Below are 57406 nucleotides of genomic sequence, written 5' to 3' on the forward strand. Positions count from 1 at the left end.
GCGGCCCGAGGAGGCGCTGCACGCCTTCGCCGACAGCCTGGCCGACGCCACCGCCGACAAGGTGCTCGCCGCGCTCGTGCTGCGGGCCGGGGACAGCGGACCGGGCCTGGCCCGCACGCTGTCCGACATGGCCGACTCGGTGCGCGAGGAGGTCCGTCAGCGCCGCGTCATCGAGGCCGACCGGGCCAAGCACCGGACCACCATCCGCTGGCTGGTGGGCATCATCGTGCTGGTCGTCACGGTCGGCTCCTTCAACACCGAGTACACCCGGCCGTACGGCACCTTCCTCGGTCAGCTGGTCCTCGCCGTGGTCGCCGCCCTGTTCGTGGCGATCATCGCCTGGATGCGGGCGCTGGCCTCCCACCCGCCGGTGCCCCGGCTGCTCACGCCGGACCGGCGCAGCAGGAGCAGGCGGCGGACGGGCGCGCAGACGCCCGAGGCCGAGCCGGCCGAGCAGCTCGGGGAGGCCCGATGATCTCCCCCTGGTCCGTGCTGGCCGGCGCCGTCGCGGCCGGCGGCCTCGCCCTGCTGGTCGCCGAACTGCGGCCCGCCGCCCCGGACCTGCGCCAGGCGCTGGACCGGCTGCACGCCGTCCCGGCCGACCGCGAGCAGGACCCGGACGAGCGGCCGCGCTGGTACGACCGGATCGGCGAGCGGTCCGTCCACCTGCGCGGGGTCTCCGTCCCGCGCCGCGAACTCGCCCTGATCGGCCGCACCCCGGCCCGGTTCATGGTGCACAAGCTGCTGTTCGCCGCGCTCGGCCTGGTGCTGCCCGCCTACCTGGGCGCGATGGCCGTGCTGATGGACATCGGCCTGCCCTTCGCGCTGCCGCTGGTCGCCGGGCCGCTGCTGGCCGGCCTCCTCTGGTTCATTCCGGACGCCATCGTGCGCGGCGAGGCCAAGGAGGCGCGCACCGAGTACCTGCACGGCCTCGCCGCCTACCTGGAACTCGTCGCGCTGGAGCGCGCCGCCGACTGCGGCCCCGCCGAGGCGCTGCGCCGGGCCGCCGCGGTCGGGCAGGGCGCGGTGTTCCGGCGGATCCGCGACGCGCTGGAGCGCGCGGCCACCGACCGGCTCCCGCCGTGGGCCGGACTCGACGCGCTGGCCGAGGAGTTGGGACTCACCCCGCTGCAGGACGTGGCCGACATCATGCGGCTGTCCGGCACCGACGGTGCCGCCGTGTACGACACCCTGCGGGCCCGCGCCAAGGGCCTGCGCGGCGAACTCCTCGCCGAGGACCTCGCCCGCGCCAACGCCGACAGCGAGCGCATGGTCGCGCCGGGGGCCGCCCTGACGCTGCTGATGACCGTCCTGATCGTCTTCCCGGCGCTCCACCAGATGCTCAACTGACGCCCGACCGAGCCCGACCGAGTCTGACCGACGCCCGTTCCAGAGCAGCCGACACCACACCGCCCCACACCACATCGCACATCCCCGGGAGAACCGATGACCGTACGACTCGCCCAGCTGGCCGGCCGGGCACTGCGGCCCGTCCTGTTGCCGGTGCAGTTCGCCCTGCTGCTGTTCACGCTGCGGCTCGGCCGGCTGCGGGCCGCCCGGGCGCGGGGCGACCGCGGCGCGATCAGCATCGAACTCGCTCTCGCCATCATCGCGTTGGTGTTCGTCGCAGGCGCCGTCGCGACCGCGCTGTACCTGCTGAAGGACAAGGTCGTCCAGAAGGTGGAGCAGGACCCGAACCTGCCGGGTGGCGCGGCCGCGGGCGGCGCCACCAAGTGATGCGCCGTCCTCTCCGCCGCGGAGCCGACCGGGGGTCGATGAGCGTCAGTCTCGCCATCGTCTTCCCGGTCGTCCTGCTGCTCCTGCTACTCGTCGTCCAGGCCGCACTGTGGTGGTACGACCGGCAGGTCGCGCTCAGCGCCGCCCGCGAGGGCGTGGACGCCGGGCGGGCACAGGGGAACGCGACGGACGAGGTGAAGAACGATGCGGCGCGCCGGCAGGCCCGGGACTTCCTCGACCGGCAGGGCGCGCACGACTACACGGTGCGGACCGACGGCAGCACGCCCGAGACCATCCGGGTCACCGTGGAACTGACGCCGCCGCTGCTGATACCCGGGCTCTCGGCGCCCAGCGTCACGCAGTTCGCCGAGGCGCCGCGCGAGCGCTTCGTACCGCCGGTGGTGAAGCCGTGAGACCGGGGCTGCCCGGTGCGCGCCCGCCCGGTTCACGCCTGCGCCGGTGGCGCCCCCGGCGGCGGGACCGCGGCGGGGTCGCGATCGAGGCGGCGATCGTCGTGCCGCCCGTGGTCGGCCTGGTCCTGGTGGCCATCGCCGCCGGACGGGTGCAGACCACGGCCGGCAGCGTCGAGGCCGCCGCCCGCGCCGGCGCCCGGACCGCCTCGCTGCAGCGCAGCGTGGACGGGATGGACCAGCCGGCCAGGGACTCCGCCTTCGCGTCGCTGCGCCAGCAGGGTGTGTCCTGCCGGAACGGCGACGTCCACGTGGTCAAGGGTGAGCTGGACCTGCCGGGCGGTCCGGTCACGACCGTCAAGGTCACGGTGGTCTGCGACGTCGAACTGGCCGACCTGCTCGGTGGGCCGTCCGGAGTGCCCGTGACGAAACACCTCGTCGGCGAGTTCACCTCGGTGGTGGACCGCTACCGGGGCACATGACGACGCGCGCCGCCGCCACGGCGAAAACGGGGGATTGGAGGCGGCCCCCGCGGGGGAGACGCAAGCGGAGAGCGCTCGGGGGATGACGCAACGGTACCGAGTGGCGCCCGGTGGGGCCGGTGGGGAGAACAGCGTGCGGATTGGGGGGAGGGGATGCGGGTGGTGAGCCGTCTGCGGCGACGGGCGCGGGCGCGCCGGTCCGACCGGGGCGCGGTGGCCCTCTTCGTCGCCATCTGCGCGGCCTACGTCGTCCTCGTCATCGCCCTGGTGATCGACGCGGGCGGCCGACTGCGGGTCGCCGAGCGCACCGACGCCTACGCCCAGGAGGCCGCGCGGGTCGGCGGACAGCAGCTCGACCAGGCCGCCGTGCTGCAGGGGGCGGGCTTCAAGGTCGAGGAGAAGTACGTCCGGGACGCCGCCGACGCCTACCTCGGCCTGTACGGCCTGAAGGCCGGCGGCATCGAGTTCTCCGGTGACGGCAAGGTCGTCACCGTCACCGTGCAGGCCGACTACCGGCCCGTCCTGCTGGGCGCCCTCGGGGAGCGGAAGGTAACGGGCAAGGGCAGTGCGACCCTCGTCCACGGAGTCGAGAAAGCGGAGACCGACTGATGGCCGCGCCACGTGCCAAGGACCAGGCCCGAACCGCCCAGGCCCGTACCGGCCGGGCCGGAGCCACGCATACCGGAGCCACGCACAGAGGCGGCGGGGGCACGCGACGGCCCGGCGCGCCGACGCCCCGACCGCCGCGCGGCGGCGGCCGCGGCGGCGCCCTGATCACCGCGCTCGCCGCGCTGGTCACCCTGCTCGTCCTGCTGGTCGGCGTCCCCGCGCTGCTGCTGTACGGCACCCACGCGGTCGCCGGGATGGGTGACGTCGCGCCGGGCGGCGTGGGCGAGGCGCTCACCAGCCCGGACGACGGACGGCTGTTCCTGTGGGCGCTGGTGGGGGTCGGCTGGCTCGCCTGGGGGTGCTTCGCGCTCTCCGTCCTGCTGGAGATCCCCGCCCAGCTGCGCGGCCGGATCGCCCGCCGGATCCCGGCCTTCGGCTGGAGCCAGCGGATCGCGGCCGGGCTGGTCGGCTCGGTGCTCGCCCTGCTGCCGGTGGCCGGCTCGGCCTTCGCGGCCGTGCCCGAACTGACCCACACCCCGGCCGTCCAGGCCCAGTTGACCCCGGGCGTGCAGCGCGCCGCCCTGCCCGCCGCGCAGTCCGCGCCCGCCCTGACACCCGCCGCCGAGCAGCAGCCCACGTACACCGTGCGGGACAGCCGGCCCGCCGACAGCCTGTGGTCCATCGCCGAGCGACAACTGGGCTCGGGTGAACGGTGGATGGAGATCGCCAAGCTCAACGACGGGCGGGTGATGGACGATTCGGGCATCCGCTTCGACGCCGACCGGCCGATCCAGCCCGGCTGGGAACTGCTGATGCCGGCGGACGCCAAGCCGGACGAGGCGAAGAGCCCGACGCCGGCACCCGCGCCCGCTCCGGCGCCCGCGCCCTCGGGCGACACGGCGCAGGGGACTCCGCAGGGAACCTCGCCACAGGGGACCTCGCCGCAGGCCGGGACGGAGCCGGGCGCGGGCACGGGCGGGCAGCGGACCGTCACCGTGCAGGCCGGGGACAGCCTGTCGGCCATCGCCCAGCGGGAGCTGGGGGACGGGGAGGAGTGGCCGAAGCTGTTCGAGGCCAACAAGGGGGTGCAGGCACCGGACGGGGAGCAGCTGACCAACCCGGACGTGGTGGTGCCGGGGATGGTGCTCACGGTGCCGGGAGCGGCCGCCACGCCCGCGCCCGCTCCGGCCCCAGCGCCCGCTCCGGTGCCCGCGCCCGCTCCGGCCCCAGCGCCCGCTCCGGCCCCTGCACCGGCTCCCGCGCCGTCGCAGGGCGCGCCGCAGCCGGCGCCGGCGCCGACGCACGCGCCCACCCCGGCGCCCGCGCCCGCCGCGCACGCCGACCCGGCTACCAACGACGACTACACCGTCGCCCTCACGGCCTCCACCGTCGGCATCCTGCTTGCCGCCATCATGGTCGGCACCGTCGCCCACAAGCGCGGCACCCAGCAGCGCGCCCGCCGCCCCCGGCACCGCATCGCGATGCCCGCCGCCGAGGCCGCCGCCTTCGAGAACGAGCTGATGGCCCGGCAGGACCAGGCCGGGCTCGAACTGCTGGACCGCGCCCTGCGCACCCTGGCCCGCAACACCGTGCGCGGCGGCAAACGCCTGCCCGCCATCGTCGCCGCCCGGATCACCCCCGGCCACACCGTCGAGCTGCACCTGTCCGGACCGGCCACCCCGATCGCGCCGTTCCGCGCCGCGCACGCCGCCAACGTCTGGTGGTGCAGCGCCGAGTCCGGCGACATGCTCAGCGCCGCCCAGGCCCGCAAGACCGCCGCGCCGTACCCCGCGCTGGTCACCCTCGGTACCTCGCCCGACGGCTCGGTGGTCCTCGCCGACCTGGAGGCCGTCCGGTTGCTCCACCTCTCCGGCCACCCGGACGACGCCCGCGACGTGCTGCGCACCCTCGCCATCGAACTCGCCCACAGCCCGCTCGCCGACCGGCTCCACCTGCACCTGGTCGACCTCGCCGAGGAGGTGCCGATCAGCGGCCCGGCCGCCGAACGCGTGCACCGCCACACCACCCTGGAGGCCGCGCTCGCCGCCCTCGGCCCGCGCACCGCCAAGGCCCGCGCCACCCTGGTCGCCGCCGAGGCCGCCAGCCCGCGCGACGCCCGCAGCCGGGGCCAGGCCGACGAGTCGTGGATCCCCGAGATCGTGCTCTGCGCCCAGCAGCCCGGCGGCGGGATCCCCGCCGAGCTCGGCCGGCTGCTCGACGGCCGTCCGCGCACCTGCGTCGCCGTCATCACCCTCGCCCCCGAGCGCGGAACCGGCCCGGTCGCCCGCTGGACCCTCCCGACCACCGGCCAGGCCGCCATCCCCGGCCTGCACCTCACCGTCGAGCTGCAGCGGCTCAGCGCGCGGCAGTACGACCAGGTCGCCGAGCTGCTCCGGGCCGCCGACGACACCACCCAGCACCCCGCCCCGGCCTGGACCCTGGACGGGCCGGAGGACACCGACACCACCGAACTGCCCGCCGCCGTACCGGTACTGGTCGCCGTCGGGGCCTCCGGCGGTGCGGCGGAGAGCGGTGCGCCGGAGAGCGGTGCGGACACGGCCGCCGGCCCGCGGCTGCTCGCCCGGGCCATCGGCACCGGGGCCAGCCCGTTCGCGGGCACGGACCCGGTGACGCCCGCCCCGGCGCCGACTGGTCCGGCTTCGGTTCCGGCCGGTCCGGCGCGTTTCGCGGTCAACGGGCAGGGACGGCAGGCGGCGGGCGACGAGGCCACCCGGGACCTGCGGCGGCCGGGAGCGCCGGAGGCCGAGGAGCCGGAGGGGACCGCTGCCGGGGTCGGCGAGGAGGCGACTGGCGAGGTGGTTGCCGAGGCGGTGGACGCCCCGGCGGAGGCCGCTCCGACGGCCGTGCTCGCCGTCCAGCCGGTCGTGCCGCGTCCGGTCACCCCGGAGCCCGTCGAGGAGCCGCAGCCGACTGTCGAGGCGGGACCCGGAGCCGTAGCCGCAACCGCAACCGTGTCCGAAACCGAGGCCGAGGCCGAGGCGGTGGAGACCGAGGACGCCGAAGCCGGCGCCTCCGAGCCCGGGGTGGAGCCCGGTCCCGCCTCCGGATCCGCCTCCGGATCCGCCTCCGAGCCCGGCTCCGCTGCCGCCGCCGTCGCCCCCGTCGCCCGGACCGCACTCGGTCGCAGCGACAGCGACGACCTGCTCGCCATCCTCCGGTCCCCGGAGGCGCACGCCGCCCGCAACGCGCCCCGGATCCGGCTGCTCGGCCCGGTGGACGTCGCGGGCGTCCTCGGCACCGCCGAAACCGGCGCGCTGCCCCGGCTCACCGAGCTCGCCGTCTACCTCGCGCTGCGCCCCGGCTCCGACCACCACGCCCTCGACCACGACCTGCACCCCGGCGCCGCACACCTCGACCCGCACCCCACCGCGGCCGACGCCAAGAGCCCGCTGCCGGGCAAACTCGCCGACCTGTCCGCCTGGTTCGGCATCTCGCCCGAGGGCCGCGCCTTCCTGCCCACCGACACCACCGAGGGCTACTCGTTCACCCCGGCGGTCACCTGCGACTGGGACGAGTTCCGCAGCCTCTACCGGCGCGGCATGCGCAGCACCAGCGCCACCGCCGACGCCGCCCTGGCCCACGCGCTCGCCCTGGTCCGCGGCGCCCCGTTCGCCGAGGCCCCGCCCGCCTCGTACGGCTGGGCCGAGGCCGAGCGCCAGGACATGATCGCGGCGATCGTCGACACCGCCCATGAACTGGCCGCTCGCCGCCTGCAGTACGGCGACCACCGCAGCGCCGAGGCAGCCGTCTTCCGCGGCCTCGCGGTGGCCCCGGACGTCGAACTCCTGCACCGGGACCTGTTCTACGCCTACGCCTCGGCCGGCGCACGCGACCAGCTCCTGCGCGCCGTCAACCGGCTGGACGCCCTCAGCCGCCGCACCGGCCGCGACCTCGACTCCGACACCGTCACCCTGCTGCGGGACCTGCTCGCCGGGTCCTGAGGGGCTCCGTTGCGGGGAGGAACCGTCCTCGGCCGCGTGGCATCCGCCGGTGCCGGTGCCGGTGCCGCGCGGCCGGGGCACGCCGCCGGCAGCCGTGGAGCGGGGTGCGGAGGAGGATGAGCGCGGTGCTCGGGAGTCTGATCGCGGTCCTCGGCACCCTGCTGGGGGCCCTCAGCACCCACCTCTTCCAGCAGCTGGCCGCCGCGCGGACCGAGGCGAGGGCACGCGAGGAACTGCTGCGCCAGGAATGCCTGGCCGCGTACAGCGGGTTCGCCGCGGCCGTGACCGAGCTCAAGCGGGCGGTCGTCACCGTATGGCTGCGTCGGTCGGACCCGCTCGCCTGCGGACCGGCGCTCGCCGAGGCCGACCGGCTGGGCGCCCTGGCCGAGACGGCGCGGTTCCGGCTGCGACTGGTGTCCGGCCGTCCCGAGCCGCTCGCCGACGCCGCGTTCGCGTGCGTGGGGGCGTTGCCCGAGGCGGTCGACCCGGTCGAACTCAAGGACCGGGAAGCCGAGTTCGAGGCAGCGGTCGCAGCGTTCATCGCCGCCGCCGCGGAGCGCCTCGCGGTCGCGCCCCACCCGAGGCCGTAGCCGACCGGGCGGTTCGTGCTCGGACAGTGTGCTCGGATTTCGTGCGCGGATTTCGTGTACGGAGTTCTTGCTCAGACGGTGCGCAGCCAGGTCTCCAGAGCGGTGAAGTCCGCTGCGGTGAGGCCTCGTTGGGGGTTCACCCGGTGGAGGAATGCGCGGGCCGGGGAGTGGGCCGCGACCCAGCGGCGGTCCGCCTCGGTGATCTCGTCGTCCAGCCAGGCGAACGGGCGGTCGGCGGCCCGGGCCACCAGCGTGCGGGTCTTCCAGTGCACGCCGCGCGGCTCGTCCTGCTCCTCCAGCGGCCAGTCCACGACGGGCAGTTGCGGAAGACCCAGCCACGGTGCCAGGCAGTCGTTGGCGTCCTCCAGCCAGGTCGTCGCCCACACCAGGTCGCAGCCAAGGCTCAGCAGGCGCGGCCCCAGCGCAGGGTTGGCGCGGGTCACCAGGGGGTTCCCGCCCGGCGTCGCGCCGGAGCCCGACGGGCTGCGGTAGGTGGGGTAGCCGCCCGGGGGAGGGGAACCGAAGGGGATCAGCGGTCCGTCCACGTCGAGGAAGAGCAAAGGGCGGTCGGTACCGGTCATGGCGGCACGATAGCGGGCGCCACGGGCGGCCTGACGAGCCGATCGGCGACCCGGCCTGGATAGGGTGCGCCGGGATCTCGTAGGGTGGCGCGCACGGAGTGTGGTGGCAAGCACCACACAGGCAAGGGCATCAGACGCCGCGGGGCGGCGGGGCGGGGCGGTGACCAGGAGATGGCGGAGACGACAGCGGTTTCCGGAGGCCCCGACCCGGCAGCGGACTCGGGCCCCTGGGACGCCGTACCGCCACCCCCGCGCGTCCCGTCCGAGGAGCACCCGCCCGGGCCCGCCGCGCTCTACGAGCCGCCGCCAGCACCCCCGGCCGTACCGGCTCCGGTGCCCACTGCGGCGCCGGCTCCTGCTCCCGTCCCGGAGCCCGCTTCCGCGCCCGCTCCGGCTGCGCAGCAGCCCCTGCAGGTGCCCACGCCGCCGCTCGCCCCTCCGGCGGGTCCGCCTGCCGGTCCGCTTGCCGGTCCGCCTGTCGCGCCACCCGTTGCGCCGACCGGATGGACGCTCACCGGCCTGCCCGCCGCAGGTGCGGCGTCCTCGGCGACGCCGCCGCCGTTCCCGGTCGCGGGCGCCGGCGGAATGCCGGGTGGCATGCCGGGTGTGGCCGCCGGCGGGCTCGGTGGTCTCGGTGCCGCGCCGCGCGGACGGATCCTGGTGATCGAGGGCGGGTACGGCAACTCCGGCCGCCGCACCTGGGGCCGGGGCGGCCCGACCCAGGCACCGGTGCTCTCGGCGATGCTCGCCGCCGTCTCGCCGCAGGTCCTGCTCGCCGCCGACGCGGTGGACGCCGTCCACCTCCCGGGCGCCAGCGACCCGCACACCGTCCTCGCCCACCTGCGGGCCGCCTCCCGGCACCCCGGGCCGCTACTGGTGCACGTGGGCGGCCACGTGGTCGCCGACAAGCGCGGCGGCCAGCTGCAGCTGACCCTGCGCGACGCCAGGCAGGACGGCCTGCCCTGGCAGGCCATCGCCGCCGAGCTGAGCCACCGCCCGGCCGAGTGGCAGACCCTGGTCATCGCCGACCTGAGCGCCGACCAGAACGCCTGGCCGTACCTCCAGGGCACCGTCTCGCCGCTCAGCGAGGGCATCCCGCTGTGGGCCGTCGTCAGCCCGGACCCGGAGCAGATCGGCACCTTCACCCGCGCCCTGATCGAGGCACTGCACGGCGGCCGGCCCGGCGCGGGCGAGGTGATCGCGCCCGAGCAGCTGCGGCAACAGGTGTACTCGGTGCTGCGGCCGGACGTGGTCATCCTGGCCACGCACGCCCCGGACCGTCCGTTCTTCCGCAACACCGCCCGGCGCGGCGACGGCCCGGTGGCCGACCTGCCGCCGGTGACGGACGTGGTGCCGCTCACGGACGCGGTGCCCGCGTTCCCGCCGCCCGCGGCACCGCTGCTGCCGCGTCCGGCGCAGCCGCAGGACGACGTCGCCGCGTGGCCGGTACCGGCCCCTCCCGCCGCTCCGGTGGGCGTCGGCGGCCCGGTGAGCCTCGTCAAGCCGGGCGTGCCGCCCACCCCGCCCCGGCCGGCCCGCCCGGTCAGCCTGCTGAAGGCGGGCGAGTCCGTGGTGGCACCGGGCGTGACCCTGCGCAAGGCGACCCCGGCCGACACCGTGCCCGAGGACACCGTGCCCGAGGACACCGTGCCCGAGGAGATTGCGCCCGAGGACACCGTGCCCGAGGAGATTGCGCCCAAGGCCGGCGTCACGCTCCTCAAGGGCCGGCCGGAGGCACCCGACGCCGTGGTCGAGGCCGAACTCCCGCAGGTGGAGGACGCGGTGGCGGCCGCGGAGGCCCTGGCCTCGGAGACGGCCGAGGTTGCCGACGTCGCGGAGACGCCGGAGGGCGCCGAGGAGACGGCAGAGGAGGCCGAGGAGACGGCCGAGGCCGTGCAGGAACCCCGGGACGCCGTCCCGGCCGAGGCCGCGCCGACCGGCGAGGTCGCGGCCGACGAGGTCCCCGCCGACGCCGTGCCGCAGGACGAGGTGCCGACCGACGCTCCGCCCGCTCCGGGGGAGGCTCCCGCCGATGCCCCGGTCGATGCCCCGGTCGATGCCCCGGCCGAAGCCCCCGCTGATGCACCGGCGGCCGGCCGGCCCCGCGCGGACTACCGCGAGGTCATCGGACGGATCGTCCGCAGTGCCGACGCAGGGGACCATGCCGCCGCGACCGACCTGGCCTTCGCCCTCGAACTGGAGGCGATCGCCGAGCACGGCGCCGTCTCCGAGCCGGTCCTCCAGGTGCGCCAGGTACGGGCGCACGTGTGCCGACTCGCGGGCCGCCCGGCCGAGGCCGCGGACATCTACCGCGAGGTGGCCCTGACGCTGCTCCGCTCGCAGGGTCCGGAGCACCCGGAGACCCAGCAGGCGGCCACCAACGCCGAGGCCTGCTGGCGCTCGATCACCGACCGCGCGGAGGCCATCCGCATCGCCCCGGAGATCATCGAGCTGCGCGCCTATCTCCCGGGTCCCGAGGGCCGCAAGCTCCGCGCCGCCGAGCGCTACCTCGCCCAGCTGGCCGCCACCGGCTGACGGGTAACCGAAGACAGCTGACAGCGGCCAGCTGACAGAGAACAGCAAACAGAAAACAGCGGACAGCTGACAGATTTCGAAATCTGTCAGCTGTCCGCTGTCGTTTGTCAGCTGTGCGGCGGTCCGGCCGTTCAGCCGTTCAGCCGCTACCGGCCGACCGAGCCGCTACCCGATCACCGACCGGCGATCGCGTGCACGAACTTGGCGGCGTCGATGGTGCCCAGGCCGCTGGCGAGGTCGTAGCCCGCGGTGGCGTTGTTGCCGGTGACTCCGCCCCAGCCGTTGTCGCCGTCCTTCACGTCCACGATGCCGCTCCACTGGCTCGGGAGCAGGTTCAGGCCGTACAGGCGCCAGTTGAGCTGGCCCAGGCGGTGGCCGGCGAGCTGGTCGGCGAGCGCGACGACACCCGAGAAGATCGGGGTGGCCTCGCTGGTGCCGCCGGTGAGGTGCCAGCCGACCGCGGTCGGGTCGTAGGACTCGTAGGTCCAGGCCCCGCCGTCGACCGCCGCGCTCATGCTGATGTCGGGCGTGCCGCGGTGGTTGCCGGTGACGTTGGCGACGCCGGCCTGGTACCACGGGCGCTCGAAGATGCCGGAGACGCCGCCGCCGCCGGCGCCGTAGTTGTCGTGCCACACCTTGTCGGCCGCGGTGCGCTTGCCGGAGTCGTCGAGGGTGAGCTGGGTGCCGCCGATGGAGGTGACCAGCGGGTCCGAGGACGGCCAGGAGTTGACCTTGTACGGGTACAGGTCGGTGCCGTTCTCCTTCGCGTCGGTGGCGCCGTTGTCGCCGGAGGCGGCGAGCACCGTGACGTTGTGGTTGGCGGCGGCCTGGAACGCGTAGCGCAGGTCGGTCAGCGACTTGAAGTCGCCCTTGTCGTACCCCGGGAAGGTGTTCTCGGTGGCGCCGAAGCTCTGCGAGATGACGTCGCCGCGGCCCGACTTGATCAGGCTCTTCTCGGCGTCCATCATCTCGGGCAGGCCGGTGGTGCCCTCGGTCTCGGCGACGCCGGTCTCGACCAGGACGATGTGCGCGTCGGGGGCGACCGCGTGGGCGTACTCGACGTCCAGGGTGGTCTCGCCGGCCCAGCCGGTGTGGTCGGGGTTGGTGGGGTCGAAGACGGGGACGTTACCCCACTTGACCACCTCGACGTTGGTGTCCGGGATGCCCCACTGCTTGTCGAAGACCTCCAGGTCGTGCTGGATGGTCGGCGAGCCGAAGGAGTCGACGATGACGATCGTGCGGCCCTTGCCGGTGATCCCCTGGTCGTACAGCGGGCTCAGGTTGTAGGCGGCGCGGTACTGCAGCGGCGAGTAGCAGTGGATGCCGATCTGGCTGACGCACTGGGTGGTGGTCAGCGGGGCGGGGCGCGCCTGGGCGTTGTGGTGCCCGAAGGAGGCGGGGCGGACGTGGACGCCCGTCAGGTTGTGCGAGGGGGCGGCGGTCGCGGCGCCGGCGGCCGGGACGGCGACGGTGCCGGCGGTCAGAGCGGTGGCTCCGACGGCGAGCAGCGCCATGGCGCGGCGGAGGGGAGCGGGGCTGCCCATGGAACTCCTTGGGACGCAGGGCCCGACCGGGTCCGGTCGGGTCGGTTGGGCCATCCCATCGAGTGCCACATGATCATGCCATAGTCATTTGGTGGGGTCATGTGATCACTACCATGGTCATGCTCGGCCACGAGAAAAGGTAAAGGCCGTCCCAGGTGAAGGTAACCATGCACCTGGAACGGCCATCTGATGACACGTCAGTCATATTCAATGAATATCAAGCGTATCCATTGACCCCGCCCGGTTCAACCCCCGGACTACCGCGCCCCGCCGTTGACGTACAGGGTCTGCCCGCTGACGTACGAGGCGTCCTCGCTCGCCAGGAAGGCGACCACCGACGCGATCTCCTCCGGCTGCCCGACCCGGCGCAGCGGCGTACGGGCGGCGACCTCGGTCTGGTGGTCCTCGGCCGTGCTGCCGACCCGCTCGGCGGTGGCCGCGGTCATCGGGGTGGCGATGTAGCCCGGGGCGACGGCGTTGACGTTGATGTTGAACGGCCCGAGCTCGATGGCCAGGGTCGCGGTGAGGCCCTGGATGCCGGCCTTGGCGGCCGCGTAGTTCGCCTGGCCCCGGTTGCCGAGGGCGGAGCGCGAGCTGAGCGAGACGATCTTCCCGTACTTCTGCGCCACCATGTACTTCTGTGCGACGTGGCTGCAGTTGTACGCGCTGGTCAGGTTGACCGTCAGCACCGTGTCCCAGTCGGACTTGGGCATCTTGAAGAACAGGTTGTCCCGGGTGATCCCGGCGTTGTTCACCAGGATGTGCACCCCGCCGAGGTCGGCGGCGATCTGCGCGAACACCGCCTCGACGGCGTCGTAGTCGGCCACGTCGCAGCCGTACGCCCGGGCGGTGCCGCCCTTGGCGGTGATCTCGGCGACCGTCCCGGCCGCCCGCTCGGCGCTGAGGTCGACCACGGCGACCGCCGCGCCCTCCTCGGCCAGCAAACGGGCGGTGGCCGCCCCGATGCCCTGTGCCGCGCCGGTCACCACGGCGACCTTGCCCGCGAAACGCGTCATGTGAACTCCTTGGAAGAGTGTGTCGGCTGCCATCTGCTGTCTGTCCGCTGTCAGACGTTCTCGACCAGCACGGCCGTACCCTGCCCCACGCCCACGCACATGGTGGCCAGGCCGCGCCGGGCGCCGGTACGGCGCATCCGGTGCAGCAGGGTGGTGAGGATGCGGGCGCCGGAGCCGCCCAGGGGGTGGCCGAGGGCGATCGCCCCGCCGCTGGGGTTGACCAGCGCGTCGGCCTGCTCGGGGTCGAAGCCGATGCCGTCGGCGGAGGCCAGTGCCTGGGCGGCGAAGGCCTCGTTGAGCTCGGCGGTCTCCAGGTCCGCGAGCGACCAGCCGGCCCGCCCGAGCACCTTCGCCGTCGCCGGCACCGGGCCGATGCCCATGACGTCCGGGTGCACCCCGGCCGAGGCGCCGGCCACGTACCGGCCGAGAGGCTGCAGCCCGAGGTCGCGCAGGGCCTCCTCGCTGACCAGGACCAGTCCGGCCGCGCCGTCGTTCATCGGCGAGGCGTTCCCGGCCGTGACGGTACCTCCGGGCCGGAAGACCGGCTTGAGCCCGGCGAGCTTCGCCAGGCTGGTGTCCTCGCGGATGCTCTCGTCCTGGCTCACCGTCACCCCGTCCGGCCGTTCGACCGGGATCAGCTCGGCGTCGAAGTGCCCGTCCTTGCGGGCGGCGGCGGCCCGCTGGTGGCTGCGCAGTGCGAAGGCGTCCTGGCGCTCACGGGTGATGCCGTACCGGCCGGCCACCTCCTCGGCGGTCTCGCCCATGCTGAGCACGCCGTGCAGGTCGGCCATCCGGGGGTTGGTGAGCCGCCAGCCGAGCCGGGTGTCGTAGGTCTCCATCCGGTGCGGCAGCGCCTCGTCGGGGCGGGGCAGGACGAAGGGGGCGCGGGTCATCGACTCGCAGCCGCCGGCCAGCACCACGTCGGCCTCGCCGGAACCGATGGCCCGGGCGGCGAGGGTGACGGCTTCCAGGCCGGAGGCGCAGAGCCGGTTGACGGTGGCTCCGGGGACGGTCTCCGGCAGGCCGGCCAGCAGGACGGCCATCCGGGCGGCGTTGCGGTTGTCCTCGCCGGCCTGGTTGGCGGCGCCCCAGTAGACGTCGTCGATCCGGGCCGGGTCGAGGGCGGGTACGTCGGCGAGCAGGGCGCGCAGCACGGTGGCGGAGAGGTCGTCCGGGCGGACCGTGGCGAGCGCTCCGCGCAGCCGGCCGATGGGTGTGCGGCGGGCGGCGGCGAAGTAGACAGGACGCACGTCGTCGGGCTCCTTAGCGAAGAGGGTGGGTCAGAAGGCGTTGACGCCGGTGAGGGCGCGTCCGATGAGCAGTTGGTGGATCTGGCTGGTGCCCTCGTAGAGGGTCATCACCCGCGCGTCGCGCAGGTACTTGCCGACCGGGTACTCGTCGATGAATCCGTACCCGCCGAACACCTGGAGCGCGTTGTTGGCGGCCCGGACGGCGGCCTCGCTCGCGTAGAGCTTGGCGACGGAGGACTCGGTGGCGAACGGGAGGCCGCGCTCGATGTGGTCGGCGACCTTCCAGGTGAGCAGCCGGGCCGCCTCGACGTCCACGGCGATGCCGGCCAGCAGCTCCTGGACGAGCTGGTGCGAGGCGATCGTCCGGCCGAACTGTTCGCGCTCGCCCGCGTAGCGGACGGCGGCCTCCAGGCAGGCGCGGGCGATGCCGACGCAGCCGGCCGCGACCGACATCCGGCCCTTGGCCAGCGCGGCCATCGCGACCGTGAAGCCCTTGCCGACCTCGCCGAGCCGGGCGCTGTCCGGCACCCGGACGTTCTCGAAGGAGAGTCCGGCGGTGGCCTGGCCGCGCAGGCCCAGCTTGCCGTGGATCTCGGTGCGGGTGAAGCCGGGCAGATCGGTGGGGACCAGGAAGGCGGTGATGCCCCGGTGCCCCCGCTGCTCGGGCTCGCTGCCGCCGGTGCGGGCGAAGACCAGGGCGACGTCGGCCCAGGTGCCGTTGGTGATGAACGTCTTGGCGCCGCTGATCAGCCAGTCCGAGCCGTCCCGCACCGCGCGGGTGGTGAGGTTGGCGGCGTCCGAGCCGGTGCCGGGCTCGGTGAGCGCGAAGCAGGCGAGCGCCTCGCCCGAGGTGAGCCGGGGCAGCCAGTGCCGCTTCTGCTCCTCGGTGCCGAAGCCGTTGATCGACTTGCCGACCAGGCCGAGCGAGACCGAGACGATCCCGCGCACGGCCGAGTCACCGCGCCCGAGCTCCTCCAGGACCAGACAGTACGCGAGGTGGTCGCCGCCGCTGCCGCCGTACTCCTCGGGGATGGTCAGGCCGAGGAAGCCGACCTTCGCCAGTTTGCCGATGATCGCGCGGTCGACGGACTCGGCGCGATCCCACTCGGTGGCGTACGGCACGATCTCGCGGTCGGTGAAGGAGGCGGCGAGGTCCCGGACGGCGCTCTGCTGCTCGGACAACTCCAGGTTCACGGCGGCTCCCGAATCCCGTGTCCAGGGTCCGGGCGAGGTCCGGACCGATTAAACTAGCGCTGCAAGTTTTCTGGGGGGACTGTAGCCCCGCCCGGCCCGCGCTGGGAAGAGGCACCTGCCAGAATCGGTCCCCAGCACACCCGACCGGAGGAACCGGAGGCAGCCGCCGAGATGGCCCGTCCACGCACCCCGCTGCTCAGCCGCGAGCGCATCGTCGCCGCTGCCCTGCGGCTGATCGACGACGAGGGGCTGGACGCCCTCTCCACCCGCCGCCTCGCCACCGAGCTGTCGGTCAGCGGGCCCTCGCTCTACAACCACTTCGCCACCAAGGACGAGCTGCTGGACGCGGTGGTGGACAGCGTCATCGGCGAAGTCGACCTGTCGATGTTCGGGAGTGTCGGGACCACCGGAACCGTCGGGACTCCCTGGCCGCAGGCACTGCGCGACTGGGCCCGTTCCTACCGCGCCGCGCTGGCCGCCCACCCCAACATCGTCCCGGTCCTCGCCCAGGGCCCGGGGCGGCGGCCGAACGCGCTGCGCCTGGCCGACGCGGTCTTCGGTCACCTGGTCGAGACCGGGTGGCCACGCGGCCAGGCGACCAGGATCGGCGCGCTGATGCGCTACTTCGTCACCGGCTCCGCACTGGCCTCGTTCGCGGCCGGCTTCCCGGCGGACGCCGAGGTCTACGACGCGGCCGACTACCCGCACCTCGGCGAGGCGCACCGGCTGGCCGGACACCGGGGGGCGGTCGACGAGGGCGCCTTCGAGACCGGCTTGGAGGCCCTGCTGGACGGGCTCGCCCTGCGCTTCGAGCGGCTCCCGGCACGGCCCTGACCTCGCGGCGCCGGCATCGCTACCAGGGCTCGCGCGGGACGAAGGCCGGCCGCAGCGCCGGGTCCACCGGGTCGTAGTACCGGTGGTAGACCGGCGTCAGCCCGCCCGAGACCGGGGGCACGATCCAGCTCCAGTCCGCCGGGGTCGTCCGGCCGAGCCGCTTCTCCTGGGCGACGTGCTTGAGGAAACGTTCCGACTCGGTGTGGTGGTCGGCGATCGTCACCCCGGCCTCCTGGAAGGAGTGCAGCACGGCGATGTTGAGCTCGATCAGCGCGCGGTCGCGCCAGAGCGTGCGGTCGCTGGAGGTGTCCAGGCCCAGCCGTTCGGCGACGGTGCCGAGCATGTCGTAGCGGTCGGCGTCGGCGAGGTTGCGGGCGCCGATCTCGGTGCCCATGTACCAGCCGTTGAACGGCGCGGCCGGGTAGCGGACGCCGCCGATCTCCAGCGTCATGTCGCTGATCGCGGGCACCGCGTACCAGCGCAGCCCGAGGTCGGCGAACCAGCCGTACTCGGGGTGGCTCAGCGGCACCTCCAGCGTGGTGCCGTCCGGCAGTTCGTACCGTACGGGCCGCTCGCCCGGCCGCTCCTGGACCAGCAGTGGCAGCACCTCGAAGCGGTCCTCGGCGCACTTCCAGCCCAGGTCGCGGGCGCGGGCGGTGAGCGCGATGCCGGCCGGGTCGCCGACGACGGCCTCGCCGACCCGGTGGCCGGCGTAGCGGACCAGCTGCTGGTTGAGGATGCGGGCGGCCGGGCGGCCCGGGCGGTCGGGGGCGAACACCGAGACCACCGGGCGGATCCGGCCGCCGTTGCCCGCCAGCCGCAGGTGCTCGAAGCACTCGGCGGCGATGTCGTCGGCCGAGGTGAGGTGGCGCAGGTCCCGGACGACCAGGCTGCGCCAGTAGAGCCGGCCGATGCACCGGGCGGCGTTGCGCCAGGCGAGCTTGGCACCGTAGGCGAGTTCGGCGGAGGTGTGCCGGTAGCTGCCGGTGCGGTCGATCTCGTCGAGAACGGCGCGCAGCCGCGGCTGCGGGTCCCCGGAGGCGGGCTGTTCGTGGTGGAACTGCCGGATGAAGTCGGCGGCCTGGTCCGGGTCGGTGAACGGCGGCGGCGCGGGCACGGCCGCGGTCGCGGACGCGGTCAGGGGGTCCTGGAACGCCTGGCCCTGGTACGCCTGGTCCCGGAAGGCCTGGGCCTGGTACGCCGCCGGGTCTGGCCTGCCGACGTGGGCCTGCGGCTGCTGGTGCGCGTGGTCGTGGGCGTACGGGCAGCCGCCGGTCATGGTGGCGGCCGCGGTTCTGCGGGTGCGAAGCCGGTTGAAGATCAAGGACACATCCCTCCTGTCGCACAGGAGTACCGGAGGTGTCCGGTCCACCGCAGAGAGTGAACGATTCGGCCCCCGCACCCGCGCGGAGCGCGCTAGGGTGCGGGGGCCGAAGGTCAGACTGTCGGATCAGCCGATGTTCCGGCTGTCAGCCCATGTCCTCCAGTCGGACGCCCTTGGTCTCCTTCAGGTACTTCGCCACGAAGGGGACGGACAGCGCCGCGAAGGCGGCGTAGATCAGGTAGGTCGCCGACAGGTTCCACCGCGACATGGACGGGAACGAGACGGTGATCGCCCAGTTGGCGATCCACTGCGCGGAGGCGGCGACGGAGAGCGCGGCGGCGCGGATCCGGTTCGGGAACATCTCGCCGAGCATCACCCAGACGACCACGCCCCAGGACATCGCGAAGAACAGCACGAAGGCGTTGGCGGCGATCAGGGCGACGGTGCCCTGGAGGTCGGGCAGGGTGAGGTTGTCGCCGCTGCCGGTGGCCGAGGAGAACGCCCAGCCGGCCGTGCCGAGTGCGACCGCCATGCCGACCGAGCCGATCAGGGCGAGCGGCTTGCGGCCGATCCGGTCGACCAGCACGATCGCGATCACGGTGCCGAGGATGTTGATGACCGAGCCGATGAAGCTGATCATCAGCGAGTTGCTCTGGTCGATGCCGACCGACTGCCACAGGATCGACGAGTAGTAGAAGATCACGTTGATGCCGACCAGCTGCTGGAACACCGACAGGCCGATGCCGACCCAGACGATCGGCAGCAGGCCGAAGCGGCCGCCGAGCAGGTCGCGGAAGCGCGGGCGGTGGTCGGAGTCGATCAGCGTCCGGATCTCGGCGATCCGGGTGTCGGTGTCCACACCCTCGCCCTCGACCTGGGCGAGCACCTTGCGGGCGTCGGCCAGGCGGTCGGCCTGGATCAGGTAGCGCGGGGACTCGGGGATGACCGAGGAGAGCACGAAGTAGACCGCGGCGGGGACGACGCAGATGCCGAGCATCCACTGCCAGGCCTCCAGGCCGAGCAGTTGGCCGCGGGTGTCGCCGCCGGCGGCCTGCGCCAGCATCCAGTTGATCAGCTGGGATATCGCGATGCCGAGCACGATCGCGGCCTGCTGGAAAGAGGCCAGTCGGCCGCGGTACTTGGTCGGCGCGACCTCGGCGATGTAGGTCGGGGCGATCACCGAGGCGATGCCGATGGCCGCGCCGCCGAGGACGCGCCACAGGGCGAGGTCCCAGGCGGAGAAGGGCAGCATCGAGCCGACGGCGCTGACCGCGAACAGCAGCGCGCCCGCCTTCATGACCTTGATGCGGCCGTACCGGTCGGCGAACCGGCCGGCCAGTGCCGCGCCGATCGCCGAGCCCAGCAGGGCCGAGGAGACGATCAGGCCGGTCACGCCGTCGCCGACGCCGAACTTCGCCTGGATGCCGGAGACGGCGCCGTTGATCACGGAGCTGTCGTAGCCGAACAGGAACCCGCCGAGGGCCGCGGCGGCGGTGATGAAGACGACGAAGCCGAGGCGGCCGGGCGCGGGGTCCTCGACCGCCCCGGAGGGCTTCTGGGTGACGCTCACGATCTGACTCCTGGTACTCAACGCTGAGCTCGGTCGCCGAGATCGTAACCCTTATTCATTTAACTCTTGTAGGCCGGGGGCTCAATTTTCGCTTCGAGAATTCGTAAGGTGAACAAGCAAATTGAGCCACCGGGCCACCGGGCCACCGGGCCACCGCCGCGGGCCGGGCTCCGCCGCGGGCCGGGCTCCGCCTCGGGCCTGGCCGCCTGAGTTCGGGGCGGTGCCGCTCACGCCGGGGCGGAGAGCGAGAGCCCGAACCGGCCCTCCGGATCCGTCCACCAGTGGCTCAGTCGCAGTCCCGCCGCCGCCAGCTCTCCGGCCACTCGCTCGCGGCGGAACTTGGCCGACACCTCGGTGCGCAGCTCCTCGCCGCGGGCGAAGTGCACCGGCAGGTCCAGGGCCGGGATCTTCACGGTCTGCGAGCGCAGCGAGCGCAGCCGCATCTCGATCCACTCCTGTTCGGCGTCCCAGCGCGCGACGTGCTCGAAGGCGTCCGGGTCGAAGTCGGCGCCCAGCTCGCGGTTGAGCACGTTGAGCACGTTCCGGTTGAACTCGGCGGTCACCCCGGCGGAGTCGTCGTAGGCGGCGACCAGCACCGCCGGGTCCTTGACCAGGTCGGTGCCGAGTAGCAGGAAGTCGCCGGGGTCGAGGGCGGCACGCAGGCCGCGCAGGAAGGCGGCGCGCTCCTCGGGCAGCAGGTTGCCGAGGGTGCCGCCGAGGAAGGCGACCAGGCGCGGGCCGCCCTCGGGGGGCAGTCCGAGCCGAGCGGTGAAGTCGGCCAGCACGCCGTGCACGGCCAGGCCGGGGTACTCGCCGGCGAGCGCGGAGCCGGCGGTGGTCAGCGCGCTCTCGCTGACGTCCACCGGGACGTACGTCTCCAGGGTGTCGAGTGCGCGCAGCGCGTCCAGGAGGAGCCGGGTCTTCTCGGAGGAGCCGGAGCCCAGCTCGACCAGGGTGTGGGCCCGGGTGGCGGCGGCGATCTCGCCGGCCCGGGCGGTGAGGATGGCCCGCTCGGCGCGGGTCGGGTAGTACTCGGGCAGCCGGGTGATCTCCTCGAACAGCTCGCTGCCCCGCGCGTCGTAGAACCACTTCGGCGGCAGCCACTTGGGTTCCGAGGTCAGGCCGTGCTGCACGTCCTGGCGCAACGTGGTGCTGAAGTGGTCGGCGGGCAGCAGTCGGGTGAGCTCGAAGGTGTCCATGACAGGGTGGTTCCTCTGTTCAGAAGATGAAGGGAGGGTGGAGGGTCAGTAGTGACTGGGGAGCCGACGGACGGTGACGCCGTGGCCGCCGACCAGCAGCAGCGAGCCGTCCGGCACGGGCGTCCAGCCCGGTCCGTCGTCGTACGGCTCGGAGGCCACCACCGTCCCGAGGCCCGGCAGGGTCCGGTGGTGCAGGGTGTCGCCCCAGGTGGTCGCGGCGAGCGCGGTGCCGTCGGTGAGCAGCAGGTTGAGCCGCCCGGTGGTGTGCGCGGCGACGTCCGCGACGGTGCCCGCCAGGGCCTCGTCGAGCCCGGCGCCGGCCCGCAGCCGGTGCAGGGTCAGGGCCCACAGCAGGGCCGAGTCGGTGCGCGCCTCCAGCTCCAGCAGCTCGGCCGACGGGAGCAGCGCGGCCAGGGCGTCCAGCTTGCCCGGCCAGCCGGCCACCGCGCCGTTGTGGCTGAACAGCCAGCGCTCGGCGGCGAACGGCGCGGCCGCGCTCTCGCCCGCCGCGCAGCCCTCGGTGGCGGAGCGCACGGCGGCCAGCAGCGCGCGGGTGCGGACCACCCGGGCCAGGTCGGCGAAGGTCTCGTCGGCCCAGATCGGCCCGGTCCGGCGGTAGCGGGCGGGCACCTGGTCACCGTCCGCGTACCAGCCGAGGCCGAAGCCGTCCACGTTGACCGTGCCGAACCGCTGCGTCCGGGGCGCCCAGGACTGCCGGTACAGCCCGTACGGCGGGTGCACCAGCAGCTCCTGTGGAGCCACGGGCTCGCCCAGGTAGGCGATGTGGCGGCACATCAGTCGCGCTCCGCGTCGCGGGCGGTGCGGAACCCGGCGAAGATCTGCCGCCGGATCGGGTAGTCCCAGTTGCGGAACGTGCCCCGGCAGGCGACCGGCGCCACCGCGAAGCAGCCGCCGCGCAGCACCTTGTACTCGGGGCCGAAGAAGACCTCCGAGTACTCCCGGTACGGCCAGGCCCGGAAGCCCGGGTAGGGGTGGAGGTCGTCGGCCGTCCACTCCCACACGTCGCCGATCAACTGCCGTACGCCGTACGGGGACTGTCCCTCGGGGTAGGAGCCGGCCCCGGCCGGGCGCAGATGGCGCTGGCCCAGGTTGGCGTGCTCGGGGCCGGGGGTCCGGTCGCCCCAGGGGTAGCGGCGGGAGCGGCCGGTGACCGGGTCGTGCCGGGCCGCCTTCTCCCACTCCGCCTCGGTCGGCAGCCGCCGCCCGGCCCACCGGGCGTACGCGTCCGCCTCGTACCAGCTGACGTGCAGCACCGGCTCGTTCGGCTCGACGGGCTCGACTGCGCCGAAGCGGCGGCGCAGCCACTCGCCGCCCTGGCGCTGCCAGAACAGCGGGGCGGTCAGCCCGGCGCGCTGCCGGTGCGTCCAGCCCTCCGGCGTCCACCAGCGCGGGTCGTCGTATCCGCCCTCGGCGATGAAGCGCTGGTAGGCGGCGTTGGTGACCGGCGTGGTGTCCAGCAGGAAGGCCGGCAGGTCGACGGTGTGGGCCGGGCGCTCGTTGTCCAGCGCCCACGGCTCGGTGTCCGTTCCCATGGTGAACGGTCCTGCGGGGATGAGGACTTCGGCGGGCAGCGTGGCGGCGTCGACGGGTGCGGGCGGCGGTGGGGGAGCGGCCAGGGCCGGCGCGCCCCTGCGGAGCTGATGGGTGATCAGCATCGTCTCGTCGTGCTGCTGTTCGTGCTGCGCGATCATCCCGAACGCGAACCCGGCCTCCAGCAGCGGCGCGCCCTCCAGCGGGCTGGCGGCGAGCATGTCCAGCACCCGGCCGCGCACCTCATGGGCGTACGCGCGGGCCTCGGCGGGCGGCAGCAGCGGCAGGCTGGGGCGTTCGGCCCGGGGGTGCTGGAAGGCGTCGTACAGCCCGTCGATCTCCGGGTGCATCGGGTCCCGGCCGCCGACGTTGCGCAGCAGCCAGAGCTCCTCCTGGTTGCCGATGTGCGCGAGGTCCCAGACCAGCGGGGACATCAGCGGGGAGTGCTGGGCGGTGAGGTCGCCGTCCTCGACGCAGTCGGTCAGCGCGGCGGTCCGGGCGCGGGCGGCCGACAGCTCGGCGGCGATGGTCTCGCGCAGGTCCTCGATGCCGCGGGGTGCCTCGATGCCGCGTGCGGCCTCGGAACCGCGGTCTTCGATGCCGCGATCCTCGATCCCGGGTGCTGCGCCGACCTCCTGGGCGGGGGCTGCGGTCGGGCCGTTCGGTCGGACGTCGGTCATGGGGCGGCCTCCTCCGTGGGAGTGCGTCGGGTGCCGGAGCGCAGGGCGTCCAGCTGGTCGTCGGCCGGACAGCGGCCGCGCGCGGGGTAGCGCTCGGCGAACTCGGCGACGGCGGTGCGCAGCCGCCCGGCACCGGGCAGGCGGCCCAGTGCGGCGTCGGCGGCGGCGAAGCAGGTGAGGGCGGCGCGGCGCAGTTCGGGGTCGGCGACCGCCAGGGTGGCGGCGCGGCACCAGACGTCGTTGCGCGGCGGTCGCGGACCGTCCGCGCACGCGAGGGGCTCCAGCGCGGCCAGCGCGGCATCGGCGGCCACCGGGTCGTCCAGCAGCGCGGTGACCAGCGCGGTGACCACCGTCCAGCCGTCCCCGGGCTGGGCGTCGATCATCCGCAGCTCCAGGTGGCCGCGCGGGCGCACCGGCGGGAAGAGGGTGGTGCGGTGGTAGTCCAAGTCGGCGAGGGTGGGCGGTCGTTCGCCTCCGCCGCGGATCCACTCACGGAAGGTCAGCCCGGGCGGGACCGTCCACGGCAGTCCCTCAGGCCGTTGCATGCACAGCACTTCGGCGTCCAGTACGTACCGCGCCCAGGCCTCGCGCGGGTCGCCGTGGTCCGGCTCCGGGGCCAGCGTGCGGGTCGGGTCCATCCGGGACCAGACGGTCTGCCGGGTCGACCGGTGACCGGTCGGCCTGCCGTCCAGCAGCGGGGAGTTGGCGAAGGCGGCGACCAGCACCGGGCCCAGCCGGTGGACCAGCTGCCAGCGGCGCTCCACGGCGTGCGGGCCGTCCGCTTCGCCGGCGTCCAGGCACACCTGCACCGACGCGGTACCGGTCATCATGATCCGGCCCCAGGGCCCCGCGGAGTCGAAGAAGCGCTCCATCGCGAGGTAGCGGGGGTGGTCCAGCACCATCCGTCGGGGGCGGGCCAGCGGGTCCGTCCCGGTGCCGGTGAGTCGCAGGCCCTGTGCCGCGAAGGCGGCCCGCAGGGCGGTCAGATCGCGTCGGGTGTCGTCGACGCAGGCCAGGAGGCCGGTGGCGGGCGGGGAGCTGAGCTCGACCTGTCCGCCGGGTTCGAGCGTGAGGCGCGAACCGGAGGGGAGCGAGGTGCCGTCGGTGCCGCCGAGGGGCAGCGACTCCAGTGCGGCGTGGATCAGTTCCGGCCGGACGGGCCGGGTGGGACATCGATCGTCATGGACGAACCACTCGACCTCGACACCTACCAGTCGGGGCGGTCCGATCTTGAAACAGACACCCGACACGTGGCTGCGCGCCCCCGATTCGGTCAGCGGGGTCACCCCCGTCGGGGGCGGTGGTGCGCTCTGCCGGTCGGGCGGAGTGGTGTGGGATATGGGTATCACCGGACTCACCATCCTCGGGATCACGATTGCGGCCCGGTCTACTTTGCCCAGTCTGCTACGGAGCATGCGGGGGCGCTCCGCAAAAATCGCGTGAACGTTGGTTTCCGCAGGCCAGGGGCGTGGCGAACGGGTGATTGCGGGGTTTTGGGCGGCTTGTACGCGAGCGCGTACACGGGGTGCGTGACCCCGGCATGTGCCGGGGTCACCCGAGGTCGAGCCGCTCCAGCCGCGCCAGGACGGTGTCCAGCACCGGGCCCGACAGGGCGTAGTTCAACCGCAGCGCACCGTGGCCGCCGGAGCCGAACTCGGCGCCGTCGGAGGCCTCCAGGCCGCAGCGCTCCAACAGGGCCTGCCGGGCGGCCGTCGGCGGCAGGCCCAGGGCGGCGGCGTCCAGCCAGAGCAGGTAGGAGGCCTGCGGGGCCGAGCGGACGGCGGGCCCGAGCCGGTCGGTGAGCCGGGTGCGGGCGGCGGCGAGGTGGGCGAGCAGCGCGTCCAGCCACGGGCCGCCCTCGCACAGCGCCGCCCGCTGCACGGTCTGCTCCAGCAGGCCGCCCTCCCAGAGGCCGTAGCCGGCCAGTGCGTCGGCGAACCGGGTGCGCAGCCCAGGGTCCGGGACGAGGGCGAAACTGCTGGGGATGCCGGAGCAGTTGAAGGTCTTGCCGACGGAGTTGAGGGTGACGACGAGGTGCCGGTGCGCCGGGTCGACGGCGGTCACGGCGACGGGGTGGCCCCGGCCGGGGTGGGTGGGGTCTGGATGGGCGATGCCTGGGCGGGCGATATCCGGGTGGGCGATGTCCGGGTGGGTGAGGTCGCCGTGCACCTCGTCCGAGACCAGCAGCGCGCCCGCCTCTGCCGCCCGCTCGGCCAGGCCGCGCAGCTGGTCGGCGGGCCAGACCCGGCCGGAGGGGTTGTGCGGGCTGCTGAGCAGTACGGCGGTGGCGGGCCCGGGGAGCGGGCCGTCCGGGAGCCGGTAGCCGCCGGGGCCGAGGGGCAGGGGCAGCTCCCGGTACGCGACGCGCGCGGCGCCGCAGAGCTGGGCGAAGCCGCCCCACTCGGGGGTCGGGAAGAGGACGGGCGGCTGCGGCCGTCCGGGGTCCGGCCGGACGGCCTCCAGCAGCACGCGCAGGGCGGTGCGCGGGCCGCAGGGCAGCAGCAGGACCCAGTCCGGATCCACGTCGACGCCGTGCCGGGCGCGGTACCAGTCCGCCACCAGCGGCCGGCCCGCCGGGTCGCACACCGTGTAGCCGTACGCGCGGTGGCGGGCCCGCTGGCGCAGGGCCTCGGCGATGGCGGGCGGGCCGGGGAGGTCCATGTCGGCGAGGCCCATCGGGACCACCCCGGGGGCGCCGCCCGCGCGGGCCCACTTGCTGCTGCCGGTGCCGGTGCGGTCGAAGGGGGCGTCGAAGCCGAAGGCGAGGCGGCCGGCTGAGCCGATAGGGCCGGTGGGTGTGGCGGGTGTGGTGGGCGTAGGGGGCGTGGCGGTCATGGGCGGGCCTCCGGTGCGTCGGGACGCTCCGGCCACGCTAGTCCCGGCGGGGCCGTCTCGTCCCACGGTTCGGGCGCAGGGTGGGCGGATCACCGGACGGCCCGTAGGCTGCCCGGCGGCTCGCGGCGGTGAGGCACGGGGGTGCAGACGCGGGGACGCACGGGGAGAGGGGCAGCGAGGATGGCGGCGACGGTACGGGGGACGGTCGATGAGCAGACCGACCAAGGCGAGGAGGTCACGCTGTTCGTGGCACGGCGGGTGGAGCCGGGCTACGAGAAAGCCTTCGAGCGGTGGGCGGAGAACATCCTCGCCGCGGCCACGGAACACGCGGGCAACCTCGGCACCGGGCTGCTGCGTCCGTCCGGCCCGGACGAACCCTGGCACCTGCTGCTGCACTTCCGGGACGCCGAGGCGTTCCGTTCCTGGCAGACCTCCCCGGTGCGGGCAGCCTGCTTCGCCAAGGCGGACGGCCACCACCACGAGGTCCATCGCCACGAGATCCACGGGATGGAGGGCTGGTTCGCCACCACCCCGGGCGCCGCGCAGCGCCGACCGCCGGTGCGCTGGAAGATGGCGGTGGCCTCGACGATCGCCATCGCGCCGTTGGTCGTGGTCTCCGCGGTCGTGCTCGGGCCGCACCTGACGGGCCTGCCGGTGGCCGTCCGACCGCTGGTCACCGCGCCGCTGATCAGCTTGCTGATGACGTACGCGGCGCTGCCGGTGGTGACGCGGGCGCTGCGGCGGTGGCTGTTTCCGGGGGCGAAGGGGTGAGGGGCGGCGGGTGTCGGCGGGCGAGCGGGGGCGACGGGCGGACGGATGTCAGCTGACAGACAACAGACGACAGACGACAGGCGACAGCGAACAGATGACAGCTGACAGATTTCGAAATCTGTCAGCTGTCATCTGTTCGCTGAAAGTTGTCAGCCGTCATCCGTCACCCCCGCCCGCCGCCAGGTACGCCGCGAGCCCCCGCCGCCCCCGGCGCATCATCACTGCGTGGTTGGCCCGGAAAACCGGGTGGAGCGGAAGGGCGAGCCGGCGCAACAGCGCCGAGCCGGGCCGGGTGTCCTCCTCGAACAGCACCCGGCTGCCCGCGCCGCCCGAGCTGCCTGCGCGGCCCGCGCCGTCCCGGTCGGCCGCGCAACGCGCCCGTCCTGCGCCGTCCGCCGTCACCGTGAACCGGGACCACCCGGTGAGGTCGCCCCGCATGGTCGCCTCCAGCACCCCGGCGGCCGGGTCGCGCCGGCTCGCCTCCAGGCCGATCACCAGCCGGTACGGCAGCAGCGCGCGCACCACCACCTCCCCGGAATCCTCGCCGGTCGGCCGGGCCTCGCGGATCTCCGGCCACCACAGCGGATAGCTCCGTACGTCCGCCAGCGCCGCGTACACGATGTCCGGCGGCGCCGCGAGCCGCCACATGCCCCGGAAGCGGTAGTGGTTGGGGTCCACGGGTCCACCCTAGCCTCGTGTCGCCCCCGCGTCCGCTACCCCGGCTCGGCCAGGGCGAAGGCCGTGTTGACCAGTGCCACGTGGCTGAACGCCTGTGGCGTGTTGCCGAGTTGGCGCCTGGAGCGCGGATCCCACTCCTCGGAGAGCAGTCCGAGGTCGTTGGCGAGTCCGACCACCCGCGCGAACAGTGTCCGCGCCTCGTCCCGGCGTCCCGTCGCGACAAGCGCGTCGGCGAGCCAGAACGAGCAGGCCAGGAAGGCTCCTTCGCCGCCCGGCAGCCCGTCGCCGTGGTACCCGGCCCGGTAACGGTGCACCAGTCCGCCGTGGCCGAGTTCGTCACGGACGGCGTCCACGGTGCGCACCACCCGGGGGTCGTCCGGCGGGAGGAAGCCGCTCTTGAGTACGAACAGGGTCGCCGCGTCCAGCCCCCGCCCGCCGTAGTGCTGGACGAACACGCCGCGCTGGCGGTCGTAGCCCTGTTCGCAGACGTCGGCGTGGATGTCGTCGCGCAGCGCCCGCCAGCGGTCGACCGGGGCGGGCAGTCCGGTGGCCTCGGCGAGCCGGACGGCACGGTCGGCGGCCACCCAGCACATGACCTTGGAGTGGACGAAGTGCCGCCGCCCGCCGCGTACTTCCCACAGCCCTTCGTCCGGCTCGCGCCAGTGCCGCTCCACGTGGTCCATCAGTGAGCGCAGCAGTGTCCAGACATGCCGCTCCATCGGGATTCCGGCCCGCAGCGCGAGGTTGAGGGTGTCCACCACCTCGCCGTAGACGTCGAGTTGGAGCTGGTCGACGGCGGCGTTGCCGAACCGGACCGGTCGCGAGCCCTCGTACCCGGGCAGCCAGTCGGCGGTGGTCTCGCCGAGCATCCGTTCCCCGGCGACCCCGTACACGGCCTGGACGTGCCTCGGCCCGCCGGCGATGGCCCGTAGCAGCCAGCGGCGCCAGGCGGCGGCCTCGTCGCGGAACCCGCCGCGCAGCAGGGCGGAGAGCGTCATCGAGGAGTCGCGCAGCCAGCAGAAGCGGTAGTCCCAGTTGCGCGCGCCGCCGATCACCTCCGGCAGGGAGGCGCTGGCCGCCGCGACGATCCCGCCGGTGGGGGCGTAGGCGAGCGCCTTGAGGGTGAGCAGTGAGCGCAGCACGGCCGAGCGCCACTCGCCCCGGTACTGGCAGCCGGCCGCCCAGCCCTGCCACTGGGCGACGGTGGCGACGAGCGCCTGTTCGGGGTCGGTGCGCGGGGCGGAGGCCAGGTGGGAGGGCTGCCAGGTGAGGACGAAGGGTACCCGGAGCCCGGTGGTGACGGTGAACTCCGAGGTGGTGACGCCGTCCAGTCCGTACGTGTGGACTCCTGCGGGCACCCGCAGCCAGGCGGAGTCGGGCCCGGCGACGGCGACCCGGTGGTGTCCGGTGCGCCGGACCCACGGGTCGATCCGGCCGTAGTTGAAGCGAAGCCGCAGCGACCCGCGCATCGGCACCGTGCCGTCGAGGCCCTCGACGATCCGGATCAGCTGCGGTTCGCGCCGGCCGCCCTGACCGCGCTGCGGCATGAAGTCGATGATCCGCACCCGCCCGCCGGCGGTCTGCCACTCGCTCTCCAGCACCAGGCTGTCGCCGCGGTAGCGGCGGGCGTGGCACTCGGCGGCGCCGGCCGGGGCGATCCGCCAGGCGCCGTGGCGCTGGTCGCCGAGGAGTCCGGCGAAGCAGCTGGGGGAGTCGAAGCGGGGCAGGCACAGCCAGTCGACCGATCCGTCCCGACCCACCAGGGCGGCGGTCTGCAGGTCGCCGATGAGGGCGTAGTCCTCGATGCCTCCGGCCATCACGCCCATTGTGGGACGCGCCGCCGCCGACCCGCGCGGCAGGAAGGCCGCCACGGGCACCCGCGCACCCGCATCCCCGCGCGACACGCCCACCCGACACGCCCGCCCGCCGGCCAGGAGCCGGGCACTCCGCTTGCACCCGTTCGGGGTGCGGAGGAGGATCTTCTGTGCTTGTAGTCTCATCTGTCACAGCGGTGTCCGTGCGGCACTGCCGCCCCATAACCGGAGTGAAGGAGTCACAGGCATGCGGCGACCGAGCTGGGTACCGGAGGGCACGGACCTGGACAAACCGAACGCCGCGCGGGTCTACGACTACTACCTCGGGGGCTCGCACAACTTCGAGGTCGACCGGGAGATGGCCCGCAAGGCGATGGCCCTGTGGCCGGAGCTGCCGCAGATCATGCGCTCCAACCGCGCCTTCCTGCGCCGCGCCGTGACCTTCCTCGCCGAGCGGGGCGTCACCCGATTCCTGGACATCGGCTCCGGCATCCCGACCTTCGGCGCGGTGCACGAGATCGCCCGCGCGATCCGCCCCGAGGCGAAGGTCGTCTACGTGGACCGCGACCCGGTCGCCGTCGCGCACAGCCGCCTGCTGATGGAGGACGACCCGGCCAGCCTCGTCGTCCAGGCCGACCTGCGCGACGTCGACGACCTGATGGGCCGCCCCGAGGTGACCGCGCTGCTGGCGGAGGGCGAGCCGGTGGCCGTGCTGCTGGTGGCCGTCGCCCACTTCGTCAGCGACGACGAGGACCCGTGGAAGCTGATCGGGGTGATCCGCGACGCCCTCCCGCCCGGCAGCGCGCTGGTGCTCTCGCACGCCTCCCTGGAGGGCCGCCCGGACCAGGCGGAGGACCACCAGAAGCTCTACAAGATGACGCCGACCCCGCTGACCATGCGCAACCACGAGCAGATCACCGCGATGTTCGCCGGCTTCGAGCTGGTCGAGCCGGGCGTGGTCTACCTGCCGCAGTGGCGCCCGGACCAGCCCGACACGGTCGGCGAGCACCCCGAGCGGATGACCGGGGTGGCGGGCGTGGGGTTCCGCCCTTGATCGGACGCGGCGCACGAGGCACCGACGGCCGCCCGCCCGGCGCGGCGGCCGCCGGGAGCGCCGCGCTGTCCGGCGCCGCCGGGAGCGCCGTGCTGCCCAGCGCCGCCGGGAGCGTCGTGCTGTCCGGCGCCGGCCGCGGCCCCGGGGTGCGCCGATGAACACCACTCCGGTTCGCGGCAGCGCCGAGCGGTTCCACGAGGACTGGGCCCGGCTGCTCTCGGCCGACCACGGCATCGCCGTCCACCCCGACCTGCTCAGCCGGCTGGTCGCGCGCACCGCCGCGCTGCTGCACCGCGCCCAGGAGGACGCGCCGTTCGAGCCGCGCCTGGCCGCGCAGGCCGGCGCCGAGCTGGTCGACGCGCACTTCACCGACCCGGTGCTGCTGGCCCGGGCCGTCGAGCTGCTCCAGGCGCAGCCGCTCGCCGACGCCCGCGGCCCCGCCCTGACCGGCTCCTTCGCGGCCGGCTGGGCCGCCGCGCTGCGTGAGCGCACGCTGCGTGAGCAGGAGGCGATCCGCACCGCCGCCGACACCGCCCGCAGGGAGGCCGAGCGGGCGCTGCGCGCTTCCGAGGCCCGGTTCCGGGCGCTGTTCGAGAGCGCGGCCATCGGCATCGGGATCGGCGACACGGACGGCAACATCCTGGCCGTCAACAAGGCCCTGCAAGAGCTGTTCGGCGCGAGCCCGGAGGACATGACCGGCCGCCGGGTCGGCGATCTCGTGCACCCGGAGGACACCCCGGGGGTCTGGGAGGCGTACGAGGAGCTGATCGGCGGCAAGCGGGACTACTTCCAGTTCGACAAGCCGTACTACCGGCAGGACGGCGAGGTGGTCTGGACGCACCTGACGGTCTCGCTGATCCGCGACGACGACGGCCGCCCGCAGTACCAGGTCGCGATGCTCGAGGACGTCACCGACCGCTACCGGCTGCAGGAGCGGCTGCGCCACCAGGCGACCCACGACCCGCTGACCGGCCTGCCCAACCGTGCGGCCTTCTTCGAGCGGCTGGAGAAGCTGTTCGAGGACCCGGAGCCGGGCGCCCGCTTCGGCCTCTGCTACGTCGACCTCGACGGCTTCAAGGTGGTCAACGACAGCCTCGGCCACGACATGGGCGACCAGCTGCTGTCCGCCGTCGCCGCCCGGTTGAAGGCGGCCCTCACCCCGCTCGGCCACCTGGTGGCCCGGCTCGGCGGGGACGAGTTCGTGGTGCTGCTGGAGAACTGCCGGGGCGAGCAGGAGGCGGTGGCCGCCGCGAAGACGGTGCTCAAGGCCCTGGCCGGGCCGGTGTTGATCGGCGATCACAAGCTGGCCGTGGGCGCGAGCGTGGGCGTGCTGGAGCGGCGGGTGTCCACGACCACCCCGGGCGCCGCGGTCCGGGCCGCCGACCTGACGCTCTACCGGGCCAAGGAGGCCGGCCGCGGCCGCTGGACGCTGTTCGACCCCAAGGAGAATGCCCGCGCGGTCAGCCGCTACGCGGTGTCGGTGCGGATGCCCGCCGCCCTCGACCGGGGCGAGTTCTTCGTCGACTACCAGCCGCTCTACCGGCTCGAGGACGGCCGACTGGCCGCCGCGGAGGCGCTGGTGCGCTGGCGTCACCCGCAACTCGGCGTCCTCGGCCCGGACGAGTTCGTGACCACGGCCGAGGAGACCGGGCTGATCATGCCGCTCGGCCGCTGGGTGCTGGAGCAGGCGTGCGGGCAGGCGGCGGACTGGATCAAGCGCTTCGGTGACGCCGCGCCGCAACTGAACGTCAACCTGGCCGTGCGTCAGGCGCGCAGCTCCGCGCTGGTCTCCGACCTCGCCCGGATCCTCGACGACACCGGTCTGGACCCGGCCCGGCTCCAGCTGGAGATCACCGAGTCGACGGTGGTCGGGCCCGAGGACGAGGCGCTGCGCACCCTGCACGGGCTGGTCGACCTCGGGGTGTCGCTGGCCGTGGACGACTTCGGCACCGGCTGGTCCAACCTCGCGTACCTGCGCGACCTGCCGGTCTCCGGGCTGAAGATCGCCGGGTCCTTCGTGGGCGACCTGCACGAACCGGGCAAGGACGAGTCCACCGGGTGGCGGATCGTCAGCGGTCTGGTGTCGATGGCCCACGCGCTCGGGCTGACCGTCACCGCCGAGGGCGTGGAGACCCGCAGGGACGCCGAGCGGCTGCGGACCATCGGCTGCGACTGGGCGCAGGGCTGGCACTTCGGGCGCCCGGTGCGGCCGGCCGAGATCGCCCGCCGGATCGCGGAGGAGCCGCATGGCCGTCCCGTCGAGGGGTGAGCTCCGCCGGAGGCGCTGCGAGGTGGGTCGCTGCGAGGTGAGGCGCTGCGGGTGCGGAGAAGGATGGTGACAAAGCGTTACCGCACGTCATGGGAAGTTACGGTAAAAATCGGACAAAGACCCCTTGACGTGACTGTCCGTACCGACAGACGATGAGGCCCTGGCATAGCCCGCACCCGTAGGTGCGGTAGTCCATCAGCCAGTTCGTACGACCGGCGCCCGAGGCGCCGGGAGGGCCCGGCGGTGCGCACCCCCCACACGGCCGCCACAGCGCCCTCAACGTTTCGGCAGCCCCTCGACGGGCTTCCCTCCGGGCTCGGCCCGCGCGTATCCGTCCGCGCCCGCCGCCCGTTCGTCACACCGCAAGGGCCGCGCCGTGCCCGGCGCCTGCCCCCGCCTCCCCCCGAGAGGCCGCTCACGATGAGCCCCACCCTGCCCCCCGATGCCGTCCGGTACCCCGACGTCGTCCGGTACCCCTATGCCGGACGGCCCCCCGACCTCAACGGGGACCGCCACCCGCGCCGCCGCGCCGAGGACCGCGTCACCGTGCACCGCCCGATGCGCCGGGCCGGCGACGGCGTCGCCACCACCCACACGGTCAGCCTGGTCGTCCCCGCCCAGAACGAGGCCCGCAACATCGCCTGGGTCTTCGAGCAGATCCCACGCTGCGTCGACGAGGTCATCCTGGTCGACGGCGCGTCCGACGACGCGACCGTCCCGATGGCCCGGCACTGCCTGCCGACCGTCCGCAGCGTCCAGCAGAGCGGCCCCGGCAAGGGCAACGCGCTGCGTACCGGGTTCGCCGCAGCCGCCGGCGAGTACATCGTCATGATGGACGCCGACGGCTCCATGTGGCCCGGCGAGATCCCCCACTACCTGCACTTCCTCGACCACGGCTTCGACTTCGTCAAGGGCTCGCGCTGCATCGCCGGCGGCGGTTCGCTGGACCTCACCAGGATCCGCTCGCTCGGCAACCGGGCCCTGCTCGCCGTCGTCAACCGCGTCTACGACGCGCGCCTCACCGACCTGTGCTACGGCTACTGCGCCTTCCGCCGTTCCTTCCTGGACGCGCTCGACCTGCGCTCCACCGGCTTCGAGATCGAGGCCGAGATGGTCGCGCACGCGTTGCGCTCCGGGCTGCGGATCGCCGAAGTGCCGAGCCTGGAGCTCCCCCGCCGCAGCGGCCGATCCCACCTGCACGCCGTCTCCGACGGCCGCCGGGTGCTGAGGACCCTGATTGCCGAGCGTCCCGGCGCCCGGCCCTCGGCGGCCGTCCCCGCAGGGGAGAACCGATGAGTGGCACCGACCGGCGCACCGCAGCAGCCTGCCCGCGCCCCGCCGCCCGCGACTCGCTCCGCACCCCCGTCCGTGTCGTCGAACTGGACCTGGACGAGCCCGGCGAGTTGCGCTCGCCCGGCGGTCTCGGGGCCGGCGACCCGGCCGGCCGCGTGCTGGCGTTGGTGCGGCTGCACGGACACCCGCTCGGCTTGGTCACGGCCACCGGAGCAGCGGGCGAGAGCGCCGCGCTGCGCCGGGCGCTGGTCGACGCCGCCCACCGGGAACTGCGTGTTCCCGCTCTGTCCACCGCGACACCCGCGGCGCGCCCCGGTCGGGTCGGGCGCGCCCGGGTGCCTGCGGGCCCGGTCACGGTCAGCGTGGTCGTCGCCACCCACAACCGGGTGGGTCTGCTGCGACTCTGCCTCGACTCCCTGCTGCGGAACGGCTATCCGCACTTCGAGGTCATCGTCGTGGACAACGCCCCCGCCGACGACGCCGCCGAACGGCTGATCCGTGACCGGTACCGGGGCCGGGTCCGCTACCTGCGCGAGCCGGTGGCGGGCCTGGCCCGGGCCCACAACACCGGGCTCGCCGCCGCCACCGGCGAGATCACCGCCTTCACCGACGACGACACCCTCGCCGACCCCGGCTGGATCGAGGCGCTCGCCCAGACCTTCGCCGAGGACGAGCGGATCGGCTGCGTCACCGGCCTGATCCTGCCCGCCGAGCTCGACACCCCCGCCCAGGTCGCGCTGGAGCACCAGGGCTGCTTCGCCAAGGGATTCGCTGCCCGCACCTGGACCCTCGCCGACCGGCACACCGACCCGCTCTTCCCGTTCGCCGCCGGCCGCTTCGGCTCCGGGGCCAACATGGCCTTCCGCACCGCGCGCCTGCGCGCCCTCGGTGGCTTCGACCCCGCCACCGGCACCGGCACCCCGGCCCGCGGCGGCGACGACCTGCTCGCCTTCTTCCGCATCCTGGTGGCCGGCCAGGCCCTCGCCTACGCGCCCGACGCCATCGTCTGGCACTGCCACCGGCGCACCATGGACGCGGTGCCCGCCCAGGCCTTCGGCTACGGAGCCGGCTTCGGTGCCTACCTCACGGCGGCCCTGCACCACGAACCCGCCATGCTGCCCGCCCTGCTGCGCCGCCTGCCCGGCGGCCTCCGCTACGCGGCCCACCGCGCCCGCACCCGGCCGGACCCCGGTGGTGCGGCGGGCCGCTGCCCGACCTGGCGCCTGGCCCGACTGGAGCTCCAGGGGCTGCTGTACGGTCCGGTCGGGTACGCGCGCAGCGTCCGCCGCGCCCGGGCCGGCGCACGGGTGACAGGGTGAGCCCGCCGTGTCCGCGCCCACCAAGCCCACCACGTCCGCGACGCCCGCGACGCCCGCGGCGCCCACCGTGACGTCCACCGCGGCGCCCACCGTGACGTACGCCACGGCGCCCGACCGGGGCAGCCGGCCCTGCTCCTGTCCGCTGCCGCTGCCCTGCGAGTGCTCGTACGCCACCCTGCTGCGGGCCCGGCTGCGGGCGGCCACCGCCGGTGAGCCGCTGCTGCGCAACGGCCATGTGCTGACCGCCAGTTCGATCGTCACCGCCGGCCTCGGCGCGGTCTTCTGGATGCTCGCCACCCGCTGGTACGGCGCGCAGTACGTCGGCCTCGGCTACGCCGTGCTCTCGGCGGCGACGCTGCTCTCCGAAGTGGGCCAGCTCAACCTCGCCGACGTCCTGGTCCGCTTCCTGCCCGCCGCCGGCCGGCGTACCCGCGGCCTGCTGATCCGCTGCTACCTGGTCGCCACGGCCGCCAACATCGTGGTCGGCGGCGTCTTCATCGGGCTGGTGCCCGTGATCGCCCCGGGCCTCGGCTTCCTGCGCAGCCCGGCGCCCGCCGTCGCCTTCGTCGCCATGACCGCGGGCTACACGCTCTTCGTCCTCCAGGACGGCGCGCTGACCGGCCTCCGCCGGCCCGGCTGGGTCCTCGGCGAGAACGCGCTGTTCGCGGCCGTCAAGATCGTGCTGCTGGCCGCTCTCGCGGGCTGGGCGCTGCACGTGGGGATCGTGCTCGCCTGGGCCGGGGCCCTGCTGGTCGCCCTCGCCGTCGCCAACCTGCTGCTGTTCCGCCGACTGCTCCCCGGGGTCACCGGCCGGGACGGCTCAGCCAGCCCAGCCAGCCCAGGCGGCTCAGGCGGCTCAGACGGCCCGGACGGCCCGGACGGCCCGGCCGCGCCCCGGCTCGCCCGCTACGCGACCGCGGACTACGTCGGCGCCCTGCTGCGGCTGGCCGCCGCCACCGTCGTGCCGCTGTACGTGCTGAACACCCTCGGGCCGGAGCAGATCGCCTACTACTCGCTCCCCTGGGTGATCGCGTACACCTTCTACCTCGTGGCCCTCAACATGGGCAGCTCACTGATCGTCGAGGCCGCGCGGGCCCCCGGGCGGCTCGCCGAGCACGGACGCCGGGTGCTGCGGCACGCCGGCGCCCTGATCGCGGCCGGCGTGCTCGTCACCGTCGTGGCCGCGCCGTGGCTGCTGTCCTGGTTCGGCGACGAGTACGACGACCACGGCACCGCCGTGCTGCGCCTGCTGGCCCTGTCCGCCCTGCCGAACCTGCTGGTCAGCGTCGCCGTCGACACGGCCCGGGCCCGGCAGCGACTGGGCCTGATCATCGGCCTGCAAGGGGCCTACTGCGCTCTGGTCCTCGGCCTGACGGCCTGGCTGCTGCCGCGGTTCGGCCTCGTCGGCGTCGGCCTGGCCTGGCTGATCGCGGCCACCGTGCTCGCCGTCCCGCTGCTGTGCACCCTGCCGCGCTGGCTTCCGACCCCCGAACGGAGAGGGCCGTGAACACCCCGGGACTGTCCGTCATCGTCTGCGCCTACACCCTCGACCGCTGGGACGACCTGCGCGCCGCGATCGGCTCGCTGCACGCCCAGCACCGGCCCCCCGACGAGATCCTGCTGGTCTGCGACCACTGCCCGGAGCTCGCCCGCCGGGCCAGGGCGGCGTTCCCCGGTGTCCGCGTGCTGTCCAACCGCCACCGCAACGGCCTCTCCGGCGCCCGCAACACCGGCGTCGCCGCCGCCGGGTGCGAGGTCGTCGCCTTCCTCGACGACGACGCCGCCGCGGAGCCGGACTGGACCACCCACCTGCTCGCCCCCTACCGGGACCCGGACGTGTACGGGGTCGGCGGCCTCGTCGTGCCGCGCTGGGACGACGGCCGTCCGTCCTGGTTCCCGGCCGAGTTCGACTGGGTGGTCGGCTGCTCCTACCGCGGCCTGCCCGAGCACCGGACCACCGTGCGGAACTTCATCGGCGCCAACATGTCCTTCCGCCGCGCCGAGCTCCTCGCCGCCGGCGGCTTCCGCACGGACCTCGGACGCGTCGGCACCCGCCCGCTCGGCTGCGAGGAGACCGAACTGTGCCTGCGTCTGGCCGAACGGCACCCCCGGGCCCTCCTGCTCTACGAGCCCGCCGCCGCCGTCCGCCACCACGTCCCGGCGGGCCGGGCCACCTGGGCCTACTACCGTGCCCGCTGCTACGCCGAGGGCCGCTCCAAGGCCGTCGTGGCCCGGCACAGCGGCGCCCGGGCGGCGCTCGCGAGCGAGCGCCGCTACCTGGCCTCGACCGTCCCGGCCGCCCTGGCCCGCTGTCTGCGGCCCGCCGCCGCCGATCCGCGCGAACTCCTCGCCCTGGCCGGGGGCGTGGCGTTCACCGTGCTCGGTTACGGCGTCGGACGGCTCACCGCCGCGTGGTCCGCCCGGTCCTGGGCCCGCCCGGACGGAGAGGTGAGCCCGGCGGTCGCGGGGGGCGCGCCATGACCCCCGTGCCGGTACTGCTCTACCACTCCGTCTCCGACGACCCGCCCGACTGGATCGCCCGCTACACGGTGACCCCCCGGGTCTTCGCCGAGCAGCTCGACCGGCTGCTGGCCGGGGGACGCAGCGTCATCCCGCTGCGCCGGCTGGTCTCGGCGCTGCGCGGCGGACCCCCGCTTCCGGAGCGCTGCGCGGTGCTCACCTTCGACGACGGGTTCGCCGACTTCTACTGGACGGTCGCCCCGATGCTGAGCGAACGGGACCTGTCGGCCACCCTGTTCGTCACCACGGGGGCCGTGCACATCCCCGGACACCCGGGTCAGGGCAGCCGGCTGCCGCCGGCCCCGATGCTGACCTGGCGCCAGGTCGCCACCCTCGACGCCCTCGGCGTCGAGATCGGCGGCCACACCCGCACCCACCCCCAGCTGGACACGCAGCGCGGCCGGCAGGTCTGGGAGGAGGTCAGGGGCTGCAAGTGGGAGCTGGAGAACGCGGTGGGCCACCAGGTCACCGCGTTCGCCTACCCCCACGGCTATTCGAGCGTCCCGGTGCGCCGCAAGGTCCAGAAGGCCGGCTGGACGTCCGCCTGCGCGGTCGGCAACGCCTTCAGCTCGGAGGGGGACGAGCCGTTGCGGATCTCCCGGCTGATGGTCCGCGCGGACACCTCGGTCGAGGTCTTCCAGGGCTGGGTGGACGGCGGTGGCGCCCCGGTGGCGCCGTACCCGGAGCGGCTGCGGACCAGGGGGTGGCGGGCGTTCCGCCGTGGCCGGGCCGCGTTCGGCCGTCCGGTGGGCGGGCCGCCGTCGGCCTGAACGCGCGTGGTCCGCGACAGCGGCTCGGTCCTGCCGGATTCAGCGCTGTCGGATTCGGCGCTGCCGGGCTCGATGGTGTCGGATTCGGCGCTGCCGGATCAGTGCTGCCAGACCTGGACCCAGTCCACCGTCATCCGCGCCGAGGTGACGTCCTGCGGCGGTGAACTCGGGTACCCGACGGCCAGGTTGAGCAGCAGCTCCATCGGGACGTCCGGGACCTTGTCGGGATCCGTCACCTGGTAGCGCTGGACGCCGTCGACGTACCAGGTGAGCGAGTTGCTCTCCCAGTCGAGCGCGAACACGTGGTAGCCCGCCGGGAAGTTCTCCGGGCCGTACCGCTCCCACTGGTCCAGGTCCTCGCCGTTCGGCCCGGCGTGGTGCAGGGTCATCTGGACGTACTGGGTGGTCGAGATGAACTCCGCGACGTCGAGCTCCGGCGGGGTGGTGCGGGAGGCGGGGAGGAGCCAGAACGCCGGGAACATGCCGGCCTCGGGCGGGATGCGCACCGCGGCGGCGAAGTACCCGTGGGTGAAGGTGTGCCGCGGCTGCCCGTTCCAGGAGTCCCGGCCGGTGGAGACCATGCCCGAGGTCCACGGGTAGCTCTTGCCGTCGCTGCCCGTGGTGGGCGACCTGTTCGCGGTCAGCGCCAGGCTGCCGCCGCCCACCGTCACCTGCTGCGGGCGGTACCACTCCAGCTCGTGGTTGCCGGCGTTGGTGCAGCCGTCCTGGTTCCAGTCGTAGCAGGTGGTCCAGTTGGCGGGGTCGAGCCGGTCGCCGTCGAAGGCGTCGTTGAAGACCAGGTGCCAGGAGCCGGGCGCCACCGGGGCCGCCGGACCCGCGCCGGGGCCGGCCGATCCGCCGCCGCCGCTGTCCGTGGTCGGCGGCGCCGTGGTGGTGCCGCCGGTGCACGCCGCGACCAGGAGCAGACCCGCCACGGCGGCCCCGCCCGCCCCCCGCCGCCTGCGCCGGTGCTTCGTGCTCCGGCCGTTCGTGGTCGGGTCTTTCGTGGTCGGGTCTTTCGAGGCCGGGTCCGTGGGGGTCGGGTCCGTGGCGTCCGGCGTGCTCCGCTTCCGGGCCCGCGCGCCGCGCCCCGGGGGCCGACCGCCGCGCGGCAGGCACAGCGGCAGCGCCAACAGCGTGGTGGCGCCGGCCGTCGCGGCCAGCGCCCAGCCGCTGATGAACCCGCCGGTCAGGTAGAAGGCCATGGTGATCACCGTGTCGATGGCCAGGCTCAGCGCCACCGTCAGCACCCAGGCCTCCAGCCTCCCCATCGGCGCGCCGCTCGCGGCCAGCCGCGGTCGGGCCGAGCGCACCGCCGCCAGCCCCGGGCAGCAGAGCAGGAACACACTGCTCACCGCCACCCGCACGGGGTTGGCGTCGGCCAGCGTGTAGACGGCGAGGGCCACCCAGCCGGAGAGGGCCAGCGCCCAGCCGATCCGGGCGTCGTTCACGGACGGGTTGCCGTTCATGGGCCGCCTCCTGGCTGGACGTGGACGGAGGCCTGCCCGGGGGGCTGGACGGGCGGCGGGGCGGGCGATCGGGCGGGGGGCCGGCCGAGGCCGGGGGCCTGGGTGGGCAGCGGGTTGGGGACGAACCGGTAGACCACGGCGTCGGCGTTGCCGTAGACGAGCTCGAAGCCGGGGGTCCGGGCGAGCACGTCGGTCAGTCGGTCCACCGTGTCGGCGGGCAGCAGGCCGGTCAGCGAGCACTCGGCGGCCTGGGCCCGGCTCAGGACCACGTACGCGGGCACACCCGGATGGGTGAAGCTGACCGCGGCCTCCAGTCCGCCCAGCGGATCCTCCGTCAACAGCTCCCTGGTCTGCCCCGTCGTCTCGACCAGCCGCACCTCGGGGTGGTCCTCGTAGTGGTTGTAGATCCCCGGCACGGCCCCGGTCACGGACACCACCACCGAGTACGGCGGCGCGGCCGCGAACAACTGCTTCGTCGCGGCGACCTCACGGTCGGTGAACCAGTTCATCCGCTCCTTGCTGTCGTAGCCGAAGAACAGGCCGCCCAGCAGGGCCAGCAACAGGACCAGCGAACAGGCCGACCGCAGCCGCGGCCGAGGCGTGGGCCGCAGGACGAGCGCGGCGAGCAGGAACGCGCAGGCGGGCAGCGCGAACAGGTAGGCGCGGAAGAGCATCTCGCCGCCGTAGCTGTTGGCCGCCAACAGCGGCAGCGGGGCCAGCGCGAGGTACGGCAGCGGGGTACGCCGGACCCAGGGGCGGCGGACGAAGCAGATCACCGCCAGCAGGACCACCGCCGCCGACAGCCCCCGGTCGATCCAGCCGACCATCAGCTGGTCCGGCGAGACCACCCCGAGGTTGGCGAACCCGGAGGTGACGTTGGAGTCCGGGGTGGTGAGCGCCCGGGCGAACTGGCCGAGGTTGGCCGACAGGTACGGGCGGGCCACCGTGGCGTCCCACACCACCGTCATCGCCACCGCGGCCAGCAGCGGCGGCAGGACCACCCGCCGGTTGCCGCGCGGCACCGCCAGCGCGGCCAGCGAGCTGATCAGCATCAGCGGGGTGAGCTGGTGCGAGCAGATGATCGCGGCCTCCAGCACCAGGACCATCGGCAGCCGGACCGGCCCCCATCCGCCGGCCTGGACGCCGCGGTCCGCCGCCCCGGGCGCCGCGGACCGGTGCGACCCGCCGGGCGGGCCCGGGCCGGGCGTGCGGGGGACGGGCCGGTCGGGCAGCCGGTGGACCACCGAGGCGATCACCGCGAGGTACAGCACCAGCGCGAACGCCTGCGGGGAGAAGTAGTCCTGGCCGACCCAGGAACAGGAGAAGTAGACCCAGACCGCCCCCCAGACCAGCGTTCGGTCGGAGCTGATCGCCCGGTAGAGCAGCAGCAGCGGGGCCAGCAGCAGCGCGTTGAATAGCGGTGGGCCCCAGCTCGCGTACCCGAGCGCCGAGTGCAGGCCGGTGGCCCGCAGCAGCAGGCCGTTGACGATGAAGAACCCGGGCCACTGGTTGTACGGGTCCAGCAGGCCGGCGTGCGGGACGGGGCCACCGTGGCGGAGCATCGCGTCGATCACCGCGACGTGCTTCCAGGCCCAGGGGTACCGCAGGTTGGCGTAGAGCAGGGTGGGCGTGGCGTGGATGACCGCGATCAGGCCCAGGACGTAGGAGACGAGCCACCAGGAACCGAGGCTGCGGTCCCGCAAGGCGAGCACGAAGCCCGCGGTCAGCAGGCCCGCCGCGACCCAGTAGAGGACGGGCAGCACCTGCAGCAGGCCGAGGTCGCCCATCCGGGCCAGGTCGACGTTGCGCAGCGACACCAGCCAGATGACCAGGGAGACCGGCAGCAGTACGCGGGGCGCCAGGGTGGGCAGGCGGGCGTACCACCGGGGGCGGCTTCCCGCCGACCCGGTGGGCGGGCGCGGTCTCGGCGCCGACAGCGGCGTCACGGCCGGGTTGCCGGCCATGTGGCGGCCTCCTTCAGGAGCGGGGTCACGTTGCGGGCCACCCACCAGTGGCTGCGTGCGTAGCGGGGGGACTTGGTGACGTTCGAGACGATGTGCCACAGCCAGGTCAGCAGCGGCAGCACGGCGCCGTCCGGCGATCCGGCCGGGCCGCCCCGGCGCAGGTCCACCAGGTCGGCGCGGGTGCCGGCGATCAGGGCGAGGTCCGGGCCGGGCAGCGCCCCGCGGCGCACCACCTCGCGGACGGTGCTTCCGAGTTGGCGGCCCTCGCGGCGGCAGATCAGCGCGAGCACGAAGGTGTAGGCGTCGATGGCGCAGGGGCCGTCCGGCCGGGCCCCGCCCCAGTCGATCACACCGGTGACCCGGCCGCCCCGCTCGTCGAGCAGGACGTTGCCCGCGTGGAAGTCGGCGTGCGTCCAGGCGACGGTGGTATCGGTGCCGGCCAGGCCGGCACGCAGCCGGGCGCGGACGCCGGCCAGTCCGGCGGTCCCGGTTCCGGTCCGGCACCAGGGGATGCCGGTGCCGAGCACGTCCAGCGGATCGTCCACCCAGGCCGCCAGCCGCTCGGTGGCGGTCTCGGTTCGTCCGGTGGCCCGGTGCAGTCCGGCAATGGCCGTGAGCGCGCGCTCGGCGACCTCGCCGTCCAGGCCGGGGTCCTCCCGCAGCAGCCGGTCGGCGGTGGTCCCGGGCAGCCAGCTCTCGGTGATCAGCGGCAGGGGTCCGGTCAGTTCCCGGCGGACCGGGACCGGGACGAGGGCGCGCCAGGCGCCGAGCCGGTCGTCGGCGGCCAGCGTCTCCAGCACCCGCCACTCGTGGTCGAGCGAGGCGACCGCGTGGCTGTTCCGGGCGTGCTTGACCGCCAGCCGGGCCCGGCCGGGGGTGTCGCGGGTGGTGCCGCCCGGCATGCTGCCCGTGGTGTCGCCCGGCGTGTTGCCCGTGGTGTCGCCCGGCGGGTCGAGGGAGAGCACCAGGACGTCGGCCAGTCCGGGGGCCCCGGGCCGCAGCGTGCAGCCGTCGTCCAGACCCAGCCGGCGGGCGATCCGGCGGGCTTTCCACCCGTCGGTGACGCGGTATACCGGCCGGGGGCGGCGCAGCGGCAGCAGGGCCCGGGGGGAGGGCGGCAGCGGGTCGTACCGGCGGGCGGCGGCCAGCAGGGACCGGACCCGCGACCTGGGCGGCTCGGGGGCGCGGTCCAGCCGCTGCACCGCGCGGCTCATCTGGTCGGGCCCCGGCGAGTCGGCGCGGCCGCAGCGCTGTGCGCGGCCCGGACGGCACGGACGGTGCGGACGCTACGGGCGGCCGGTGAGGTCTCTGAGGTCTCTGAGGTCTGTGCGGCCTGTGATGCCCGCGCGGCCGGTGCGCTGCGGCCGGCTTGTGCGGCCCGGACGGCGAGGCGGGCGAGGCGCAGCGGCGCCCCGGCCCGGCCGGCCTCCGGTACGGCCAGGAGGGCGAGCAGTGCGCGGGCGTCGGCGGGCGGGCGCGGCGCCCGGCAGAGCCGGCAGGCGCCCGGCCGGTGCCCGAGCAGACCGCCCACCGCGTCGGCGAGCCCGGCCTGGTAGGCGTGCCGGGCCACCGGAACACCCGAGGCCCGGACCGCCGACTCCGCGTTGGCCGGAGCGGTGCCGCGTCGGGCCCAGCCGAGCAGGCCCACGTCGGCGACGCCGTCCCCGACCGCCAGCGCGGGCGGGCCGCCGTCCCCGAGCCGGGCCAGCAGGGCGCGCGTTCCGGCCAGCTTCCCGGCGCCGCGCGGGACGAAGTCGGTCTGGGCCTGGCCCGGTACGGTCTCGAAGAGCTCGCCGAACGGCGCCTCGCCGAGGAGGGCGGCGACGACCTCCGGAGCCAGTGCGTGCCGTCGGCCGTTCTCCGGCGCGCGGACGGAGGCGCGCACGCACCAGCGGGCGAGCGGGTCGGTGACGGCGGGCGGGTCCAGGGCGCCCAGCCGGCCGCGCAGCCCGCCGTCACCGATCCGGCGGCGCCCGTCGTCGAGCAGGACCTCGGTGGTGCCGGCCACCGCGTCGACCAGGACCGCCCCGTACTCGGCGACCCCGCCGGGCAGCCGGTAGGCGGCGCAGCGGTCCGCGACCTCGGGGGCGGAGCGCCCGGTGGCGATCACCGTGCGGTAGCCGTGGGCGCGCAGCGCGCGGAGCGCCAGCATGCCCGCGGGGGCGGACGCGGGGAAGCCGAGGACGTCGGACTCCAGGACACCGTCCAGGTCGAGGACGCAGCACGGACCCCGGGGCTCGGCGTCCAGATCCGCGAGGTAGAGGCCGGCGAGGAACCGCTGCACCGCGCGGGCCTGGGCCCGCCGGGCATCGGCCCGGGTCCGTTCGGAGGGCGGCCGACCGTCCTGGACGGCGGCGTGCCGGGCCTGGACCAGCCGCAGCAGGCACCACCGGGCGGCGGACACCTCCTCCCCGGTGAGCCGGCGGTACTCGATGAGCAGCTCGGTGTCGTCGTCGTCCGGCGCCGACCGGGCCTGCGCGTCGTCCGGACCGGTTGCGCCGGCGAGGTGACAGGCGGCGAGGTCGTAGGCGGCGTCGTAGCTGGCGAGGTTGAGGTGGCCGAAGGCCCCGTCGGCGTAGGCGGTCTTCCACCAGCCGCCGGCGCCGTCGGGCATCCAGCGATGGCGCGCGGTGAGGCCGTCGGTCACACAGGGGCGGCCGGAGGCCAGCAGGGTGCGGGTCAGCGGGTCCAGCAGGACCGGGCGCAGCACGGTGTGCAGCCGTCCGAAGACGGGCGCGAGCTGGCGGGCGGAGGCTTCCCAGACCGGGTCGCGCCCGGCCAGCCACAGGCTCCGGTCGGCGGGTACGGCGAGCACCCGCTGCCGGGCGGCCACGTACCGGGCGACCTCCGCGGACGGGACGCTCCGCCCGTCCGCCGGTTCGTGCGCTGGTGCGTCCGCCGGGGCGTCCGCCGGTCCGTTCTCCGGTCGGGGGCGGACCAGCACGCCGTCGGCGAAGCCGAGCGGTTCCGGGACCAGCCCGGCGAGCGCCCCGGCCACCGCCGGCGCGTACGCCCCGAAGTAGCCGACGCCGGTCCACTCGGCGAGCAGCGGCAGGCTCCGGACGCCGCCGCCCGGCTCGGCCACGCGGGCCGAGCACGGCACGGACAGGTGGCCGTGGCGGGAGAGGGGCCCCGGGGCGCCGACCGTCAGGTCCAGCAGCCCCTGCCCGGGCGGCAGCAGCCGGGCCAGCAGCGGGGCCAGGGCCTCGGGGGCGAGCAGCGTCCGGACGTGCCAGTCACGGCCCGGCAGCGTCACGCACGGCAGACCGCGCAGGGCCGGCGGCAGTTCGCCGGCGTCGTCGAAGGTCGCGAGGACCGGGACGGCCGCCGCGGCCTCGAAGCCGCGGCGGACCGCCGATGCGGCGAGGCCCGCCAGGGAGCCGCCGGTCACCGGCGGGTCGTCGACGAGCAGGACCAGGCCGGCCCTGCGCCGGAGGTCGCGCACCAGCGCCGTCCGCCCCGGCACCAGCGCCGAGCCCGGGCGGGTGGTGCCGACCGTCACCGACCGGTGGCCGAGCCGTCGCAGTTCCGCCGCGAGCAGGGGTGCGAGGTAGCTGCCCGAGGTGCGCACGCCCAGGACCAGCACCGGGCGGTTCCGGTCCGGGTGGCGGGCGGTGACCAGCCGGGCCAGTGCGGCGCAGTCCTGCGGGTGCTGGTCGAAGCTGCGGAAGCAGGCGGGCGGGCGCTGCACCGCCCCGGCGAGCAGCCGGCGGGCCCCGGGCAGCCGGGCCAGCCCGGCCACCGCGGCGGCCAGTTCGGCGTGCGGGTCCCCAGCCGCCGGGCCCGGGTGGAGCGCCCGCAGGGCGAGGCGGTCGCGCATTGCGGCCATTCCGTCGCACCAGGCACGCAGGCCGCGCGCCGGCGGGGCGGCCAGCCACAGCCCGGTCGCCGCCCGCAGCCCGCCCCGGGCCGCCCCGACCGCGCCGGGCCGGCCGCTCTTCGCCAGGTGCTCCACCAGCCGACGGGGCCGCCACGCGGTGCCCTCCAGCACGTCCTCGACCACTTGGACCAGTCCGGCGCTCACCAGGAAGGCGTCCGGCCACTGTCCATCCGCGGCGCACCCGAGCAGGCGGTCGGTCAGTTCCGGCACCGTGAGGTGCAGGTCCACCGGTGCTCGCGCTCCGTCGCCCGCCGCGGTCTGCGCATCGTTCATTCGTGGACTCCCGTGAGCTCCCGAGGGAGGAGACAGCGCCCCCGGGGCCGTGCAGTCGCTATTCCTTCCCACTCTAGGCATCCGGCGCCCCGGCTGCCCCCCGGGTCATCCGGAGACGTTGCCGCTCCCGCTCCGGGCGGCCAGGCTGGATGGTGTGACCACTGTGGGCAGCCGGAGCCCCGGGCGCCGCCGCCGTACGGGCGGGGCGGCCGGAGCGGCGGTGGCCGTCTTCGTCCTGCTGGTGACGGGGTGCGCGGCCCCGGGCGGCTCCGCCGGCTCCGCGCCCTCCGCGATGTCCGTGCCCTCGGCGACGTCCGGGCCCTCCACGACGTCCGTGCCCGGCGCGGCCGCAGTGCCGCGCCCCGACCACGTCGTGGTGGTGGTCGAGGAGAACCGGTCGTACTCCGACGTCATCGGAAGGACGGCCGAGGCGCCGTTCATCAACCAGCTCGCCGGGCAGGGCGCGAGCTTCACCGGCTCGTTCGCCGTGACGCACCCGAGCCAGCCCAACTACCTGGCCCTCTTCTCCGGTTCGGTGCAGGGCGTCACCGACGACTCCTGCCCGAAGACCTTCTCCGCGGCCAACCTCGGCTCCGCGCTGCTCACCGCGGGCCTCACCTTCGCCGGGTACTCCGAAGGCCTGCCGAGCGCCGGCTACACCGGCTGCGACAGCGGCGGGTACGCCCGCAGGCACAATCCGTGGGTGGACTTCGCCGCCCTGCCGTCCGAGGTCAACCTGCCGTTCTCCGCCTTCCCGCACGACTACGCCGCGCTGCCCACCCTGTCGTTCGTCGTGCCGGACCTCACCCACGACATGCACGACGGCTCCGTCCAGCAGGGCGACACCTGGCTGCGGGACAACCTGGCCGGCTACGCCGACTGGGCCCGCACCCACAACAGCCTGCTGGTGGTCACGTGGGACGAGGACGACAACGACCAGGGCAACCGGATCCCGACCGTCGTCGTCGGCGCGCAGGTCAGGCCCGGGAGCTACGACGAGCGGATCGACCACTACCGGCTGCTGCGCACCCTGGAGGACGCCTACGGCCTGCCGCCCACCGGCGCCGCCGCGGACGCCGCGCCGATCGGGGACATCTGGTCGCGGGGCGGATAACGGCTTGGCCACGGGGCCGGGCGAAAGCGGTCGAACTCGGCAACCATCCCCGTGCGCCTGCGACATGATGACGAGTCAAGGTTGGGCCGGCTGGAGGGGGAACGACAGGATGGCCGACGGCGCGCCGACGGAAGCGGGACCACGCACACGGGTGGACCGGCGGCCCTGGGGCCGCCGTGAGGACGCCCCGACACCCGGCCCGCCCTCGCGGCTCAAGCGGTTCCGGGCCGGCCCGGACGCGCCGACCGCGGTCCCGACGCCGCGCGACGCCGTCCCGGGGACCGTCACCCGCCGCCCCGCGCCCGCACGCGGCGGCCACTTCGGCGGGGCCTTCCCCGCGGCCCTGCTGGACCGGTACGAGCCGTACAAGGTCGCCGGCTCGGGCTCCGAGGGCACCGTCTGGCACGTCCGGCGGCTGGACGGCGGCGGGGACGCCGCGGTGAAGGTCACCCGGGCCGGCCAGGCCATGGACACCGAACTGCTGGAGCACCTGCGCGACGAGGCCTACCGGCGGCACGCGCCGCAGATCATCGACTACGGCCGGGTCGAGCACGCCGGGACGGGCTGCGACTGGGTGGCGATGGAGTACCTCCCGGTCACCCTCGCCGACCGCATCGCCGCCCTGAGCGAGCAGCGCCGGCACGCCGACCCGCGCGAAACCGAGGACATCGTCCGCGAACTCGTCGCCATGCTCGACTTCTGGCAGCGGCGGATCGAACGCAACCCGGTGGACTTCAAGCCCTCCAACATCCTGGTGCGGCCCGGCGCCGGCCCCGGGGAGTTCGTGATCGCGGACTTCGGCGGCGTCGCCCGGCTCACCGCCAGCCGCAGCTTCTCGTCCGAGATGCAGGTGACCATCGCCTACATGGCCCCCGAACAGCTGGCCGGCGCCAACCACCCGGCCGGGCCGTGGTGGGGCCTGGGCAACGTGCTGTACGAGCTGTTCACCGGCCGGCCGCACTACCTGGACGCGGACGGCTACCTGGTGAGCGACGAGGTGCTGCAGTACGACCTGGTCTTCGGCGAGGGGGTCAACCTCTCCGCCGTCGCCGATCCGCGCCGACTGCTGCTGCTCCAGGGCCTGTTGACCAGGAACCCCGCCCACCGCTGGCGGGCCCAGCAGGTCACCGGCTGGCTGGCGGGCGGCAACCCGGCCGTGGTGCGTCCCCAGGCGCCCGCCGGGGGCGCCGCGGGCGGCTACGTCCACCGGCCGGTCACCTTCCTCGGCGACCCGTACCACGCCCCGTCCGTGCTGGCCTGGAGCATGCTGAACCGCTCCGGCGAGGCGGCCGAGTGGCTGGTCGACGGCGGTGCGCAGCAGCTGCTGGTCTGGTTGCGCGACGAGGTCCGGGACACCCTCTTCGACCTGCACTACCTCCGCGCGGTCGACAGCGCCCGGGGCGCCCGGCGGACCGGCGCGGCCGCCCTCGCAGTCCTCGCCTTCGGCGCCGCCTTCGCGCCCTCCGCCACCCCGGTCTACCGCGAGCGCCCGATCGACTCGGCCGGCCTCACCCGGGTCGCCGCCGGGCCGGACGCCGTCGCCTTCGTCGACGAGCTGCTCGCCGCCTCCGTGCCGGCCATCGCCGCCCGCTACGACTGCGACCACCCGGAGTGTCAGGGCGAGCACTGCGGGCGGCTGCTCGCGCTCGCCCGCGTTCCGGAGGTCGTGCTCGAGACGGACCGGGCCGCCCGGGAACTCGGCGGCGGCCGCCGCACCGGGGACGGGCTGAGCGCCGACGAGCGGGCCGAGGCGTACCGGCTGGCCGTCTGGCTGACCGTCCAGCACGAGGAGCACCCGCGGCTGCTGGGCCGGCTCTCCCCGCTGCCCGCGGCGCTGCACCGGCTGCCGCTGTCCTGGCGGGTGTCGGCCATGATGGCCGTGGTCGCGGCGGTCGTGGCAGACATGACGCTGGCCGGCTGGGCCGCCGTGTCCGCCGCCGCACGCCAGGAGCCGGCGGCCGGGGTGCGCCGCCGCTGGTCCGCGCTGCGCCGCCGCGCGGTGCGCGCCGACCCCGGGACGGTCGCCGGCTGCGCGACCCTGGTCGCCGCCGAGGCGCTGCGGGCCAGGCGCGCCACCGCCGGGCAGGGCGGCCCGGCCGGGCAGACGGGCGGCGCCGCAGCGTTGGCCGGGCGGCTCCGGGCCTGGCTGGCACCCCGGGCCCGCATCTGGTGGGCGAACGCGCGGACCGCGCTGCCACGCCAGACGGCCGCGGCCCTGCTGCTGCTCGTCGCCCTCGCGCTGCTGCTCTGGGCCGGCTCGCTCGCGCGGATCAGCGTGGATGCCGGGAACCAGCTGAAGATCCTGCCGAACGGCCTCCTCGGCGACCGGCTGCGCACCGCCGGCGACCAGGCGGCCCGGTGGGTGACCCCGCAGCTGGGTGCGGCCCTGGCCGCCGCCGTCATCCTGGTCGCGTTCCCCGCCAGGGTCGGCCGGGGGACGCTGGCGCTGGCCGCGGCCGGGGCAGGGGCGATCGGCTACCTGCGGCTGGGGCCGCCGATGACGGTGCTCAAACCGCCGCCGGCCGTGGCCGACCGGGTGGTCACGTTCGAGGGCGGCATGGGCAGCTGGTCCGGGGTGGTGGCCGCCGTCGGCATCGTCGTGGCCCTGGTGCTGGCCGAGCGCGCCGCCCGGCTGATGCGGACGGCCCGGACCGCCCGGGAGCGGACCGCCGAACAGTGGCGGCGCCTCGCCCGCCGCTCCAGGCCCGCCGGCGGAACCACCCGGGCCGGTACGGGCGGGCCCGGATCCGCCGAGGGGGACTGGGGGCCGGCCGGCGCCGGCGTCCGCGAACGCGCCCGGTTCGCGCTCGGCAGCACCTTCGTCCTGGTCGTCCTGCTCTGGGCGACCGTCGAGGTGCGACTGGCCGCCACCGGGCACCACCCCACGCCGGAGTCCTGGGGCACCGGCCGGGTCGGGGCCGCGTACCAGGCCGGGTTCACCGTCCTGCTGGCCGCCCTGTCGGCCGCCGCCACGCTGGCCCGGCCCGTGGCCGCCCGTCGGCTCTTCGCGCTCTGGCTGCTCGGCACGCTGCTGCTCGGCGCCGTGCCCCCGCCGCTCGGCCCGCTGGAGGCGCTGCGCATCCCCATGGCCGAGCCGCTGTACGGCGGCATCGCGGACCTGTGGGGCCACAGCGCCTTCTGGGCCGCCCTCCTGATCGCCCTGCCGCTCGCCTGCCTCGGCATCCGGCGCACCGTCCTGCGGGCCGGCCGCGGAGGCGGGAGCCGCTGAGGCGCCGGCCGCTGGGGCGCCGGTCGCTGGGGCCTGGGGCCCTCGTGAGGTGCGGGGCCGTCCTGAGGTGCGGGGCTTTCCGCGGGGTGGGGCCCTCCGGGGGCCGGGTCGTGACGCCCGCGCGGCGGGGCGGGCAGCCACCAGGAGCGGCGCCAGAGCAGTACGGCCGCCACGAGGGTCTGGCCGATCAGCCAGGCCGCGCCGGCGCCGGTGATGCCGAGCACCGGCAGCAGCAATTCGGTCAGCGCCAGCACCACGAGCGAGAGCCCGGCGAGCACGCCGACCACGACGCCCATCCGGCGCCGGGCCCGCGACAGCGCGACGACCGTGGTGTTGAGCAGGTTCGGCAGCGCGGAGAGGGCGAGCAACCACAGGACGACCGTGCCGTGGCGGGCGTACCCGGCGCCGAACAGGCGCAGCACCCACGGCGAGACGGCGATCAGCAGCACGACCGCCGCCACGAGCACCCGGCCGGAGTGCCGGAGCACCCGCCGGTAGTCGTCGAGCCGGGTGATGTCCCGGGCGGACTCCACGACCAGCGAGTAGCCCATGTTGGAGCTGAAGCAGTACAGCGCGAACGGCACCATCCAGGCCAGTGAGAAGTACGCGCTGTCGGCGGCGCCGAGGCGGTTGAGCACGATCACGGGGGGCAGGTTGACCGCCGCCAGCCAGCACATCGCACCCACGTAGTCCGCGGAGATGTAGCCGAAGGTCGGCCTCGAGGTGTCCGCGCCGGCCGTGGGCGCGGCCCGTTCGTGCCGGGGCAGGGCGCGGCCGAAGATGAAGGCGCTCGTCACGACGAGCGCGAGCGCGATGCCGACCATCCAGGAGAGGAGGATCCCGTTCTGCGCACCGACGGCGGCGAACACGACCAGCAGCCCGATCTTCTCGATCGAGAAGAGCCCGTTCTCCAGGGCCACCCAGTCCGCTCGCCGAAGGCCGGTGAGGACGCCGTCCTGGAGGTTGAAGATCGCGTAGCCGGCGGTCGCCACGACGAAGCAGAGGCCCAGCCCCCAGGTGCGCAGGAACCCGAGCCCGGGTGAGAGCACCGGGATCAGCAGCACCAGCCCGGCGGCGAAGACCAGGGTGACCAGCGAGGCCGCGAGATAGGCCAGCCCCACCAGCCGCCCGGTGCGCGGCCCGGCGGAGGGCACGAAACGGACCATGGCGTTGGCGAGGTTCAGCTGCCCCACCCCGCCGAGGAACATCATCGCGGAGACCGCGGCGTAGTTGCGGCCCACGGTGGCCGGGCTGTACCAGTGGGCGCCGAGTGCCCAGTACAGGGCGCCGAAGAGTGAGGTCAACAGCGAACTGAGGGTGAGCAGATGGGCGTTGCGCAGTAACGGGTCGTAGCGCCCGGCGGAGGTGAGGACCGCCCTGCCCCGCGATCGCAGCGATCGGACGACGGCGGCCGACGCGCGGGCTCCGTTGCTCACCACCAGCAGCTCCCGTCCTCGGCCTCCCGGGCTCGGACGCGGCCCGGAGCCGGTATGGGCCAGCCCGCCCATTTTATGACCCGCCACCCGGTCGGCGCCCGGCCGCGGCGGGGGAGTGCGCCGGGGTGGGGGAGTGCGCCGGGGTCGGGCGGGGGTCCGCGGGCGCACCTAGCCTGGAAAGCGGGGGCTGGCGGACTCACCGGAGAGGAGCGACCGTGCCATGCCCAGGACGCCTCCCGCCGGTGTCGAGGTGACCAGTCCGGCACCGCGCGAGCTGTGGTGGGAACTGATCGAGCGCGATGACGGAGCGCTGGTGACGCAGACACCGACCTGGCTCGACTGCCTCTGCGACGCCCGGCCGTTGGCGGACGCGAGTCGGCTGTACCGGTTCGACGGCGGGCGGCAGGTCCTCGTCCCGCTGGTTCGCCGCCGCGGCTGGGCCACCCGCCTGCTGGCGGAGGAGTCCTGGCCCGGGTGGGGTGTCGGCGGCGCCGTCGTGCCGGACGGACCACCCGACCCGCGGGAGGCCCGGCTCGTCTTCGAGGATCTCGCGGACCGCCCCGCACTGCGGGTCGCCGTACGGTTCGACCCCCGGTCCGCCGCGGTCTGGAACGCGACCGTTCCGGACACCTTCGCGGCCTTCGACCGCACCACCTACCTCCTCGACCTGGCGGGCGGCTTCGAGGAGGTGTGGGCCCACAGCTTCCGCCCGCAGGTGCGCCGCGGCGTGCGACAGGCCGAACGCGCGGAGGTACAGGTCGAGGTGGGCCGGGGCGGGCGGTTGGTGCCGCAGTTCCGGCGTCTCCACCAGGAGTCGGTCGCCCGCTGGGCCGAACAGCAGCACGAGCCGCTGGCCCTGGCCCGCTGGCGCCATCGGCGGGAGGAACCGCCGCGCCTCCTGGAAGCGGTCGCGGAGCGCTTCGGCGCCTCCTGCGCGATCTGGCTGGCCAGCTGCGGCGGGGAGCCGGCCGCCGCGATCGTGGTGCTGCGGCACGGCACCCACACCAAGTACTGGCGTGGGGCGATGGACCGGCGCCTGGCGCATCCGGTCCACGCCAACCACCTCCTGCACCGGCTCGCCGTCGAGGACGCGTGCGCGGCCGGGAGCCTCGTCTACGACATGGGTGACGCCCGGCCCGACTCCTCGCTGGCCGCGTTCAAGCAGAGCTTCGGCGCACGGCCGGTGTCCTCCCCGGCCTACTACCGCGAGCGCCTGCCGCTGACGGCAGCGGACCGCCGACTGCGCGGCGTGGTGAAACGGGCCATCGGGTTCCGCGACGCCTGACGGCCGGAACCGCTGCCGGCCGGCTTCGCCTTGGGGCGGGATGCTCGGGCGACCGGCCGTTCTCGGGCAGGGTGTTCAGCCGACCAGTCGGGAGAGCTCGATCGAGTGCCCCGTCCGCTCCACCTTCGCCGTCAGGTACCGGACGTTGCTCGCCGACAGGTGTACGCCCGTCGGCACCCGGCGCCGCACGGTGATCCCGAGGTCGGCCAACTGCGCCGCCTTGTCCGGGTTGTTGCTCAGCAGGTCGATGCCGCCTGTCCCATCTGTCGCGCCCGTCGCGCCCGTCGCGCCCGTCGCGTCCGTCGCGCCCGTCGCGTCCGTGACGCCGAGCGCGGTGAGCATCTGGGCGGCGGCGGTGTAGTCCCGGCCGTCCTCGGGCAGGCCGAGCGCGGTGTTGGCGTCGTACGTGTCCAACCCGGAGTCCTGCAGGGCGTACGCGTCGAGCTTGTTGTAGAGCCCGATGCCCCGGCCCTCCTGGCGCAGGTAGAGCAGGTACCCGCCGGCCTCGCTGATCCGCTCCACCGCCTCGCGCAGCTGCGGCCCGCAGTCGCAGCGGTCCGAGCCGAAGACGTCCCCGGTCAGGCACTCGGAGTGCAGTCGCACCAGCGGCGTCCCGCCTTCGGGGACCGTGCCGAGGGCGAGTGTGAGGTGCTCGGCGCCGTCGGCGAGGCCGTGGAAGGTGAAGACCTCCGCCTCGGCGCGGTAGCCGTCGGGGAAGGTCAGCGGGATGCGCACGCGCGAACGCACCGTGGTGGGGCCGGGCAGCGGCATGGAACGGGCCTCCGTCGATCAGGGGTGGACCGGGCTGGATCGGATGTCGACCGTACTCGGTAGTTCCAATTTGAACAACTGGATACCGACGGTGCCCGCCGCGATCACGAGGCGCAGAACACCCGCCCCGCCCCGTCTGTTCCCGCGACCGTTCCCCGCCGGCTTCCACCATGTGGATGGCGCGTGGACGAGGGGGTGGACACTGCGAGACTTCCCCCGTTTCCTGGGCACGGGAACGCCCGCGCACGACCACCGACAACGACGGAAGGTCCTGATCAGATGCCCATGAGCCGCCCCGCCTCCACCCCCGACACCGCGATCCGGCCGCGCTTCGACGCCGAACAGCGGGCGGTCGAGGCCCTTTACGCGGACGTGGTCCGCCGCAACAAGGGCGAGACGGAGTTCCACCAGGCCGTCCACGAGGTGCTGGAGACCCTGGCCCCGGTGCTCGCCCACCGGCCCGAACTCCTCGACGCCCGGATCATCGAGCGGATCTGCGAGCCCGAGCGGCAGCTGATGTTCCGGGTGCCGTGGACGGACGACTCCGGCGACATCCACGTCAACCGCGGCTTCCGGGTGGAGTTCAGCAGCGCCCTCGGCCCGTACAAGGGCGGGCTGCGCTTCCACCCTTCGGTCAACCTCGGCATCGTCAAGTTCCTCGGCTTCGAGCAGATCTTCAAGAACGCGCTCACCGGGCTGTCGATCGGCGGCGGCAAGGGTGGCGCCGACTTCGACCCCAAGGGCCGCTCGGACGCCGAGATCATGAGGTTCTGTCAGTCCTTCATGACCGAGCTCCACCGCCACCTCGGTGAGCACACCGACGTGCCGGCCGGAGACATCGGCGTCGGCGGCCGCGAGATCGGCTACCTCTTCGGCCAGTACAAGCGGATCACCAACCGCTACGAGTCCGGCGTGCTCACCGGCAAGGGCCTCGGCTGGGGCGGCGCGCAGGTCAGGACCGAGGCCACCGGCTACGGCTGCGTGCTGTTCACCGCCGAGATGCTGCACAGCCGCGGCGAGAGCCTGGACGGACGCCGGGTGGTCGTCTCCGGCTCCGGCAACGTCGCGCTCTACGCGATCGAGAAGGCGCAGCAGCTCGGCGCGACGGTGCTGACCGCCTCCGACTCCTCCGGCTACGTGGTGGACGAGAAGGGCATCGACCTCGACCTGCTCAAGGAGGTCAAGGAGGTCCGGCGCGGCCGGGTGTCCGAGTACGCCGAACTGCGCGGCAGCCACGTCCGGTTCGTCGAGGGATCAAGTGTGTGGAGCGTGCCCTGCGAGGTCGCGCTGCCCTGCGCCACCCAGAACGAGCTGACCGAGGCCGACGCGCTCGCGCTGGTGCGGAGCGGCGTGCTCGCGGTCGCCGAGGGCGCCAACATGCCCACCACGCCGGAAGCGGTGCGGGTGTTCCAGGAGGCCAGGGTGGCCTTCGGCCCGGGCAAGGCGGCGAACGCGGGCGGCGTCGCGACCAGCGCGCTGGAGATGCAGCAGAACGCCTCGCGCGACTCCTGGACCTTCCAGCACACCGAGGAACGGCTGGCCGGGATCATGAAGCACATCCACGACTCCTGCTTCACCACCGCCGAGCGATACGCCCACCCCGGCGACTACGTGGTGGGCGCCAACATCGCGGGCTTCGAGTTGGTCGCGGACGCGATGCTGGCCCAGGGCCTGGTCTGACCAGCCTTTCCCGCCGCTGACCCGGCGATCGGCATCCGGCGATCGGCATCCGGAGATCGGTACCGGCGATCGGCACCCGGCAATCGGTACCCGACCGGAGCGGGCACCGATTGTCGGGTACGGCAGGGTGGGTCCTTCCTACGGTGATCAGCAAGGAAGGACGGGGCTGGGATGCTGGAGCACCTGAACCGGGCGATGGAGCACATCGAACGGCAGCTGGACGGCGAGGTCGACGTGGCCGAGCTGGCGAGGATCGCGATGACGTCGGAGTACCATTTCCGGCGGCTGTTCTCGATGCTCGCCGGGATATCGCTGTCGGAGTACGTCCGGCGTCGGCGGCTGACCGTCGCGGGGGCCGAAGTCCTCGACGGCGAGCGGACGTTGCTCGACATCGCGGTCCGGTACGGGTACACCTCGGGCGAGGCCTTCGCCCGGGCGTTCCGGGCGATGCACGGGGTCGGGCCGGGGGAGGCCCGGCGCGACGGTGCGGTGCTCACCTCCCAGCCCCGGATGTCCTTCCGACTCGTCGTGGAAGGAAGCAGCAGTATGGAATACCGAATCGTCGAGAAGCCGGACTTCCGGATCGTCGGCAGGAAGGCCCGGGTCACCCTGATCTACCAGGGGGTCAACCCGGGGATCGCCGAGTTCATCAAGGGGCTCGGCCAGGAGGCCGTCGAGCGGATCACGGCCCTCACCGGGCCGGACCCGGCCGGCATCGTGTCGGTGACCGACGACTACTCGCCGAACCGCGAGGAGGGGTCCGAACTCACCTACTGGCACGCGGTGGTGGCGCGCGAGGACGTCGTCGTCCCGGAGGACCTGGACGTGCTCGAGGTGCCGGCCGGTACCTGGGCGGTGTTCCGCAACACCGGGCCGTTCCCGCAGGCGCTGCAGGAGATGTGGGGGGACGTGGCCGGCCAGTGGTTCCCGTCCAACCCGTACGAGGCCCGGCCGGGCCCGGAGATCCTGCAGACCCGCTTCGTCCCGGGGGTGGCCGACGCCGAGGCGGAGCTCTGGATCCCGGTCTCGCGGGCTCTGCGGAGGTGACGGGCTGCGGCCCGGCGGCCTGCGGCCTGAGGAGCTGCCGGCCCGGCGGCCCGAGGGTGGACAGCTGACAACTGACAGATAACGTTCAACAGATGACAGCTGACAGATTTCGAAATCTGTCAGCTGTCATCTGTCATTCGTCAGCCCTCCGCCCGCCCCCGTTCGGCCCACCAGCGTCCGTCCCCGGCCCTTCCCGCCCCGCATCCTGGGCGGGAAGGGCCGGGGGCCGAGAACGAGCTGGAGAGTAGACGCCATGAAGCAGACCTCCGTGACCACCGACGCGCCCTGCTGGGTCGAGCTGGGCACCGCCGACCCGGCCGCCGCCAGGGCCTTCTACCGCGAGCTGTTCGGCTGGCTGGAGGACGACGGCGGGCGCCCCGAGGACGGCGACTACATCCGGATGCTCCTGAAGGACACCCCGGTCGCCGCGATCACCCCGCGCTACGCGCCGGGGCAGCCGACTGCCTGGACGGTCTGCTTCGCGGTCGCCGACGCCGACGCCACCGCGGCGAGGATCGTGGACGCCGGCGGCACCCTCCTGAAGGAGCCCACCGACGTGCGCGACCACGGCCGGTTCGCGGTGGCCGCCGACCGCTCCCACGCGGTGTTCGTCCTCTGGCAGGCCGGCGCCTTCAAGGGCGCCGGGGTGTTCAACGAGCCGGGCTCGCTCGGCTGGGTGGAACTGCTCACGCGCGACCCGGCCGGCGCGACCGCCTTCTACCCGGCGGTCTTCGGCTGGTCCGTCGCGCCCTCCGAGCACTACACCCAGTGGGGCCTGGCCGGTCAGGACTTCGGCGGCATGCTGGTGATGGACGAGGGCTTCCCGCCGGAGGTGCCGCCGCACTGGCTGCCGTACTTCTCGTGCGC

General features: G+C 74.6%; 45 protein-coding genes (2 of these 45 running past the window's edge). 26 read left to right on the forward strand and 19 right to left on the reverse strand.

From position 1 onward, the window contains the following. The 8 genes from ACZ52R_RS17315 to ACZ52R_RS17350 form a co-directional block, all read left to right on the forward strand. Positions 1–475 carry the final stretch of a type II secretion system F family protein gene (locus ACZ52R_RS17315; RefSeq protein WP_465619824.1) on the forward strand. 488 nt of this gene lie to the left of the window's left edge, so only the last 475 of its 963 coding nucleotides appear in the window; its start codon lies beyond the left edge, outside the window; the stop codon is at positions 473–475. Beyond that, positions 472–1350 carry a hypothetical protein gene (locus ACZ52R_RS17320; RefSeq protein ID WP_465619825.1) on the forward strand — a complete coding sequence of 293 codons (879 nt, stop codon included), beginning with the start codon at positions 472–474 and terminating at the stop codon, positions 1348–1350. Before ACZ52R_RS17315 ends, ACZ52R_RS17320 begins: the two co-directional genes overlap by 4 nt. Before the next feature lie 96 nt (positions 1351–1446). Continuing rightward, positions 1447–1737 (forward strand): hypothetical protein, encoded by a 291-nt coding sequence (locus ACZ52R_RS17325; RefSeq protein ID WP_360489919.1) that lies wholly within the window; start codon positions 1447–1449, stop codon positions 1735–1737. Between the two features lie 38 nt (positions 1738–1775). Next, complete coding sequence (locus tag ACZ52R_RS17330) at positions 1776–2150, forward strand: TadE/TadG family type IV pilus assembly protein (protein ID WP_465662327.1); 375 nt, start codon at positions 1776–1778, stop codon at positions 2148–2150. Then, a complete protein-coding gene (locus ACZ52R_RS17335; protein WP_360489915.1) occupies positions 2147–2629 on the forward strand; it encodes a TadE/TadG family type IV pilus assembly protein in 483 nt (160 codons plus the stop codon). Before ACZ52R_RS17330 ends, ACZ52R_RS17335 begins: the two co-directional genes overlap by 4 nt. Positions 2630–2788: 159 nt before the next feature. Beyond that, the gene (locus tag ACZ52R_RS17340) at positions 2789–3238 is read left to right on the forward strand and encodes a hypothetical protein (RefSeq protein WP_396287649.1); all 450 of its coding nucleotides are present in this window, start codon (positions 2789–2791) and stop codon (positions 3236–3238) included. Beyond that, positions 3238–7200 (forward strand): LysM peptidoglycan-binding domain-containing protein, encoded by a 3963-nt coding sequence (locus ACZ52R_RS17345; protein WP_465753686.1) that lies wholly within the window; start codon positions 3238–3240, stop codon positions 7198–7200. The genes ACZ52R_RS17340 and ACZ52R_RS17345 overlap by 1 nt, the downstream gene beginning before the upstream one ends. 116 nt (positions 7201–7316) lie before the next feature. Further along, positions 7317–7790 (forward strand): hypothetical protein, encoded by a 474-nt coding sequence (locus tag ACZ52R_RS17350; RefSeq protein WP_465753687.1) that lies wholly within the window; start codon positions 7317–7319, stop codon positions 7788–7790. Positions 7791–7861: 71 nt separating this feature from the next. Here ACZ52R_RS17350 and ACZ52R_RS17355 read toward each other — a convergent pair whose 3' ends face one another. After that, positions 7862–8371, reverse strand: a complete 510-nt coding sequence (locus ACZ52R_RS17355; RefSeq protein ID WP_465619832.1) for an HAD domain-containing protein — start codon at positions 8369–8371, stop codon at positions 7862–7864. Between the two features lie 597 nt (positions 8372–8968). Between ACZ52R_RS17355 and ACZ52R_RS17360 the strand changes: the two genes are divergently transcribed. After that, on the forward strand, positions 8969–10906 hold the full coding sequence (locus tag ACZ52R_RS17360) for a hypothetical protein (protein ID WP_465619834.1): 1938 nt from the start codon (positions 8969–8971) through the stop codon (positions 10904–10906). Between the two features lie 173 nt (positions 10907–11079). Here the strand turns inward: ACZ52R_RS17360 and ACZ52R_RS17365 are convergent, their stop codons facing one another. The 4 genes from ACZ52R_RS17365 to ACZ52R_RS17380 all read right to left on the reverse strand — a co-directional run bounded on the left by ACZ52R_RS17365 (position 11080) and on the right by ACZ52R_RS17380 (position 15910). Continuing rightward, complete coding sequence (locus ACZ52R_RS17365) at positions 11080–12450, reverse strand: S53 family peptidase (protein ID WP_465753688.1); 1371 nt, start codon at positions 12448–12450, stop codon at positions 11080–11082. A 257-nt stretch (positions 12451–12707) separates the two neighbouring features. Continuing rightward, on the reverse strand, positions 12708–13466 hold the full coding sequence (locus ACZ52R_RS17370) for a beta-ketoacyl-ACP reductase (protein WP_360489901.1): 759 nt from the start codon (positions 13464–13466) through the stop codon (positions 12708–12710). 50 nt (positions 13467–13516) lie between these two features. Beyond that, on the reverse strand, positions 13517–14716 hold the full coding sequence (locus tag ACZ52R_RS17375) for a thiolase family protein (protein ID WP_465619837.1): 1200 nt from the start codon (positions 14714–14716) through the stop codon (positions 13517–13519). Between the two features lie 30 nt (positions 14717–14746). After that, positions 14747–15910: an acyl-CoA dehydrogenase family protein gene (locus ACZ52R_RS17380; protein WP_465619839.1), complete on the reverse strand. Its 1164-nt coding sequence runs from the start codon at positions 15908–15910 to the stop codon at positions 14747–14749. A gap of 171 nt (positions 15911–16081) precedes the next feature. On the opposite strand from ACZ52R_RS17380, the gene ACZ52R_RS17385 reads away from it, so the two are divergent. Beyond that, entirely contained in the window at positions 16082–16744 is a 663-nt protein-coding gene (locus tag ACZ52R_RS17385; protein ID WP_360489895.1) for a TetR/AcrR family transcriptional regulator, read from the forward strand. Positions 16745–16763: 19 nt separating this feature from the next. Here the strand turns inward: ACZ52R_RS17385 and ACZ52R_RS17390 are convergent, their stop codons facing one another. The 7 genes from ACZ52R_RS17390 to ACZ52R_RS17420 all read right to left on the reverse strand — a co-directional run bounded on the left by ACZ52R_RS17390 (position 16764) and on the right by ACZ52R_RS17420 (position 25903). Next, the gene (locus tag ACZ52R_RS17390) at positions 16764–18074 is read right to left on the reverse strand and encodes a nitric oxide synthase oxygenase (RefSeq protein ID WP_465619841.1); all 1311 of its coding nucleotides are present in this window, start codon (positions 18072–18074) and stop codon (positions 16764–16766) included. Positions 18075–18213: 139 nt separating this feature from the next. Then, entirely contained in the window at positions 18214–19641 is a 1428-nt protein-coding gene (locus tag ACZ52R_RS17395; RefSeq protein ID WP_465620012.1) for a sugar porter family MFS transporter, read from the reverse strand. 224 nt (positions 19642–19865) lie between these two features. Beyond that, positions 19866–20837, reverse strand: coding sequence for an L-histidine N(alpha)-methyltransferase (gene egtD, locus ACZ52R_RS17400; RefSeq protein WP_465619843.1), 972 nt, complete (start codon positions 20835–20837; stop codon positions 19866–19868). 45 nt (positions 20838–20882) lie between these two features. Then, on the reverse strand, positions 20883–21632 hold the full coding sequence (gene egtC, locus ACZ52R_RS17405; RefSeq protein WP_360489887.1) for an ergothioneine biosynthesis protein EgtC: 750 nt from the start codon (positions 21630–21632) through the stop codon (positions 20883–20885). Continuing rightward, positions 21632–23068: an ergothioneine biosynthesis protein EgtB gene (egtB, locus tag ACZ52R_RS17410; RefSeq protein ID WP_465619844.1), complete on the reverse strand. Its 1437-nt coding sequence runs from the start codon at positions 23066–23068 to the stop codon at positions 21632–21634. The genes egtC and egtB overlap by 1 nt, the downstream gene beginning before the upstream one ends. After that, positions 23065–24318 (reverse strand): ergothioneine biosynthesis glutamate--cysteine ligase EgtA, encoded by a 1254-nt coding sequence (egtA, locus tag ACZ52R_RS17415; protein ID WP_465619846.1) that lies wholly within the window; start codon positions 24316–24318, stop codon positions 23065–23067. The genes egtB and egtA overlap by 4 nt, the downstream gene beginning before the upstream one ends. Positions 24319–24619: 301 nt before the next feature. Continuing rightward, complete coding sequence (locus ACZ52R_RS17420) at positions 24620–25903, reverse strand: aminotransferase class I/II-fold pyridoxal phosphate-dependent enzyme (protein WP_465619848.1); 1284 nt, start codon at positions 25901–25903, stop codon at positions 24620–24622. Between the two features lie 180 nt (positions 25904–26083). Between ACZ52R_RS17420 and ACZ52R_RS17425 the strand changes: the two genes are divergently transcribed. Then, the gene (locus ACZ52R_RS17425) at positions 26084–26674 is read left to right on the forward strand and encodes an antibiotic biosynthesis monooxygenase (protein WP_465619850.1); all 591 of its coding nucleotides are present in this window, start codon (positions 26084–26086) and stop codon (positions 26672–26674) included. A gap of 156 nt (positions 26675–26830) precedes the next feature. Here ACZ52R_RS17425 and ACZ52R_RS17430 read toward each other — a convergent pair whose 3' ends face one another. After that, positions 26831–27352 carry an SRPBCC family protein gene (locus ACZ52R_RS17430; RefSeq protein ID WP_465619852.1) on the reverse strand — a complete coding sequence of 174 codons (522 nt, stop codon included), beginning with the start codon at positions 27350–27352 and terminating at the stop codon, positions 26831–26833. A gap of 35 nt (positions 27353–27387) precedes the next feature. Further along, positions 27388–29169: a glycoside hydrolase family 15 protein gene (locus ACZ52R_RS17435; RefSeq protein ID WP_465619853.1), complete on the reverse strand. Its 1782-nt coding sequence runs from the start codon at positions 29167–29169 to the stop codon at positions 27388–27390. 244 nt (positions 29170–29413) lie between these two features. Between ACZ52R_RS17435 and ACZ52R_RS17440 the strand changes: the two genes are divergently transcribed. The 8 genes from ACZ52R_RS17440 (at position 29414) to ACZ52R_RS17475 (ending at position 38391) form a co-directional block, all read left to right on the forward strand. Further along, positions 29414–30220, forward strand: coding sequence for an SAM-dependent methyltransferase (locus ACZ52R_RS17440; RefSeq protein WP_360489873.1), 807 nt, complete (start codon positions 29414–29416; stop codon positions 30218–30220). Next, positions 30217–30378: a hypothetical protein gene (locus ACZ52R_RS17445; protein WP_465619855.1), complete on the forward strand. Its 162-nt coding sequence runs from the start codon at positions 30217–30219 to the stop codon at positions 30376–30378. The genes ACZ52R_RS17440 and ACZ52R_RS17445 overlap by 4 nt, the downstream gene beginning before the upstream one ends. Further along, on the forward strand, positions 30375–32489 hold the full coding sequence (locus tag ACZ52R_RS17450) for a putative bifunctional diguanylate cyclase/phosphodiesterase (protein ID WP_465619856.1): 2115 nt from the start codon (positions 30375–30377) through the stop codon (positions 32487–32489). The genes ACZ52R_RS17445 and ACZ52R_RS17450 overlap by 4 nt, the downstream gene beginning before the upstream one ends. A 420-nt stretch (positions 32490–32909) precedes the next feature. Continuing rightward, complete coding sequence (locus ACZ52R_RS17455) at positions 32910–33785, forward strand: glycosyltransferase family 2 protein (protein WP_465619858.1); 876 nt, start codon at positions 32910–32912, stop codon at positions 33783–33785. Further along, positions 33782–35101 carry a glycosyltransferase family 2 protein gene (locus ACZ52R_RS17460; protein ID WP_465619860.1) on the forward strand — a complete coding sequence of 440 codons (1320 nt, stop codon included), beginning with the start codon at positions 33782–33784 and terminating at the stop codon, positions 35099–35101. Before ACZ52R_RS17455 ends, ACZ52R_RS17460 begins: the two co-directional genes overlap by 4 nt. Before the next feature lie 7 nt (positions 35102–35108). Beyond that, entirely contained in the window at positions 35109–36608 is a 1500-nt protein-coding gene (locus tag ACZ52R_RS17465; RefSeq protein ID WP_465753689.1) for a lipopolysaccharide biosynthesis protein, read from the forward strand. Beyond that, on the forward strand, positions 36605–37582 hold the full coding sequence (locus tag ACZ52R_RS17470) for a glycosyltransferase family 2 protein (RefSeq protein ID WP_465619864.1): 978 nt from the start codon (positions 36605–36607) through the stop codon (positions 37580–37582). The genes ACZ52R_RS17465 and ACZ52R_RS17470 overlap by 4 nt, the downstream gene beginning before the upstream one ends. Then, complete coding sequence (locus ACZ52R_RS17475) at positions 37579–38391, forward strand: polysaccharide deacetylase family protein (protein ID WP_465619866.1); 813 nt, start codon at positions 37579–37581, stop codon at positions 38389–38391. Before ACZ52R_RS17470 ends, ACZ52R_RS17475 begins: the two co-directional genes overlap by 4 nt. A gap of 98 nt (positions 38392–38489) precedes the next feature. Here ACZ52R_RS17475 and ACZ52R_RS17480 read toward each other — a convergent pair whose 3' ends face one another. Genes ACZ52R_RS17480 through ACZ52R_RS17495 form a run of 4 tightly spaced genes read right to left on the reverse strand, consistent with a single transcriptional unit; the run spans position 38490 to position 45977 of the window. Then, entirely contained in the window at positions 38490–39860 is a 1371-nt protein-coding gene (locus ACZ52R_RS17480) for a glycoside hydrolase family 16 protein (protein WP_465753690.1), read from the reverse strand. Next, positions 39857–41824, reverse strand: coding sequence for a glycosyltransferase (locus ACZ52R_RS17485; RefSeq protein ID WP_465619869.1), 1968 nt, complete (start codon positions 41822–41824; stop codon positions 39857–39859). Before ACZ52R_RS17485 ends, ACZ52R_RS17480 begins: the two co-directional genes overlap by 4 nt. Beyond that, complete coding sequence (locus ACZ52R_RS17490) at positions 41803–43038, reverse strand: phosphotransferase family protein (protein WP_465619871.1); 1236 nt, start codon at positions 43036–43038, stop codon at positions 41803–41805. Before ACZ52R_RS17490 ends, ACZ52R_RS17485 begins: the two co-directional genes overlap by 22 nt. Beyond that, positions 43035–45977, reverse strand: a complete 2943-nt coding sequence (locus ACZ52R_RS17495; RefSeq protein ID WP_465753691.1) for a hypothetical protein — start codon at positions 45975–45977, stop codon at positions 43035–43037. Before ACZ52R_RS17495 ends, ACZ52R_RS17490 begins: the two co-directional genes overlap by 4 nt. A 154-nt stretch (positions 45978–46131) precedes the next feature. Between ACZ52R_RS17495 and ACZ52R_RS17500 the strand changes: the two genes are divergently transcribed. From ACZ52R_RS17500 to ACZ52R_RS17515, 4 genes are all read left to right on the forward strand, one after another. Then, positions 46132–47091: an alkaline phosphatase family protein gene (locus tag ACZ52R_RS17500; RefSeq protein WP_465664206.1), complete on the forward strand. Its 960-nt coding sequence runs from the start codon at positions 46132–46134 to the stop codon at positions 47089–47091. A gap of 151 nt (positions 47092–47242) precedes the next feature. Next, a complete protein-coding gene (locus ACZ52R_RS17505) occupies positions 47243–50320 on the forward strand; it encodes a protein kinase domain-containing protein (protein WP_465753692.1) in 3078 nt (1025 codons plus the stop codon). A 549-nt stretch (positions 50321–50869) separates the two neighbouring features. Further along, positions 50870–51010, forward strand: a complete 141-nt coding sequence (locus ACZ52R_RS17510; protein ID WP_360489845.1) for a hypothetical protein — start codon at positions 50870–50872, stop codon at positions 51008–51010. Positions 51011–51976: 966 nt separating this feature from the next. Next, positions 51977–53041, forward strand: coding sequence for a GNAT family N-acetyltransferase (locus ACZ52R_RS17515; RefSeq protein ID WP_465753693.1), 1065 nt, complete (start codon positions 51977–51979; stop codon positions 53039–53041). Between the two features lie 75 nt (positions 53042–53116). On the opposite strand, the gene ACZ52R_RS17520 is transcribed toward ACZ52R_RS17515, so the two are convergent. Next, positions 53117–53812 carry a GTP cyclohydrolase II gene (locus ACZ52R_RS17520; protein WP_465664203.1) on the reverse strand — a complete coding sequence of 232 codons (696 nt, stop codon included), beginning with the start codon at positions 53810–53812 and terminating at the stop codon, positions 53117–53119. 279 nt (positions 53813–54091) lie between these two features. Here ACZ52R_RS17520 and gdhA point away from each other — a divergent pair, with 279 nt between their 5' ends. The 3 genes from gdhA to ACZ52R_RS17535 form a co-directional block, all read left to right on the forward strand. Further along, on the forward strand, positions 54092–55492 hold the full coding sequence (gene gdhA / locus ACZ52R_RS17525) for an NADP-specific glutamate dehydrogenase (protein WP_465664202.1): 1401 nt from the start codon (positions 54092–54094) through the stop codon (positions 55490–55492). A gap of 171 nt (positions 55493–55663) precedes the next feature. After that, on the forward strand, positions 55664–56539 hold the full coding sequence (locus ACZ52R_RS17530) for an AraC family transcriptional regulator (RefSeq protein WP_465753694.1): 876 nt from the start codon (positions 55664–55666) through the stop codon (positions 56537–56539). A gap of 253 nt (positions 56540–56792) precedes the next feature. Continuing rightward, a protein-coding gene (locus ACZ52R_RS17535) for a VOC family protein (RefSeq protein WP_465619885.1) crosses the window boundary here: on the forward strand, positions 56793–57406 show its 5' portion. 151 nt of this gene lie beyond the right edge of the window; 614 of the gene's 765 nt are visible here — the first part of the coding sequence; its start codon is at positions 56793–56795; its stop codon lies beyond the right edge, outside the window.

It is taken from the genome of Kitasatospora sp. NPDC034023 (assembly GCF_055575795.1).

Excerpts from the sequence above, each read along its gene's own strand:
- ACZ52R_RS17320 (WP_465619825.1), top strand. The coding sequence starts at position 472 with ATGATCTCCCCCTGGTCCGTGCTGGCCGGCGCCGTCGCGGCCGGCGGC.
- ACZ52R_RS17325 (WP_360489919.1), top strand. The coding sequence starts at position 1,447 with ATGACCGTACGACTCGCCCAGCTGGCCGGCCGGGCACTGCGGCCCGTC.
- ACZ52R_RS17330 (WP_465662327.1), top strand. The coding sequence starts at position 1,776 with ATGAGCGTCAGTCTCGCCATCGTCTTCCCGGTCGTCCTGCTGCTCCTG.
- ACZ52R_RS17345 (WP_465753686.1), top strand. The coding sequence starts at position 3,238 with ATGGCCGCGCCACGTGCCAAGGACCAGGCCCGAACCGCCCAGGCCCGT.
- ACZ52R_RS17350 (WP_465753687.1), top strand. The coding sequence starts at position 7,317 with ATGAGCGCGGTGCTCGGGAGTCTGATCGCGGTCCTCGGCACCCTGCTG.
- ACZ52R_RS17355 (WP_465619832.1), bottom strand. The coding sequence starts at position 8,371 with ATGACCGGTACCGACCGCCCTTTGCTCTTCCTCGACGTGGACGGACCG.
- ACZ52R_RS17360 (WP_465619834.1), top strand. The coding sequence starts at position 8,969 with ATGCCGGGTGTGGCCGCCGGCGGGCTCGGTGGTCTCGGTGCCGCGCCG.
- ACZ52R_RS17365 (WP_465753688.1), bottom strand. The coding sequence starts at position 12,450 with ATGGGCAGCCCCGCTCCCCTCCGCCGCGCCATGGCGCTGCTCGCCGTC.
- ACZ52R_RS17370 (WP_360489901.1), bottom strand. The coding sequence starts at position 13,466 with ATGACGCGTTTCGCGGGCAAGGTCGCCGTGGTGACCGGCGCGGCACAG.
- ACZ52R_RS17385 (WP_360489895.1), top strand. The coding sequence starts at position 16,082 with ATGGCCCGTCCACGCACCCCGCTGCTCAGCCGCGAGCGCATCGTCGCC.
- egtD (WP_465619843.1), bottom strand. The coding sequence starts at position 20,837 with ATGGACACCTTCGAGCTCACCCGACTGCTGCCCGCCGACCACTTCAGC.
- egtC (WP_360489887.1), bottom strand. The coding sequence starts at position 21,632 with ATGTGCCGCCACATCGCCTACCTGGGCGAGCCCGTGGCTCCACAGGAG.
- egtB (WP_465619844.1), bottom strand. The coding sequence starts at position 23,068 with ATGACCGACGTCCGACCGAACGGCCCGACCGCAGCCCCCGCCCAGGAG.
- ACZ52R_RS17420 (WP_465619848.1), bottom strand. The coding sequence starts at position 25,903 with ATGACCGCCACGCCCCCTACGCCCACCACACCCGCCACACCCACCGGC.
- ACZ52R_RS17425 (WP_465619850.1), top strand. The coding sequence starts at position 26,084 with ATGGCGGCGACGGTACGGGGGACGGTCGATGAGCAGACCGACCAAGGC.
- ACZ52R_RS17435 (WP_465619853.1), bottom strand. The coding sequence starts at position 29,169 with ATGGCCGGAGGCATCGAGGACTACGCCCTCATCGGCGACCTGCAGACC.
- ACZ52R_RS17440 (WP_360489873.1), top strand. The coding sequence starts at position 29,414 with ATGCGGCGACCGAGCTGGGTACCGGAGGGCACGGACCTGGACAAACCG.
- ACZ52R_RS17450 (WP_465619856.1), top strand. The coding sequence starts at position 30,375 with ATGAACACCACTCCGGTTCGCGGCAGCGCCGAGCGGTTCCACGAGGAC.
- ACZ52R_RS17455 (WP_465619858.1), top strand. The coding sequence starts at position 32,910 with ATGAGCCCCACCCTGCCCCCCGATGCCGTCCGGTACCCCGACGTCGTC.
- ACZ52R_RS17460 (WP_465619860.1), top strand. The coding sequence starts at position 33,782 with ATGAGTGGCACCGACCGGCGCACCGCAGCAGCCTGCCCGCGCCCCGCC.
- ACZ52R_RS17475 (WP_465619866.1), top strand. The coding sequence starts at position 37,579 with ATGACCCCCGTGCCGGTACTGCTCTACCACTCCGTCTCCGACGACCCG.
- ACZ52R_RS17480 (WP_465753690.1), bottom strand. The coding sequence starts at position 39,860 with ATGAACGGCAACCCGTCCGTGAACGACGCCCGGATCGGCTGGGCGCTG.
- ACZ52R_RS17485 (WP_465619869.1), bottom strand. The coding sequence starts at position 41,824 with ATGGCCGGCAACCCGGCCGTGACGCCGCTGTCGGCGCCGAGACCGCGC.
- ACZ52R_RS17490 (WP_465619871.1), bottom strand. The coding sequence starts at position 43,038 with ATGAGCCGCGCGGTGCAGCGGCTGGACCGCGCCCCCGAGCCGCCCAGG.
- ACZ52R_RS17495 (WP_465753691.1), bottom strand. The coding sequence starts at position 45,977 with ATGAACGATGCGCAGACCGCGGCGGGCGACGGAGCGCGAGCACCGGTG.
- ACZ52R_RS17510 (WP_360489845.1), top strand. The coding sequence starts at position 50,870 with ATGTTGGAGCTGAAGCAGTACAGCGCGAACGGCACCATCCAGGCCAGT.
- ACZ52R_RS17515 (WP_465753693.1), top strand. The coding sequence starts at position 51,977 with ATGCCCAGGACGCCTCCCGCCGGTGTCGAGGTGACCAGTCCGGCACCG.
- ACZ52R_RS17520 (WP_465664203.1), bottom strand. The coding sequence starts at position 53,812 with ATGCCGCTGCCCGGCCCCACCACGGTGCGTTCGCGCGTGCGCATCCCG.
- gdhA (WP_465664202.1), top strand. The coding sequence starts at position 54,092 with ATGCCCATGAGCCGCCCCGCCTCCACCCCCGACACCGCGATCCGGCCG.
- ACZ52R_RS17530 (WP_465753694.1), top strand. The coding sequence starts at position 55,664 with ATGCTGGAGCACCTGAACCGGGCGATGGAGCACATCGAACGGCAGCTG.